51 protein-coding genes and 2 pseudogenes (1 of these 53 cut by a window edge) are annotated in these 56,791 nt (G+C 72.2%); 35 read left to right on the forward strand and 18 right to left on the reverse strand.

All coding sequences use genetic code 11. The features are described 5' to 3' along the window. A pseudogene (locus KBY19_RS08700) lies at positions 1-727 on the forward strand (serine/threonine protein kinase); the annotation flags it as partial. 145 nt (positions 728-872) lie between these two features. Here KBY19_RS08700 and KBY19_RS08705 read toward each other — a convergent pair. Next, positions 873-1,682, reverse strand: coding sequence for an IclR family transcriptional regulator (locus tag KBY19_RS08705; RefSeq protein ID WP_099885017.1), 810 nt, complete (start codon positions 1,680-1,682; stop codon positions 873-875). A gap of 325 nt (positions 1,683-2,007) precedes the next feature. On the opposite strand from KBY19_RS08705, the gene allB reads away from it, so the two are divergent. The 7 genes from allB (at position 2,008) to KBY19_RS08740 (ending at position 8,828) form a co-directional block, all read left to right on the forward strand. Further along, a complete protein-coding gene (gene allB, locus KBY19_RS08710) occupies positions 2,008-3,351 on the forward strand; it encodes an allantoinase AllB (protein ID WP_210965537.1) in 1,344 nt (447 codons plus the stop codon). Further along, positions 3,348-4,481, forward strand: a complete 1,134-nt coding sequence (gene alc, locus KBY19_RS08715) for an allantoicase (RefSeq protein ID WP_099885018.1) — start codon at positions 3,348-3,350, stop codon at positions 4,479-4,481. Before allB ends, alc begins: the two co-directional genes overlap by 4 nt. 144 nt (positions 4,482-4,625) lie before the next feature. After that, a complete protein-coding gene (locus KBY19_RS08720; protein WP_210955708.1) occupies positions 4,626-5,057 on the forward strand; it encodes a ribonuclease domain-containing protein in 432 nt (143 codons plus the stop codon). Between the two features lie 252 nt (positions 5,058-5,309). After that, positions 5,310-6,239: a sugar kinase gene (locus tag KBY19_RS08725; protein ID WP_099885019.1), complete on the forward strand. Its 930-nt coding sequence runs from the start codon at positions 5,310-5,312 to the stop codon at positions 6,237-6,239. 80 nt (positions 6,240-6,319) lie between these two features. Next, positions 6,320-6,973: a bifunctional 4-hydroxy-2-oxoglutarate aldolase/2-dehydro-3-deoxy-phosphogluconate aldolase gene (locus KBY19_RS08730; protein ID WP_099885020.1), complete on the forward strand. Its 654-nt coding sequence runs from the start codon at positions 6,320-6,322 to the stop codon at positions 6,971-6,973. A 63-nt stretch (positions 6,974-7,036) separates the two neighbouring features. Further along, entirely contained in the window at positions 7,037-8,266 is a 1,230-nt protein-coding gene (locus tag KBY19_RS08735) for a cytochrome P450 (RefSeq protein WP_099885021.1), read from the forward strand. Positions 8,267-8,333: 67 nt separating this feature from the next. Then, complete coding sequence (locus KBY19_RS08740) at positions 8,334-8,828, forward strand: GNAT family N-acetyltransferase (protein WP_099885022.1); 495 nt, start codon at positions 8,334-8,336, stop codon at positions 8,826-8,828. Positions 8,829-8,897: 69 nt separating this feature from the next. Here KBY19_RS08740 and KBY19_RS08745 read toward each other — a convergent pair whose 3' ends face one another. Continuing rightward, positions 8,898-9,923, reverse strand: a complete 1,026-nt coding sequence (locus KBY19_RS08745; RefSeq protein ID WP_099885023.1) for a Gfo/Idh/MocA family oxidoreductase — start codon at positions 9,921-9,923, stop codon at positions 8,898-8,900. 144 nt (positions 9,924-10,067) lie between these two features. Here KBY19_RS08745 and KBY19_RS08750 point away from each other — a divergent pair, with 144 nt between their 5' ends. The 9 genes from KBY19_RS08750 (at position 10,068) to KBY19_RS08790 (ending at position 18,961) form a co-directional block, all read left to right on the forward strand. Continuing rightward, a complete protein-coding gene (locus KBY19_RS08750; RefSeq protein WP_307843477.1) occupies positions 10,068-10,787 on the forward strand; it encodes a GntR family transcriptional regulator in 720 nt (239 codons plus the stop codon). A 268-nt stretch (positions 10,788-11,055) separates the two neighbouring features. After that, complete coding sequence (locus KBY19_RS08755) at positions 11,056-12,042, forward strand: sugar ABC transporter substrate-binding protein (RefSeq protein ID WP_099885024.1); 987 nt, start codon at positions 11,056-11,058, stop codon at positions 12,040-12,042. Further along, positions 12,039-13,130, forward strand: coding sequence for an ABC transporter permease (locus tag KBY19_RS08760; protein WP_099885025.1), 1,092 nt, complete (start codon positions 12,039-12,041; stop codon positions 13,128-13,130). The genes KBY19_RS08755 and KBY19_RS08760 overlap by 4 nt, the downstream gene beginning before the upstream one ends. Beyond that, the gene (locus KBY19_RS08765) at positions 13,127-13,948 is read left to right on the forward strand and encodes an ATP-binding cassette domain-containing protein (protein WP_247690767.1); all 822 of its coding nucleotides are present in this window, start codon (positions 13,127-13,129) and stop codon (positions 13,946-13,948) included. The genes KBY19_RS08760 and KBY19_RS08765 overlap by 4 nt, the downstream gene beginning before the upstream one ends. A 252-nt stretch (positions 13,949-14,200) precedes the next feature. Continuing rightward, the gene (locus tag KBY19_RS08770; RefSeq protein WP_099885026.1) at positions 14,201-15,295 is read left to right on the forward strand and encodes an ROK family glucokinase; all 1,095 of its coding nucleotides are present in this window, start codon (positions 14,201-14,203) and stop codon (positions 15,293-15,295) included. Positions 15,296-15,355: 60 nt separating this feature from the next. Continuing rightward, positions 15,356-15,994 (forward strand): hypothetical protein, encoded by a 639-nt coding sequence (locus KBY19_RS08775; protein ID WP_247690768.1) that lies wholly within the window; start codon positions 15,356-15,358, stop codon positions 15,992-15,994. Between the two features lie 173 nt (positions 15,995-16,167). Next, entirely contained in the window at positions 16,168-17,466 is a 1,299-nt protein-coding gene (pcaC, locus tag KBY19_RS08780; RefSeq protein WP_185018410.1) for a 4-carboxymuconolactone decarboxylase, read from the forward strand. Then, the gene (locus KBY19_RS08785; RefSeq protein WP_099885027.1) at positions 17,456-18,133 is read left to right on the forward strand and encodes an MBL fold metallo-hydrolase; all 678 of its coding nucleotides are present in this window, start codon (positions 17,456-17,458) and stop codon (positions 18,131-18,133) included. Before pcaC ends, KBY19_RS08785 begins: the two co-directional genes overlap by 11 nt. A 48-nt stretch (positions 18,134-18,181) precedes the next feature. Beyond that, positions 18,182-18,961, forward strand: a complete 780-nt coding sequence (locus KBY19_RS08790) for an exodeoxyribonuclease III (protein WP_099885028.1) — start codon at positions 18,182-18,184, stop codon at positions 18,959-18,961. Between the two features lie 116 nt (positions 18,962-19,077). On the opposite strand, the gene KBY19_RS08795 is transcribed toward KBY19_RS08790, so the two are convergent. After that, positions 19,078-20,922 carry an SGNH/GDSL hydrolase family protein gene (locus tag KBY19_RS08795; protein ID WP_210965538.1) on the reverse strand — a complete coding sequence of 615 codons (1,845 nt, stop codon included), beginning with the start codon at positions 20,920-20,922 and terminating at the stop codon, positions 19,078-19,080. Between the two features lie 177 nt (positions 20,923-21,099). Between KBY19_RS08795 and KBY19_RS08800 the strand changes: the two genes are divergently transcribed. The 5 genes from KBY19_RS08800 to KBY19_RS08820 all read left to right on the forward strand — a co-directional run bounded on the left by KBY19_RS08800 (position 21,100) and on the right by KBY19_RS08820 (position 25,035). Next, positions 21,100-21,543, forward strand: a complete 444-nt coding sequence (locus tag KBY19_RS08800; protein WP_099886869.1) for a DUF6278 family protein — start codon at positions 21,100-21,102, stop codon at positions 21,541-21,543. A gap of 166 nt (positions 21,544-21,709) precedes the next feature. Next, entirely contained in the window at positions 21,710-22,453 is a 744-nt protein-coding gene (locus tag KBY19_RS08805) for an amino acid ABC transporter ATP-binding protein (RefSeq protein ID WP_282107048.1), read from the forward strand. A gap of 81 nt (positions 22,454-22,534) precedes the next feature. Then, on the forward strand, positions 22,535-23,437 hold the full coding sequence (locus tag KBY19_RS08810; RefSeq protein WP_185019562.1) for a glutamate ABC transporter substrate-binding protein: 903 nt from the start codon (positions 22,535-22,537) through the stop codon (positions 23,435-23,437). A 51-nt stretch (positions 23,438-23,488) separates the two neighbouring features. After that, positions 23,489-24,133 carry an amino acid ABC transporter permease gene (locus KBY19_RS08815; protein WP_099885030.1) on the forward strand — a complete coding sequence of 215 codons (645 nt, stop codon included), beginning with the start codon at positions 23,489-23,491 and terminating at the stop codon, positions 24,131-24,133. Next, positions 24,130-25,035 carry an amino acid ABC transporter permease gene (locus tag KBY19_RS08820; protein WP_210965539.1) on the forward strand — a complete coding sequence of 302 codons (906 nt, stop codon included), beginning with the start codon at positions 24,130-24,132 and terminating at the stop codon, positions 25,033-25,035. Before KBY19_RS08815 ends, KBY19_RS08820 begins: the two co-directional genes overlap by 4 nt. A 10-nt stretch (positions 25,036-25,045) precedes the next feature. On the opposite strand, the gene KBY19_RS08825 is transcribed toward KBY19_RS08820, so the two are convergent. Further along, the gene (locus KBY19_RS08825; protein WP_099885032.1) at positions 25,046-25,765 is read right to left on the reverse strand and encodes a hypothetical protein; all 720 of its coding nucleotides are present in this window, start codon (positions 25,763-25,765) and stop codon (positions 25,046-25,048) included. 148 nt (positions 25,766-25,913) lie between these two features. On the opposite strand from KBY19_RS08825, the gene ggt reads away from it, so the two are divergent. Together ggt and KBY19_RS08835 are read left to right on the forward strand one after the other, a co-directional pair. Further along, positions 25,914-27,818 (forward strand): gamma-glutamyltransferase, encoded by a 1,905-nt coding sequence (gene ggt / locus KBY19_RS08830; RefSeq protein WP_210965540.1) that lies wholly within the window; start codon positions 25,914-25,916, stop codon positions 27,816-27,818. A 343-nt stretch (positions 27,819-28,161) separates the two neighbouring features. Next, positions 28,162-30,429, forward strand: a complete 2,268-nt coding sequence (locus tag KBY19_RS08835) for a serine/threonine-protein kinase (protein ID WP_210965542.1) — start codon at positions 28,162-28,164, stop codon at positions 30,427-30,429. A 77-nt stretch (positions 30,430-30,506) separates the two neighbouring features. Here KBY19_RS08835 and KBY19_RS08840 read toward each other — a convergent pair whose 3' ends face one another. The 3 genes from KBY19_RS08840 to KBY19_RS08850 form a co-directional block, all read right to left on the reverse strand. Then, the gene (locus KBY19_RS08840; protein WP_099885033.1) at positions 30,507-30,758 is read right to left on the reverse strand and encodes a hypothetical protein; all 252 of its coding nucleotides are present in this window, start codon (positions 30,756-30,758) and stop codon (positions 30,507-30,509) included. 60 nt (positions 30,759-30,818) lie between these two features. Beyond that, positions 30,819-33,326, reverse strand: a complete 2,508-nt coding sequence (locus KBY19_RS08845; RefSeq protein ID WP_210965543.1) for an ATP-binding protein — start codon at positions 33,324-33,326, stop codon at positions 30,819-30,821. Positions 33,327-33,496: 170 nt separating this feature from the next. Then, positions 33,497-34,228, reverse strand: a complete 732-nt coding sequence (locus KBY19_RS08850) for a Crp/Fnr family transcriptional regulator (protein ID WP_099885035.1) — start codon at positions 34,226-34,228, stop codon at positions 33,497-33,499. Between the two features lie 315 nt (positions 34,229-34,543). Here KBY19_RS08850 and KBY19_RS08855 point away from each other — a divergent pair, with 315 nt between their 5' ends. Both KBY19_RS08855 and KBY19_RS08860 read left to right on the forward strand, forming a co-directional pair. Further along, positions 34,544-35,269, forward strand: a complete 726-nt coding sequence (locus KBY19_RS08855; RefSeq protein WP_210965544.1) for a hypothetical protein — start codon at positions 34,544-34,546, stop codon at positions 35,267-35,269. Positions 35,270-35,294: 25 nt separating this feature from the next. After that, positions 35,295-35,756 (forward strand): hypothetical protein, encoded by a 462-nt coding sequence (locus tag KBY19_RS08860; protein WP_210965545.1) that lies wholly within the window; start codon positions 35,295-35,297, stop codon positions 35,754-35,756. Here KBY19_RS08860 and KBY19_RS08865 read toward each other — a convergent pair. Beyond that, positions 35,698-37,314: a CocE/NonD family hydrolase gene (locus tag KBY19_RS08865; RefSeq protein ID WP_099885038.1), complete on the reverse strand. Its 1,617-nt coding sequence runs from the start codon at positions 37,312-37,314 to the stop codon at positions 35,698-35,700. The two genes, KBY19_RS08860 and KBY19_RS08865, sit on opposite strands and share 59 nt — an antisense overlap. A 244-nt stretch (positions 37,315-37,558) precedes the next feature. Here KBY19_RS08865 and KBY19_RS08870 point away from each other — a divergent pair, with 244 nt between their 5' ends. The 4 genes from KBY19_RS08870 to KBY19_RS08885 all read left to right on the forward strand — a co-directional run bounded on the left by KBY19_RS08870 (position 37,559) and on the right by KBY19_RS08885 (position 42,301). After that, complete coding sequence (locus KBY19_RS08870; protein ID WP_099885039.1) at positions 37,559-38,401, forward strand: nitrilase-related carbon-nitrogen hydrolase; 843 nt, start codon at positions 37,559-37,561, stop codon at positions 38,399-38,401. 68 nt (positions 38,402-38,469) lie between these two features. After that, the gene (locus KBY19_RS08875; RefSeq protein WP_247690779.1) at positions 38,470-39,759 is read left to right on the forward strand and encodes an aspartate aminotransferase family protein; all 1,290 of its coding nucleotides are present in this window, start codon (positions 38,470-38,472) and stop codon (positions 39,757-39,759) included. Between the two features lie 102 nt (positions 39,760-39,861). Further along, entirely contained in the window at positions 39,862-41,265 is a 1,404-nt protein-coding gene (gene hydA, locus KBY19_RS08880) for a dihydropyrimidinase (protein ID WP_185018417.1), read from the forward strand. Positions 41,266-41,290: 25 nt separating this feature from the next. Continuing rightward, positions 41,291-42,301 carry a TIGR03842 family LLM class F420-dependent oxidoreductase gene (locus tag KBY19_RS08885; RefSeq protein ID WP_210965547.1) on the forward strand — a complete coding sequence of 337 codons (1,011 nt, stop codon included), beginning with the start codon at positions 41,291-41,293 and terminating at the stop codon, positions 42,299-42,301. Positions 42,302-42,306: 5 nt separating this feature from the next. Here KBY19_RS08885 and KBY19_RS08890 read toward each other — a convergent pair whose 3' ends face one another. Further along, complete coding sequence (locus tag KBY19_RS08890; protein WP_099885041.1) at positions 42,307-42,612, reverse strand: GNAT family N-acetyltransferase; 306 nt, start codon at positions 42,610-42,612, stop codon at positions 42,307-42,309. A 32-nt stretch (positions 42,613-42,644) separates the two neighbouring features. Next, on the reverse strand, positions 42,645-43,247 hold the full coding sequence (locus KBY19_RS08895) for a thioredoxin domain-containing protein (RefSeq protein ID WP_099885042.1): 603 nt from the start codon (positions 43,245-43,247) through the stop codon (positions 42,645-42,647). A 184-nt stretch (positions 43,248-43,431) separates the two neighbouring features. Between KBY19_RS08895 and KBY19_RS08900 the strand changes: the two genes are divergently transcribed. Next, positions 43,432-44,286 (forward strand): NAD(P)H-binding protein, encoded by an 855-nt coding sequence (locus KBY19_RS08900; RefSeq protein WP_210965548.1) that lies wholly within the window; start codon positions 43,432-43,434, stop codon positions 44,284-44,286. A 60-nt stretch (positions 44,287-44,346) separates the two neighbouring features. On the opposite strand, the gene KBY19_RS08905 is transcribed toward KBY19_RS08900, so the two are convergent. From KBY19_RS08905 to KBY19_RS08925, 5 genes are all read right to left on the reverse strand, one after another. After that, positions 44,347-46,806 carry an ABC transporter ATP-binding protein/permease gene (locus tag KBY19_RS08905; RefSeq protein WP_247690769.1) on the reverse strand — a complete coding sequence of 820 codons (2,460 nt, stop codon included), beginning with the start codon at positions 46,804-46,806 and terminating at the stop codon, positions 44,347-44,349. Between the two features lie 193 nt (positions 46,807-46,999). Next, positions 47,000-48,055: a biotin/lipoate A/B protein ligase family protein gene (locus KBY19_RS08910; protein WP_099885044.1), complete on the reverse strand. Its 1,056-nt coding sequence runs from the start codon at positions 48,053-48,055 to the stop codon at positions 47,000-47,002. 63 nt (positions 48,056-48,118) lie between these two features. Continuing rightward, on the reverse strand, positions 48,119-48,598 hold the full coding sequence (locus KBY19_RS08915) for a hypothetical protein (RefSeq protein ID WP_099885045.1): 480 nt from the start codon (positions 48,596-48,598) through the stop codon (positions 48,119-48,121). A gap of 43 nt (positions 48,599-48,641) precedes the next feature. Then, positions 48,642-49,181, reverse strand: coding sequence for a hypothetical protein (locus KBY19_RS08920; RefSeq protein ID WP_099885046.1), 540 nt, complete (start codon positions 49,179-49,181; stop codon positions 48,642-48,644). Between the two features lie 130 nt (positions 49,182-49,311). After that, positions 49,312-50,070, reverse strand: a complete 759-nt coding sequence (locus KBY19_RS08925; protein ID WP_210965549.1) for an SDR family NAD(P)-dependent oxidoreductase — start codon at positions 50,068-50,070, stop codon at positions 49,312-49,314. A 225-nt stretch (positions 50,071-50,295) separates the two neighbouring features. Here KBY19_RS08925 and KBY19_RS08930 point away from each other — a divergent pair, with 225 nt between their 5' ends. Beyond that, positions 50,296-50,988, forward strand: coding sequence for a B3/4 domain-containing protein (locus KBY19_RS08930; protein ID WP_099885048.1), 693 nt, complete (start codon positions 50,296-50,298; stop codon positions 50,986-50,988). 15 nt (positions 50,989-51,003) lie between these two features. On the opposite strand, the gene KBY19_RS08935 is transcribed toward KBY19_RS08930, so the two are convergent. After that, a complete protein-coding gene (locus KBY19_RS08935; protein ID WP_210955697.1) occupies positions 51,004-51,759 on the reverse strand; it encodes a Sir2 family NAD-dependent protein deacetylase in 756 nt (251 codons plus the stop codon). 81 nt (positions 51,760-51,840) lie between these two features. On the opposite strand from KBY19_RS08935, the pseudogene KBY19_RS08940 reads away from it, so the two are divergent. The 3 genes and pseudogenes from KBY19_RS08940 (at position 51,841) to KBY19_RS08950 (ending at position 55,414) form a co-directional block, all read left to right on the forward strand. Then, positions 51,841-52,703, forward strand: a pseudogene (locus tag KBY19_RS08940) (inositol monophosphatase). A 35-nt stretch (positions 52,704-52,738) separates the two neighbouring features. After that, a complete protein-coding gene (locus KBY19_RS08945; protein WP_210965550.1) occupies positions 52,739-54,169 on the forward strand; it encodes an NAD(P)/FAD-dependent oxidoreductase in 1,431 nt (476 codons plus the stop codon). Positions 54,170-54,280: 111 nt separating this feature from the next. Continuing rightward, positions 54,281-55,414, forward strand: coding sequence for a glycerate kinase (locus KBY19_RS08950; protein ID WP_180289795.1), 1,134 nt, complete (start codon positions 54,281-54,283; stop codon positions 55,412-55,414). A gap of 116 nt (positions 55,415-55,530) precedes the next feature. Here KBY19_RS08950 and KBY19_RS08955 read toward each other — a convergent pair whose 3' ends face one another. Together KBY19_RS08955 and KBY19_RS08960 are read right to left on the reverse strand one after the other, a co-directional pair. After that, positions 55,531-56,445, reverse strand: coding sequence for a phosphatidylcholine/phosphatidylserine synthase (locus tag KBY19_RS08955; RefSeq protein ID WP_099885052.1), 915 nt, complete (start codon positions 56,443-56,445; stop codon positions 55,531-55,533). Then, positions 56,432-56,791, reverse strand: partial view of a phosphatidylserine decarboxylase gene (locus tag KBY19_RS08960; protein WP_247690770.1) — the 3' portion only. Its footprint extends 330 nt past the window's final position; 360 of the gene's 690 nt are visible here — the last part of the coding sequence; the start codon falls outside the window, past its right edge; the stop codon is at positions 56,432-56,434. Before KBY19_RS08960 ends, KBY19_RS08955 begins: the two co-directional genes overlap by 14 nt.

The raw sequence follows: 56,791 nt of genomic DNA on the forward strand, positions 1-56,791 counted from the left end.
GCCCACCATGGCCGCCCGGCCGGTGGGCCCACAGCACCCCGCGCCGCCGCCCGGCGGTCCGTACCCTCCGGCCGGTTACCTCCAGCCCCGCCCGCCGGGCCCGGTCGGCCCCTACCCACCGGTCCATTCCCGGCCGCTGCCGCCGCGCCGCAGATGGGACCGGGGCAAGACGATCGCGGCTGTGGTCGTCGGCGGGATGGTGCTCTTCTGGGGCGGCCTCTACGCGCTCGGATCGAGCGGGGAAGACGGCTCCGACGCGTCGTCCGGCGGCTCCTCGGCAGCCGGCAAGGGGGCGAAGGATCCGAATCCCGAGCCCGTGGCGTACAAGGGCATCAACCTGAGCGAGGGCTACTTCCTGGCCATGGCCGACGACCCCCTCAAGCCCCGCGACCTGGACGACTCCGACACCGCGACGCCCTCGGAACTGACGTACCTGGACACCACCATCGACGGCGCCGAGCTGTCCATCGACGAGCCCAACGGCAAGCTCGTCCTGCTGAACAACTCTCAGAAGGGCTCGCTCAAGACGTGCCGGGCCGAGACCCGGTTCACCGACTCGGTGAAGCTGAACCAGCTCTCGCCCGGCTCGCGGCTGTGCGTCCGGACGAGTTCCGGTCACCTCGCCCTCGTCACCTACCGGGGCCATGCCCCCGAGTCCGACCCGAGCAACTACGTCAAACTGGACGTCACGGTCTGGCGCAACGCGGTCGAGGCAACCGACGACTGAGCCGAGCGGCCCGCGCCCCGCCGGGGGCGCGGGGAGCTGCGCGACCAGGCACAGCGTGGCCGCGCTCCGTACGCCTTGAAGTACGCCTCGAACGGGGCGGCCCCGCAGCGGATCGGCGCAGGGCGGTCACGGGAGCGCCGGGAGCCTACTGGCCCCCCGCGGAGCTGGCCAGCGCGGCCGAGAGGTCGGCGGCGACCTCGTGCAGGAGGGGGACGAACTTGTCCGTGGCCGCGTCGGTGACGCGGCCGGCCGGGCCCGAGATGGAGATCGCCGCGGAGGTGGGGGAGTCCGGGACGGAGACGGCGATACAGCGCACTCCGATCTCCTGCTCGTTGTCGTCGGTGGCGTACCCGGCCTCGCGCACCTGCGCGAGCGCCTCCAGGAAGCCTTCCGGGGTGGTGATCGTCTTCTCGGTGGCGGCCGGCATGCCGGTCCGGCCGAGCAGCGCGCGGACCTGGTCGTCCGGGGTGTGGGCGAGCAGTACCTTGCCGACGCCCGTGGAGTGGGGCAGCACACGGCGGCCGACCTCGGTGAACATCCGCATCGAGTGGCGGGAGGGCACCTGCGCGACGTAGACGACCTCGTCGCCGTCGAGCAGCGCCATGTTCGCCGTCTCACCGGTCTCCTCGACCAGCCGGGCCAGATAGGGGCGGGCCCAGGTGCCCAGCAGCCGGGCGGCGCTCTCGCCGAGCCGGATCAGACGGGGGCCGAGTGCGTAGCGCCGGTTGGGCTGCTGGCGGACGTAACCGCAGGAGACGAGGGTGCGCATCAGCCGGTGGATGGTGGGCAGTGGCAGCCCGCTGGCGGCCGAGAGCTCGCTGAGCCCGACCTCGCCCCCGGCGTCGGCCATCCGCTCCAGCAGGTCGAAGGCCCGCTCGAGGGACTGGACCCCGCCGGACGCGGCAGGGGCCGTGGCAGCCTGGGGGGTGGTTGTGTGCTCTGCGGACGGCGGCACGTCGCGTTCCTTTCCTGGCCTGCGGTCAGGCGCATGGTATCGAGGGCGGCGGGCCGGGGGACCGGATCCCGCGAGTTCGCCCTACTCGTACACGCCTCAGCGCGGACGCCGGGTTCCTGCTGCGGCGCGCGCCTTGTGAGGCGCCGGTGTCGCGCCGATTTTCTTCTGTATGGCGAAAGCTTAGTTCCATTTTGTGGAGTTCTCCAGCGTCGAGCCCTTGACTGGCTCTCCCGGGCGCACGAGGATTCGTTGCAGCCGAACCTTTCAACAGAAAGTTGAAAGGCCTGATGGAGCTGGAAAGCTCGCAGTGCTGAAGGAGGCCGGTTTGTCCGACGTGCGGCTCGCCCTGCGCTCACGGCGCGTCCTCACCCCCGAGGGAGAGCGTCCGGCAACCGTCACGGTCGACGGCGAAGGCCGGATCGCGGCGGTACTGGCGTACGACGCCGAGGTGCCATCCGGGGCGGCGCTGGAGGACGTCGGCGAGGACGCGCTGCTGCCCGGCCTGGTCGACACCCACGTCCACGTCAACGATCCGGGCCGCGCCGAGTGGGAGGGCTTCTGGACGGCCACCCGCGCCGCGGCGGCGGGCGGTATCACCACGATCGTCGACATGCCGCTCAACTCCCTCCCGCCGACCACCACCGCCGACAACCTGCGGATCAAGCGCGAGGTCGCCGAGCCCAAGGCCCACGTCGACGTCGGTTTCTGGGGCGGTGCCGTACCCGGCAACGTCGCACAGCTGCGACCGCTGCACGAGGCGGGCGTCTTCGGTTTCAAGTGCTTCCTCTCGCCCTCCGGCGTGGACGAGTTCCCCGAACTCGACCGCGCACAACTGGCCGAGGCCATGGCCGAGATCGCCTCCTTCGACGGGCTGCTCATCGTGCACGCCGAGGACCCGGGCCGACTGGCCGCGGCGCCGCAGAAGCACGGCCCCGCCTACGCCGACTTCCTCGCCTCCCGCCCCCGTTCGGCCGAGAACGACGCCATAGCCCTGCTGGTGGAACTCGCCGCCCGCTACGGCACCCGCGTGCACGTGCTGCACCTCTCCTCCAGCGACGCGCTGCCCCAACTGGCCGAGGCCCGCGCCGAGGGGCTCCGCATCACCGCCGAGACCTGCCCGCACTTCCTCACCCTCACCGCCGAGGAAGTCCCCGACGGCGCCACCGAGTTCAAGTGCTGCCCGCCCATCCGGGAGAAGGAGAACCAGGACGCGCTGTGGCAGGGCCTGGCGGACGGCACCCTCGACTGCGTCGTCTCCGACCACTCGCCCTGCACCACCGACCTCAAGACCCCGGACTTCGGCACCGCATGGGGCGGCATCTCCTCCCTGCAACTCGGTCTGCCAGCCGTGTGGACCGAGGCCCGCCGCCGCGGGCTCGCCCTCACGGACGTCGCCCGCTGGATGTCCGAGGCGCCGGCGCGGCTGGCCGGCCTGCAGGGCAAAGGAGCCATCGCACCGGGCCGGGACGCGGACTTCGCGGTGCTCGCGCCCGAGGAGACCTTCACCGTGGACCCGGCCCGCCTCCACCACCGCAACCAGGTGACCGCCTACGCGGGCAAGACCCTGCACGGCGTCGTCCGCTCCGCGTGGCTGCGCGGCGAACGCGTCGCCGACCACGGGACCCCCACCGGAAAGACCGGACGACTCGTCGAAAGGAAGACCGCATGACAGCGGCGCAGCCCGCAGGCATACCCGGCTACACCGGAGACGCCGCGCCCTACCGGGGCGGCGACACCTACGCCGACTACCGTGCACCGGAGGCCGGGTTCCCCTTCGCCCACCTCCCCGATCTGGCCGACCGCAGGCTGGGCGCCACTGTCATCGCCGCCAACGACGAGTTCTTCGCCGAACGGGAGAACCTGCTCAACCCGGAGCGCGCCGAGTTCGACCCGCACGCCTTCCAGCACAAGGGCAAGGTCATGGACGGCTGGGAGACCCGCCGCCGCCGCGGGGTCTCGGACCAGGAGCCGCATCCGGGCGACGACGAGCACGACTGGGCGCTGGTCAAGCTCGGCGCCCCCGGTGTCGTCCGCGGTCTGGTCGTGGACACCGCGCACTTCCGCGGCAACTACCCGCCGGCCGTCTCCGTCGAGGCCACCTGCGTACCCGGAGCGCCGTCCCCCGAGGAACTGCTCGCCGACGACGTGAAGTGGACGACCCTGGTGCCCCGCACTCCCGTCGGCGGGCACGCGGCCAACGGCTTCACCGTCACCGAGGAGCGCCGCTTCACCCACCTGCGGCTGCGCCAGTACCCCGACGGCGGCATCGCCCGGCTGCGGGTGTACGGAGAAGTGGTGGCCGACCCCGAGTGGTTGACGGCACTGGGCACCTTCGACCTGGTGGCGCTGGAGAACGGCGGACTGGCCGAGGACGCCTCCGACCGCTTCTTCTCACCCCCGATCAACAGCATTCTGCCCGGGCGTTCGCAGAAGATGGACGAGGGCTGGGAGACCCGCCGCCGCCGCGACAAGGGCCATGACTGGGTCGGTTATGTCCTGGCCGGCCAGGGCCGCGTCCGCGCCGTCGAGGTCGACACCGCCTGCTTCCGTGGCAACGCGGCGGGCTGGGTGGGTCTGGTCGGCAAGGACGGCGAGACGGGCGAGTGGACCGAACTGCTGCCGCGTACCCGGCTCCAGTCCGACACGATCCACCGTTTCCTGCTGGACGACGCCCCGCCGGTCACCCACGTACGGATGAACATCTACCCGGACGGCGCGATCTCCCGCCTCCGCCTCCACGGCTGCCTGACGGAGGAGGGCAGCCGTCGACTGCGGGCCCGGTACGCGGAGTTGAGCTGACGGCACCGGCGGCGGAGGGGCGGCGCGCACAGCCCGCCGCCCCTCCGGAGCCATCGGCCGTCCTGTCGACCGGGGTGTGAACGCCCGGCAAAATTCAACGAGTTGGCATTGACACACCATCTACGCGCGTCACCATGGGGTGGCATGAGATTCCCCCCACGTCTTGGCCGTATCGGTGCCGTCGGAGCCCTCGCCGCCGCGATGTTCGTCGGCGCTCCCGCCCTCACCACCGCCCCCGCGTCCGCCGCCCCCACGGCGCAGTCCGTGGCCGCGGCACCGCAGATCACCGCCGTCGGCGACATCTGCGAGTCGAAGCTTCCGCCCGAGGCCCACGACACCCTCGACCTGATCGAGCAGGGCGGCCCCTACCCCTACCCCCAGGACGGCACCGTCTTCGAGAACCGCGAAGGCATCCTGCCCGACCAGAGCCAGGGCTACTACCACGAGTACACCGTCGAGACCCCGGGCTCCGACGACCGCGGAGCACGCCGCATCGTCACCGGGGAGAAGGAGCAGGAGGACTACTACACCGCCGACCACTACGAGTCCTTCGACCTGGTCGACTACACCTGCTGACCCACCCGGCGCCCCACCTGCCTCAAATTCCACACACGTACCGGAAACCGTCAGGCGGCCGTTGTCCTGTAATGGGACGACGGCCGCCGCTTTGCGGGTAACGTTCGGTCCTTGCCCAAGGTGTCCCGCCACCCGGGGGTGGCTTACCCGGCGTAAACGGGTAACGTTCCCCACAGAGAGTGATGCATGGGCGGTAGATATGGGGAGTTACCGGTGAGAAACGGCCCGGAGGCGGTTACCTGCGGTGAGGCCATGCTGTTGATGCTCGCCGAACCCGGCCTCCCACTGGAACGAGCGACGCACTTCCGGCGTTCCGTGGCAGGTGCCGAGTCCAACGTCGCGGCAGGGCTCGCCAGGCTGGGGCACTGGGCCCGCTGGATCGGCCGTGTCGGGGACGACCCGGCCGGCGAGGCCGTACTGCGGGAGCTGCGTGCCGACGGAGTCGACGTCTCCTGCGCCGAGATGGACCCCGAATCGCCGACCGGTCTGCTGCTGCGCGACAGCCACCCCGGGCGCGCCATCGATGTGCAGTACTACCGTGCCGGTTCGGCCGCCTCCCTGCTCAGCCCCGCCCAGATCACCCCCGAAGCCCTCGCCGGAGTACGGCTCGTCCACGTCACCGGCATCACACCGATGCTCTCCGAGGACGCCGAGCAGGCCACCTACGCCCTCATCGAAGGCGCCCGGCAGACCGGCGCCACCGTCTCCTTCGACCCCAACGTCCGCCGCAAGCTGGGCACCGACCACGAGTGGATACGCCGCGTCGGACCGCTGCTGCGCGAGGCCGATCTCGTCCTCGCCGGGGAGGACGAGATCGAACTGCTGCTGGGCGCGGGCCCCGACGAAGGCGCCAAGGCGCTGCTGACGCTCGGCCGCGCGGGCACCGTCGTCATCAAGCACCGGGACCACACCGCGGTCGCCCACACCGCCGAAGGCCAGTGGCGACAGCCGCCCTTCGAGGTGCCGGTCGTCGACCCGGTGGGCGCGGGAGACGCGTTCGCGGCCGGCTGGCTCTCGGCCCGGCTGCGCGGCCTCGACCACCAGCGGGCCCTGGCCGAGGCCGCCTGTGTGGCGGCGCTCGTCGTCCAGGCGCCCGGCGACACCGACGGGCTGCCCACCGCCGCCTCGCGCGACCGGGCGCTGGAGGCGTTCCTGAGCGGCACCGACCCGGTGCACCGCTGAGCGCACCACCCGCCCCGTCCGGTCCGGTACGGCGAGGGCCCGGCCGACATCCGACTGATCAAGAGAGGCGGCGAACTGCCGTGTACCGCTGGGAGATCACCAGAGCCGCGCTGGAACAGCGCGTCATCGCCATCGTCCGCGCGGACAGCTACGAAAAGGCCACCGCGACGGCCGACATCCTGCTCGGCGCGGGTGTCACCAGCCTGGAGATCTCGCTGACCACCCCCTACGCGCTGGATGCGATCAGCACCCTGCGCCGGGAGACCGGCGACGACTCGGTGATCGGCGCGGGCACCGTGCTGGACAGCGCCTCGGCCCGCCTGGCCGTCGACGCCGGCGCCCGCTACCTGGTCTCACCCAGCCTCGACGAGGAGGTCATACGCACCGGGCACCGCTACGGCGTGCCCGTCTTCCCCGGGGTCGCCACCCCCACCGAGATGGTGCGGGCGCTGGAGCTGGGCGCCGACGGGCTCAAACTCTTCCCCGCGTCCCTGCACGGCCCCGGCTGGCTGCGGGACGTCACCGCCGCGCTGCCGCAGGCACCCGTGCTGCCCACCGGCGGCGTCACCGTCGACACGGCACCCGAGTGGATCGCGGCCGGTGCCGTCGCCTGCGGCATGGGCTCCGCGCTCACCGAGGGGGACGACCGGGAGACGGTCGCCAAGCGGGTCACCGAACTGCTCCAGCGCCTGGAGGACGCGGCGCCCGGCAAGAGCAAGGGCACCTCCGACTGAGCCGGGAGCACTGGCCGAAAACGCACCGATGAAGTTCCCAAGAGCGGCTCCTACGCTCGCCGTATGGCTGACCAGAGCGTGCTGGAACCGGTGCCGGACACCGACGGCGTCGTCGACCTCGCGGCGCTGGGGGACGATTTCGTCCGCGATCCCTACCCCGCCTACGCCGCACTGCGCAGACGCGGCCCCGTCCACCGCGTCCGCACCCCCGAGGGGGCGCTGGCCTGGCTGGTGGTCGGCCACGACGTGGCGCGGGCGGCCCTCAACGACGAACGCCTCTCCAAGAGCTGGGCCAACGCGGGGCCGGACGCCGGAACCCTGGCGATCGCGCCCGGCACCCATATGCTCACCAGCGACCCGCCCGACCACACCCGGCTGCGCAAGCTCCTCGCCAAGGAGTTCACCCCGCGCCATGTCGCCGCACTGGAACCGCGCATCCGGGAGCTGACCGGCGAACTGCTGGACGCCATGCTGGCCCGCCCCGACGGGCGGGCCGACCTGGTCGCCTCGCTGGCCTTCCCGCTCCCGATCGCCGTCATCTGCGAGCTGCTGGGCGTGCCCGACCTGGACCGGGAACGCTTCAAGGAGTGGTCCGACCATGTGCTGGGCGCGGCGCCCGAGGAGGAGAAGTCGGCCTCGGTACAGGCGCTGGGCGACTACTTGACCCGGCTGCTGGAGCGGCAGCGCACCCAGCCGGGAAACGAACTGCTGAGCACGCTCATCCGCACGAGCGACGAGGACGGCGACCGGCTGTCCACCGATGAACTGCTCGGCACGGCCTGGCTGCTGCTGGTCGCCGGGTACGAGACGACGGTCGGGCTCATCGCCAACGGCACCCTCGCGCTGCTGCGCCACCCCGACCAGCTCGCCGCGCTGCGCGCCGACCCGGCGCTGATCCCGGGAGCCGTGGAGGAGATGCTGCGCTACGACGGCCCCGTCGAGGTGTCGACCTACCGCTTCACCCTCGAACCCGTCGAGATCGGCGGCACGCTGATACCCGGGGACGGCCAGCTCGTGCTGCCCGTACTGGCCGACGCCGACCGCGACCCGGCCCGCTTCCCGGACAGCGACCGCTTCGACATCCGCCGCGAGGCACGCGGGCACCTCGCCTTCGGCCACGGCATCCACTTCTGCCTGGGCGCCCCGCTGGCCCGCCTGGAGGCCCGGGTCGCCTTCGAGCAGCTGCTGGAGCGTACGGCCTGGCTGGAGCTGGACGCCCACCCCGCCGCCCTGGAGTGGCGGAAGGGCACGGTGCTGCGTGGGGTGACGAGCCTGCCGGTGCGCTTCGGGTGACCGGCCGGTCGGGTAACGAGTCGTGAAGCACGGACGGCGGTCCCGGCCGGGCTCGTAGGCTACCGGCATGCGGATCAGTCAGTGCCGGGAAGAAGATCTAGAGCTGCTCGACCAGCACATGCCGTTCCGCGGGGCGGCCTCGCACCACGGGGCCCGCTACGCGCGGCAGCAGGAGGGCCGCGCCACCTTCCTCGTCGCCTGGCGGGATCGGCGTCCGGTCGGCAGCTGCGAGGTCCGCTGGGAGGGGTGCGCGGCGCCCGAAGTGCGGGCAGCGCACCCCGGCTGTCCGGAGGTCAACGGGCTCGGCGTGTGGCCGGAGACGCTGCGCTCGCTGGGCGTCGGCACCGCCCTCATCCACGAGGCCGAGCGCCTCGCCACCGGGCGGGGCTGCCAGGTCATCGGTCTCGGCGTGGAGAAGAACAATCCGCGCGCCAGCGCGCTCTACAGCCGCCTCGGCTACCGCGCCTCCCTGCCGTACCTGGACTGCTGGAGTTACCAGGACGGGGCCGGGGTGGCCCACCGGGTGGCCGACGCCTGCGTGTTCATGGTCAAGCCGCTGTAGGGCAGTACCTCCAGGCCACCCGCGCCCGCCGCTCCCGCGCCCGGTGGCCCGAGCCGGGACCGGCGCGGTTCAGTCGGTGGGCACGGGTGCGGCCGCGGTGTCCAGGGTGGCCACCTCCACGGGGGTGCCCGTCGCGCGCGACAACTCGCAGGCCTCCGCCGTCAGCAGAGCGGCGAGGGCCTCCCGGCCGTCGCAGGGGTTGGGGATCTCACCGCGCAGGGCGCGCACGAAGGCGGCGACCTCCGCCTCGTAGGCGGGGCCGAAGCGGTCGAGGAAGCCGGGCCAGGGCTTGTCCGGCGCCCATGTGGCGGTCGGCTCCAGCGAGGTGAGGGGGGTGCGCGCGTCCAGCCCGACGGCGAACTGGTCCAGCTCGCCGGCGAGTTCCATCCGCACGTCGTAGCCGGCTCCGTTCATCCGGGTGGCGGTGGCCGTGCACAGGGTGCCGTCGTCCAGGGTGAGGAGTGCGGCGGCGGTGTCGACGTCGCCCGCGTCGCGGAACATCGCCCCTCCCGCGTCGGAGCCGGTCGCGTAGACGGAGACGACCTCGCGCCCGGTCACCCACCGGATGGCGTCGAAGTCGTGGACGAGGCAGTCCCGGTAGAGCCCGCCCGAGTGCGGCAGGTACTCGGCTGGCGGCGGCGCCGGGTCCGAGGTCAGCGCCCGTACGGTGTGCAGCCGTCCCAGCCGTCCGGCGCGCACCGCCTCCCGCGCCGCCGTGTATCCGGCGTCGAAGCGCCGCATGAAGCCGATCTGCAGCAGGGTGCCGGCGGCCTCCACCTCCGCGAGCGCCTCCCGGGTGCCCGCCAGATCGAGTGCGATCGGCTTCTCGCAGAAGGTGGGCAGCCCCCGCTGTGCCGCCGCTCGGATCAGCTCGGCGTGGGAGGCGGTGGCCGAGGCGATGACGACGGCGTGGATGTCCAGCGAGAACAGCTCGGCGACGCTGGGCACCGAGGTGGCGTCGAGAGCGGCGGCGACCTCGACGGCGCGCATCGCGTCCGCGTCCGTGACCACCAGTTCGGTCACCTCCGGGTGCGCGCTGAGCGTGCGGGCGTGCAGGGTTCCGATCCGGCCGGTGCCGATGAGTCCGATGCGCATGGCCCTACGCTGGCGCGTCCCACTCGGCGCTGTCAACGTTTTGTCTTTTCGTCCTGACAATCGAATGTACGGTTCCCGGTGGAACGGAAGAGCACTACGCTCCCCTCCGTGGCCAAGAATGATCCGGTGGACCTGCAGCTCAGTGTGGACCGTGCCAGTCCCGTACCGCTCTACTTCCAGCTCTCCCAGCAGTTGGAGAGCGCCATCGAGCGCGGCAAGCTGGCACCGGGGAGCCTGCTGGGCAACGAGATCGAACTGGCGGGCCGCCTCGGGCTGTCCCGCCCCACCGTCCGGCAGGCCATCCAGTCCCTCGTCGACAAGGGGCTGCTGGTGCGCCGCCGGGGCATCGGCACGCAGGTCGTGCACAGCCAGGTCAAGCGGCCCATGGAGCTGAGCAGCCTCTACGACGACCTGGAGGCGGCCGGTCAGCGCCCGGCCACCCAGGTGCTGCGGCACACCGTGCAGGAGGCGACGGCGCAGGTCGCCGCCGCGCTGGCGGTGCCCGAGGGCACCGAGGTGCGGCTGGTGGAGCGGCTGCGGCTGGCGCACGGTGAGCCCATGGCCCATATGCGCAACCATCTGCCGGCGGACCTGCTCGCTCCCGGCGAGGCCGAGCTGGAGACGACGGGGCTTTACCGGCTGATGCGCGGAGCGGGTGTGACGCTGCACTCCGCCCGGCAGACCGTGGGCGCCCGGATCGCCGACGCGGCCGAGGCCCAGCTGCTGGGGGAGGACGAGGGGGCGCCGCTGCTGACGATGCAGCGCACGACGTACGACGACACCGGGCGGGCCGTCGAGTACGGCTCCCACCTCTACCGTGCGTCCCGCTACTCCTTCGACTTCCAGTTGCTGGTACGTCCCTGAAGCGCTGCCGAGAGTTGCCGAGAGGTGTGCTGTGAGTGTGAGAGAGCCTGGCGCCGACCCCGTTGACGGTCACCCTCCCCGCCGCTACAAATCCGGGGCAGGCCGGGCGGGGGCGGACCCGTCGGACGGTTTCCGGCCACCGTGGCGGATACTTGTGCGAAGATCCAGGGCGGTTCCCGACCGTATCCGTACCGAGAGAGCAGAAGTGGTGGCCAGCGTGCAGAGGTCCCGGCGAAGGTCCCGTACGTCCCGCAGATCCATACGCGCGATGGGGGCCGCGGTGGCGGCGACGGTCATCGCGGTGGGCGCGCTCGCCGGGTGCAGCAGCACCGGCGGCAAGCGGGCGGAGGAGGCGCGCGAGAAGGCGGCCTCCGGCAAGGCCAACGTCACCACCCCGCGCTGGAAGTTCGCCATGGTCACCCACTCCGGCGACGGCGACACCTACTGGGACATCGTGCAGAGCGGCGCCAAGCAGGCCGCCGCCAAGGACAACATCGAGTTCCTCTACTCGCACGACAAGGAAGCCGGCAAGCAGGCGCAGCTCGTCCAGACGGCGATCGACAAGAAGGTGGACGGCCTGATCGTCACCCTGGCCAAGCCGGACGCCATGAAGCGGGTGGTGAAGAAAGCTGTCAAGGCGGGCATTCCGGTCATCACCATCAACTCCGGCCAGGACGTCTCGCAGGACTTCGGCGCCCTGGCCCACATCGGCCAGGACGAAGGGCTGGCGGGCGAGGCCGTCGGTCGCGAGCTGAACGAGCGGGGCAAGAAGAAGGCCATCTGCCTCATCCACGAGCAGGGCAACGTCGGCCACGAGCAGCGCTGCGACGGCATCGGGAAGACCTTCGACGGCAAGGTCAAGAACCTGTACGTGGACGGCACCAACATGCCGGGCGTGCAGTCGTCGGTGGAGGCCAAGCTCCAGTCCGACAAGAAGGTCGACGCCGTCGTCACGCTGGGCGCGCCCTTCGCGGCCACCGCGGCGCAGGCCAAGAAGAACGCCGGGAGCAAGGCCGAGATCGACACCTTCGACCTCAACGACAAGGTCGCCGCCGGGCTCAAGGACGGCACGATCGGCTTCGCCGTCGACCAGCAGCCCTATATGCAGGGGTACGAGGCCGTCGACCTGCTGTGGCTCTACCGCTACAACGCCGACATGCTCGGCGGCGGCAAGCCGGTGCTCACCGGGCCGCAGATCCTCACCAAGAAGGACGCGGGCAAGCTGGAGAAGCTCACCAAGCGGGGCACCCGATGACGGTCACGACCCAGCCGAGCGGCCCGGACGGATCCACGGAGCCCGCGAACTCCTCCCCTCGGCCGCCCGCGTCCGACGAACGCCTGGTGCACCGCTCGCTGCCGGTGCGACTGCTGCGGCGCCCTGAGCTGGGCGCCGTGGTGGGCGCCGTCGCGCTGTTCATCTTCTTCGCACTGGTCGCCGACAGCTTCCTGCGCCCCTCCAGTCTCTCCACCGTCCTCTACTTCTCCTCCACCCTGGGGATCATGGCGGTGCCGGTGGCGCTGCTGATGATCGGCGGAGAGTTCGACCTGTCGACCGGTGTGATGGTGACGTCCTCCGCACTGGCCTCGTCGATGTTCAGCTATCAGATGACGGCCAACACCTGGGTGGGTGTCGGGGTGTCGCTGCTGGTCACGCTGGCCATCGGGTTCTTCAACGGCTTCATGCTCACCCGTACGAAACTGCCCAGTTTCATCATCACGCTGGGTACCTTCCTGATGCTGACGGGCCTCAACCTCGGGCTGACGAAGCTGATCAGCGGCACCGTCACCACCAAGAGCATCAGCGACATGGAGGGTTTCGACTCGGCCAAAGCCGTCTTCGCCTCCACCCTCACCATCGGCAGCGTGAACCTGCAGATCACGATCGTGTGGTGGCTGGCGCTGGTGGCCGTGGCCACCTGGATCCTGCTGCGCACCAATGTCGGCAACTGGATCTTCGCCGTCGGCGGCGGTGTCGAAGCGGCCCGCGCGGTCGGCGTCCCGGTCGCCCGCACCAAGATCGGCCTGTATCTGGGTGTCGCCTTCGCCGCCTGGGTCTCCGGCCAGCACCTGCTGTTCAACTACGACACCGTCCAGTCCGGCGAGGGCGTCGGCAACGAGCTGATCTACATCGCCGCGGCCGTGATCGGCGGCTGTCTGCTGACCGGCGGCTACGGCTCCGCCGTCGGCGCCGCCGTCGGCGCCCTGATCTTCGGCATGGCCAACAAGGGCATCATCTACGCGCAGTGGGACCCGGACTGGTTCAAGTTCTTCCTCGGCGCGATGCTGCTGCTCGCCACGCTGCTGAACGCGTGGATCCGGAAGCGGGCGGAGGCGACCCGATGAACGCGACCGACGACATGAACGCGGCCGAAGACCCGCAGCCGCACGACGACGCCCCGCTCGTCGAGCTGGCCGGCGTCAGCAAGTTCTACGGCAACATCCGCGCGCTGGAGGACATCTCGCTGCGGGTGCACCCCGGCGAGATCACCTGTGTGCTCGGTGACAACGGTGCGGGCAAGTCCACCCTGATCAAGATCATCTCAGGGCTGCACCAGCACGACGGCGGGACCTTCGGCATCCAGGGCGAGGAGACCCGGCTGGCCTCCCCGCGCGAGGCGCTGGACCGCGGCATCGCCACCGTCTACCAGGACCTGGCCGTCGTCCCGCTCATGCCCGTGTGGCGCAACTTCTTCCTCGGCTCCGAGCCGACCGTCGGCCGGGGACCGCTGCGCCGCCTCGACGTCCAGCGGATGCGGCGCACCACGCACAGCGAGCTGCTGCGCATGGGGATCGATCTGCGCGACGTCGACCAGCCGATCGGCACCCTCTCGGGCGGTGAGCGGCAGTCGGTGGCCATCGCGCGCGCCGTGCACTTCGGGGCGAAGGTCCTGGTGCTGGACGAGCCGACCGCCGCGCTCGGCGTCAAGCAGAGCGGCGTCGTGCTCAAGTACGTCGCCGCGGCCCGGGACGCCGGGCTGGGCGTGGTGCTGATCACCCACAACCCGCACCACGCCTACCTGGTCGGGGACCGCTTCGTCCTGCTCAAGCGGGGTGCCATGGCCGGCGCCTACGAGAAGGACGAGCTGGAGCTCGAAGAGCTCGTGCGGCAGATGGCCGGAGGCAGCGAGCTGGAGGAGCTCAGCCACGAGCTGCGGCGCTGAACCGGGCCCACCGGACGGGAGGGGCCGGGCAGCTCTGCTCGGCCCCGCGTCGGGCCCCTCGGTGCCGCCGTACGCAGGGGCCCGATCTCCAGGGTGGAGCCTCCGGGCGCACGGTGGACGGCGTACGGTTGATCCCTGGCAGAATCGGGCGCGCCCCTAGGACCCCTCCCAGAGAGACGACCACTCTTGAACGCGGACAGCTTCCAGCGAGCAGACAGGGTCTACCGACGGCGGACGGGCCCCAGCCCCAGCGTGCTGAGGACCGTCAGCACCCGTGAGCGGCGCTCACACCTGTCGGCACCCCGCGTTCCCACCGTCGGTATCGACATCGGCGGCACCAAGGTCATGGCGGGTGTCGTCGACGCGGACGGGACGATCCTGGAGAAGGTCCGCGCCGAGACGCCCGAGAAGTCCAAGAGCCCGAAGGTCGTCGAGGACACCATCGCCGAGCTGGTGCTCGACCTGTCCGACCGGCACGATGTGCACGCCGTCGGCATCGGCGCCGCGGGCTGGATCGACGCGGACCGCTCGCGGGTGCTCTTCGCCCCGCACCTGGCCTGGCGGGACGAGCCCCTCAAGGACGCGCTCACCGCCCGGCTGGCCGTCCCGGTGATGGTCGACAACGACGCCAACACCGCCGCCTGGGGCGAGTGGCGGTTCGGCGCGGGACGCGGCGAGGACCACCTGGTGATGATCACGCTGGGCACGGGCATCGGCGGCGCCATCCTGGAGGACGGCCGGGTCAAGCGCGGCAAGTACGGAGTGGCCGGGGAGTTCGGCCATATGCAGGTGGTGCCCGGTGGCCACCGCTGCCCGTGCGGCAACAGAGGGTGCTGGGAGCAGTACAGCTCGGGGAACGCGCTGGTACGGGAGGCCCGCGAGCTGGCGGCTGCCGAGTCGCCCGTCGCCTACGGCATCATCGACCGGGTGGGCGGCCAGGTCGGTGACATCACCGGGCCGCTCATCACGGAGCTCGCCCGCTCCGGTGACGCCATGTGCACGGAGCTGTTCCACGAGGTCGGCTCCTGGCTCGGGGTGGGGCTCGCCAACCTCGCCGCGGCGCTGGACCCCTCCTGCTTCGTCGTCGGCGGCGGGGTCAGCGCGGCCGACGAACTGCTGATCGACCCCGCCAGAGAGGCGTTCCGGCGCCAGCTGACGGGGCGCGGCTACCGCCCCGAGGCCCGTATCGTGAAGGCACAACTGGGGCCCGAGGCCGGTATGGTCGGTGCCGCGGACCTCGCCCGGCTGGTGGCCCGCCGCTTCCGGCGCGCCAACCGCCGCCGGCTGGAGCGCTACGAGCGCTACGAGCGGGCGGCGGACAATCTGCGCCGGGCCGTCGGCCAGTGAGCAGGGCCCGGACGGCCGCCCCGACCACAATCCACCACACCCTCTGAGACGCCCAGCGCCATGCCGCACACGGACCACAGCTCCCCTTCCCACGAGCCCGAAGAGCCCGACGGGCCCGAGAGCGCTTCACCGGCCCCCGCCGGATACCCGGCCGCCCGCCCGCAGGCCGGGGAGCGCCCCCCGCACCGGCCCCGGCACCGCATCGTCGTACTGGCGATCGTGGTGCTGCTCATCGCGCTGCCGAGCGGTTACCTGGTGCAGTCCGCGTTCCAGAGCCGCGCCAGCGGCAAGGACAAGGAGCGCGCCGCAGCCGCCACGAACCTCACCTACGCGCGGCCTCCCAGGGTCAGCCAGCGCATCTACGACATCCCGGTCCCGCCCGCGGCGACCCGGGTGGCCTTCTACGAGGCGAACGCATGGCAGAAGGGCACGATGTGGGTGCAGTTCCGCACCAGCCCCAAGCGGCTCAAGGAGTTCTTCGCCGACATCGGCAGCAGCGGGTCGCAGCTGACGAAGGGCGAGGTCGCCATCAGCGACAAGAAGGCCACTCGGGTCGGCTGGCGCTTCGACGAGCCCAAGAGCCACTACCGCAGCATCCGCATCGAGCAGCCCAGGAGCGAGCCCGATCTGGCGATCACTGTGGATATGACATACAAGAGCAGGCCCCGTGTCTACGTGGTCTCCACCACCGAGTTCTGAGTTCCGCACATTTTCTCCACCCCCCGCGCACGCCGCCGCCGCAAGCCCTTTCGGCCGGTCGCTGCGGGCGCCCCCGCGCGGTGCGGCCCGCGCACCGCTCGATAGCGTGAACGCGTGAGTAACGGCCGCCCATCCCCCACCCTGTCCCGAACGCCTGCCCGAGGTGAAGCACGGTGACCCCCGCCCAGACGCTCCAGCACCGGACCGACGGACCCGACAACGCGCCCGTACTCGTTCTCGGCCCCGCCCTCGGCACCACCTGGCACATGTGGGACCGGCAGATCCCCGAGCTGACCCGCAACTGGCGCGTGCTGCGGTTCGACCTGCCCGGCCACGGCGGTTCCCCCGCCTACTCCGCCGACTCGGCCGACGCCTACGCCGAGCGGCTGCTGGCCACCCTCGACCGGCTGGGCATCGAGCGGTTCGGCTACGCGGGCTGCTCCCTCGGCGGCGCCATCGGCATCCAGCTCGCGCTGCGGGCCCCGCAGCGCGTCACCTCGCTCGCGCTGATCTCCTCCTCGCCCCGCTTCGCCACCCCCGACAGCTGGCGGCAGCGCGGGGTCGTCATCCGTACCAACGGACTCGACCCGATCGCCCGCACCACCCCCGAGCGCTGGTTCACGCCCGGCTTCGCCGCCGCGCAGCCCGCCATCGTCGAATGGGCGGTGCAGATGGTGCGCACCACCGATCCGGGCTGCTACATCGCCGCCTGCGAGGCGCTGGCCTCCTTCGACGTCAAGGACTCGCTGGACCGGATAGGGGTCGGCACGCTGGTCGTCGCCGGCGCCGAGGACCAGGTCACCCCGCCCGCCGAGGCCCGCGCGCTGGTCGCCGGTATCCCGGACGCGCGGCTGGCCATCGTGCCCGGCGCCTCCCATCTGACGCCGGTCGAGCAGCCGGGCGCGGTCACCGATCTGCTCATCCGGCACTTCACCACCACCTGGCAGGAGTCGGCCGCCGGACCCCCGGCTCCGGCCCCCGTGATCAGCCCCGTGCCGCCGCAGGCCTCCGCCGTCGCCGAGCTGGAGTCCGGCGACCGGGCCGCGCTGCGCACCGACGCCTACGACGCGGGCATGAAGGTACGTCGCGAGGTGCTCGGTGACGCCCACGTCGACCGCTCCTTGGAGGCGACCGACGACTTCACCGAGGACTTCCAGAACTTCATCACCCGGTACGCCTGGGGCGAGGTGTGGACCCGCACCGGCATCGACCGGCGCACCCGCTCGGTGATCTCCCTGACGGCGCTGGTGGCCGGGGGCCACCACGAAGAGCTGGCCTTCCATGTCCGCGCCGCACTGCGCAACGGGCTGACCCCCGCCGAGATCAAGGAAGTGCTGCTCCAGACCGCCGTCTACTGCGGGGTGCCCGCCGCCAACTCGGCCTTCGCCGTCGCCCAGCGCGTGATCCGGGAGGAGACCACTCCGGAGGACCGCAAGGAGGCCGAAGAGGAGAATGAGCCCCATGGGAACTGACGCGAACGACACCCCGCTGAAGCTCACCAAGAAGGGGCACTCCTGCGTCCGCCTGGAGAAGGGCGGCCGCACGCTCGTCATCGACCCCGGCGGCTTCAGCGAGCAGGAGTCCGCCCTGGGCGCGGACGCCCTGCTGGTCACGCACGAGCACCCCGACCACTTCGACGAGCTGCGATTGCGCGCCGCGATGGAGGCCAACCCCGAGGCCCGGATCTGGACGCTGCGCAGCGTCGCAGAGCAGATCTCCGGCGCCTTCCCCGGCCGCGTCCACACCGTCGGCCACGGTGACACGTTCGAGGCGGCGGGCTTCGAGGTCGAGGTGCACGGCGAGCTGCACGCCGTCATCCACCCCGACATCCCCCGGATCACCAACATCGGGTTCGTCGTCGACGGTCTGGTCTTCCACCCCGGTGACGCCCTCACCGTCCCCGAGCGCCCCGTCAAGACGCTGCTGCTGCCGATGCACGCCCCGTGGAACAAGTTCTCCGAGGTCCTGGACTATGTGCGCGCCGTCAGCCCGGCGCAGGTCTACGACATCCACGACGGTCTGCTCAACGACAACGGGCTCGGCGTGCTGAACCGGATGCTGGGTGAGGGCGGTCCCGGAACGGGTGGCGCCGCTCACGACCACCTCCGGTCGGGGGAGGGTGTCCGACTGGCGCGGTAGCCTGCATGCTCCCGGGGGAAGACCCCCGTGACCCCCGACGGAGTCTGCATGCGTATTGCCACCTGGAACGTCAACTCGATAACGGCCCGGCTGCCCCGCCTGACACAGTGGCTGGAGTCCGCACAGCCCGATGTGCTCTGTCTGCAGGAGCTGAAGGTGTCCGACGACGCCTTCCCGCAGCAGGAGCTGCGCGCGCTCGGCTACGAGTCGGTCGTCAGCGCGCAAGGCCGCTGGAACGGTGTCGCCGTCCTCTCCCGCGTGGGCATCGAGGATCCGGCGCTCAGCCTGCCCGGCGCGCCCGAGTGGGAGGGTGTCGTCGAGGCCCGCGCCGCGGCCGCCACCTGCGGCGGGGTGCGGGTGTGGTCCCTGTATGTGCCCAACGGGCGCGAGGTGGGGCACCCGCACTACGAGTACAAGCTGGAGTGGCTGGCCGCCCTGCGGGACGCCGCGGAGAAGTTCGCCTCGGCCGCGACGCCGTTCGCCGTCCTCGGCGACTTCAACATCGCGCCGACCGACCGGGATGTGCACGACATCGCGCAGTTCTCGGACTCCACCCATGTGACGGCCCGCGAGCGGGAAGCGCTGGCCGCGCTGGAGGCGGCGGGGGTCTCGGACGTCCACCCCCGCCCGCTCAAGTACGACGTGCCGTTCACCTACTGGGACTACCGGCAGCTGTGTTTCCCGAAGAACCGCGGTATGCGGATCGACCTCGTCTACGGGAACGAGGCCTTCACGACCGCCGTCTCCGACGCCTATGTGGACCGTGAGGAACGCAAGGGCAAGGGCGCCTCGGACCACGCCCCGGTCGTCGTCGACCTGGAGCTGTGAGCCGGTCGCCGTCCCGGCCGCCCGCCCCTCGAAGGGCGTGCGGCCGGGACGGGCGGCGCGGGCCCGACGGCCGGCACGCGGGCCGGGGGGGCACCGCCTGCCGGCCACCGGCGGGCTCAGCCGGTGAGCAGCCGCAGATCGATCGATTCCCCGAGGGCCCGCAACCCGGCGTCGCCGGGGTGCAGATGATCCCCTGAGTCGTACTTCGGCAGCATCCGCGCGGGGTGCGAGGGGTCCCGTACCACCTTGTCGAAGTCCAGTACGGCGTCGAAGTGCCCGCCGTTCTCCCGTACGAACGCGTTCACCTTCGTACGCTTGGCGTCGACCTGCGCCGTGCAGTCGTGGTAGCCCTCGCACGGCGTGATCGTCGCCACGACGACGCGCAGCCCACGCTCCTTCGCCCGCGCGGCGATGGCCTTCATCCCGGCGATGACCTCCTCGGCCGAGGCGCCCCACCGCACGTCGTTGATGCCCTCGAAGAGCACCACCGTCTTGGCGTTGGTCTGGGCGAGGACGTCCCTCTCCAGCCGATGCTGGGCGCTCACCCCCGCCGTGTCGGTGCTGATGCCGTCGCCGGGGTAGCGGTCGGTGACGATGCGGTTGGCGGAGATCCCGTGGTTGAGGACGCCGAGCCTGGGCACGTCGCTCTGGGCCAGCAGCCGGCCGGCCAGCACGTCGGGCCAGCGCCTGTTGGCGCCCTGGGTGGAGCGGACGCCGTCGGTGATGGAGTCGCCGAGCGCGACGACCGAGCCGGGTCCGCCCCGGACGTCGACGCCGGTCAGGAACGGCCACATCGTCAGGGAGCGGGTGAAGGAGCCGCCGTCGGCCTCGCCGGTGCGGTCACCGCTGCCGCCCTCGCTCAGATACGACTTCTGCAGCGCCTTGCTGTGCACGGGCGCGGCGGGCACGGGGTCGGGCAGATGGATGCTCACCAGCAGATTGGTGTCGGAGGGTACGTCGAAGCCCACCGGGTCGCTGACGGCCCTGGCCCCCGCGGGGATGCGGGTTCCGGCGTGCCCGCCGTCGAAGGTGAGCGGCTTCGGGCTGCGGTGCGCCGTGGCGCCGTCCTTCTGTACGGCGATGGAGGCGTGGCCGATGCGGACGGGCTCGGCGGCGAAGGTGTTCTCCAGCCGGATCCGGGCCCGCGGCCCGCCTGCGGAGGTGTGCACCACCAGCCGGAGCGTCTGGTCCCGCCACTGCCCGGTGCCGGTGTAACCGCCGGTGCTGGCGGACCAGCTGCCGGTCCAGCCGGCGCTCCCGGGGCGTACGGAGATGTCGAAGACATGCAGGTCGGCGTCGGCGCCCGGATCGCGGGGCAGCGTGACGGAGCTGACCTGGCGGCCGCGTTCGAGGGGCACGGTGACCGCGTAGAGCCGCGCCTTCTCGTCGAGCTGCCCACCGTGCCGGGTGTTGAGGTGGGGGAGGGCGACGGCCTTGGTGGCGAGCGGGCCGCCGCGCCAGTCGCCCGCGGTGAGGGTGTAGGCGCTGCGGGAGCCGTCCCGGTAGCGCACGGTGCCCTTGCCGCTCACGGCGTCGGCCGCGCCGTGCGGCGAGGTGGCGGCGACCAGGAAGGAGAGGGCGTCGCCGCGTCCGCCGACGCGGACCCGCTGGCCGTCGGCGCGTACGTTGTCGGGGCGGCCGGGAGCCCGGTCGGGCCAGCGCAGCTGTGCCGCGTCCAGATCGAGCCGGGTTCCGGGGGCCCAGCCGGCGGCCTTGAGGTCCTGTGCCGACAGGGAGCGGCCCGCGCCGTCGAAGTCGGCGGCGCCGGGGTCGGCATCGTCGCTGACGGCGCGGTTGTCGTAGAGGCGTTCCAGGGGGAGGGCCCGATCGGCGGGGGCGGTCGGTTGTGCGGTCGGCTGCCTGCGGTCCTGCGCGGTGGCGGTCGCCACCAGGGTCGGTGTCGTCGCGGATACGGCGGCCACCAGGACGGTGAGGGATCTGATCCAGGTACGTCTGCGCACGTGATGCCCTCTCGTGGGACTCCAACGGCCTTGAGTGCACCCCGGATTCCACCGGGGCGGGGTGAAATTAGGGAGGCTCTGATGCGGCGTCAAGGTGTCCGGCAGCCCAAGCTGGGCGGCTTGTTCACACAGCGCGCCTATGGTGTCCGGGGGCGTGCGAATGCCACGCTGATGCGCATGCACTTCCCCTTTCTGGACAACTGGCGCAAGCCCCACCCGGATGCCGAGGGGGTGGCGGCATCGACCGGCCGGCTGTCGGACGACCCGGAGAGCGCGGCGCAGCTTCTCTCCGAGTGCGAACTTTTGCGTGAGCAGGCGCGAGGGGCCGGTGTCGAACTGGACGACTCCGTCGAGTCCTTGGCCGCGCTGGACCAGCTGCTGCCGCACTGGCGCGAGGACCCGGAGGTCACCCCCTGGCTCGGCACGGACGCCGGGCTCTATCTGGGGACCGTGATGGTGCGCACGGTGCCCGGCGCCCGATGGGTGCTCTCCTCGGGCGGCCAGCCGGTGGTGCGGTTGCCGTCCGGGCGGGAGGCGGACGTGCTGGAGGAGGGCGGCGCCTGGGCGGAGACGGGTTCCCCCGAGCTGTCCCAGGCGTACGCGGAGGTCAGCGAGGGCTGACGTACCCGTCCGGCGGCCCCGCCCGGCGGCTCCGGCGGGCGTGCGTGAGGGACGTGCTCCGTCGATGTACTCCGTCCGGTGCGTCCCCTCGCTGCGTGTCATCCAGGTAGTGCCCCATTCGGCCCGATAGTTTCCACATCCTATGGAATCGTCGCCTATGGAAGCCCTGCCTGCGGAACCGCTGATCGAGCTGCGTGGAGTCAACAAGCACTACGGCACGCTGCATGTGCTCCGGGACATCGATCTGACCGTGGGCCGCGGCGAGGTCGTCGTCGTCATCGGACCCTCGGGTTCCGGGAAGTCGACGCTGTGCCGCACCATCAACCGGCTGGAGACGGTCGGGTCCGGCACCATCACCCTGGCGGGCCGGCCCCTTCCGGCGGAGGGCCGCGAGCTGGCGCGGCTGCGTACCGGAGTCGGCATGGTCTTCCAGTCCTTCAACCTCTTCGCGCACAAGACCGTGCTGGCGAACGTGGCGCTCGCGCCCATGAAGGTGCGCGGCAAGAAGAAGGACGAGGCCCATGCACAGGCCCGTGAACTGCTGCGCAGGGTCGGCCTCGTCGAACACGCGCACAAGTATCCGGCGCAGCTCTCCGGCGGTCAGCAGCAGCGGGTGGCCATCGCGCGCGCCCTGGCCATGGATCCGCAGGCACTGCTGTTCGACGAGCCGACCTCCGCGCTGGACCCGGAGATGATCAGCGAGGTGCTGGAGGTCATGCAGCAGCTGGCCCGGGACGGTATGACGATGGTCGTCGTCACCCACGAGATGGGGTTCGCCCGCTCGGCGGCCAACCGTGTGGTGTTCATGGCCGACGGCCGGATCGTCGAGGACCGCTCTCCGGAGGAGTTCTTCACCGCGCCGCGCAGCGAGCGCGCCAAGGACTTCCTCTCCAAGATCCTCAAGCACTGAGAGGGGACGGTCGTGCGTACGCCTACTTCGCCCAGCCGCACCGCCCCCTCGGGCACCGGCAGCTCAGCCGGTGGCCTCGGCGTGCTCGGCCGCGGCCTGGTCGCCGCCGTCCTGCTGGCCGCCACCGCCGCCTGCGGGGCCTCCGGCAGCCCTCCGGCGCGCGGGCCGCAGCCCGAGCAGCTGCCGCACTACGACGTCGCCGAGGACTTCTCCCTGCCCTCCTCGCCCACCTGGAAGAGCGCCCACCGGCGCGGAGAGGTGACGGTCGGCGTCAAGGAGGACCAGCCCGGCATGGGCGAGAAGAACCCGGCCACCGGCGAGTACACCGGCTTCGACGTGGAGATCGCCAAGATGATGGCCGCCTCGCTCGGCTTTGATCCGGACAAGCAGATCGAGTACAAGGCCATCGCCTCCGCCAACCGGGAAACCGCGCTGCAGAACGGCCAGATCGACTACTACGTCGGCACCTACACCATCAACGAGGGCCGCAAGAAGCTGGTCGGCTTCGCCGGGCCGTACTACATCGCAGGGCAGCGGCTGCTGGTGCGCCGGGACGAGAAGCAGCTCAAGGGGCCGCAGGACATGGCGGGCAGGAAGATCTGTTCCGCCGTGGGCTCCACCCCGCTCCAGCGCATCCAGGCGGACTACCCGCGTGCCGTGGCCGTCGCCTACGACAGCTACGCCATCTGCGTCGACAACCTCCTCAACCACCAGGTCGACGCGGTCACCACGGACGACACCATCCTGCTGGGCTACGCGGCCAAGGACCCCGAGCGCCTCAAGGTCGTCGGCAAGGCGTTCTCCGAGGAGCCGTACGGCATCGGAGTGCCCCGCCAGGACCGGGCCCTGGCCAGGGCGCTGGACAAGGCCCTCGTCGCTCGCGAGCGCAGCGGCGACTGGAAGCGGGCCTACGACGCCACCCTCGGCCTCTCCGGCCGCCCGGCCCCCGAGCCGCCCCGCGTCGACCCCGCGCTGACGCGCTGACGCGCCGATGAGCTGCCGAGCTGCCGAGCTGAGAGGAAAGCGAACGGCTCCATGGACGTACTGACAGAGAACTTCTCCCTCTACGGCGAGGGCTTCTGGGGGACGGTGAAGCTCACCGTCTACTCCTCCCTGCTGGCGCTCGCGGTGGGCGTGCTGATGGCGGGGTGCCGGGTGGCGCCGGTGCGGGCCCTGCGCGTGGTGGGCACCACATGGGTCACGGTGCTGCGCAACACCCCGCTGACCCTGCTGTTCTTCGCGATGCTGCTGGGACTGCCCCGCTTCGGTGTCGCGCTGCCGTTCGAGCTGTTCGCGGTGCTGGCGCTGGGCTGCTACACCTCCTCGTTCATCTGCGAGGCGGTCCGCTCCGGCATCAACACCGTGCCGGTCGGCCAGGGCGAGGCGGCCCGCAGTCTGGGGATGACCTTCGGTCAGACGCTGGGCGCCGTGGTGCTGCCCCAGGCGTTCCGCAGCGTCATCGCACCGATCGGCTCCACCTTGATCGCGCTGGCGAAGAACTCCGCGATCGCCGGCTCCTTCAGCGTCGTCGAGCTGCTGAGCACCTACAAGACGCTCAGCGAGAACGGCTACAGCGTCGTGTGGAGCTTCGTGTGGATCGCGGTCGGCTATCTGATCCTGACTTTGGCGATCAGCGCCCTCTTCCACGCCATGGAGCGGCGCTGGGGGGTGGCCCGATGAGCAGTCTCGGCCCCAGCCCGAAGCGCGCGCCGCGCGCCGCCCAGGAGGCGTCCTCGGCGCTCTACGACATCCCCGGGCCCAAGGCGCGTGCCCGGCACCTGGGCTACGGCATCGCCGCGAGCCTCGCGCTGGCCGCGCTGGTCGCCTGGGTGATTTATCTCCTTGTCGATACCGGCCAGTTCTCGTACGTCAAATGGCGGCCGTTCGGCTACGTGGGTATCCAGGAGCTCCTGCTGCGCGGCCTCGGCAACACGTTGAAGGCGTTCGCCCTCGCCGCCGTACTGGCCCTCGCCCTGGGCGCCGTCCTGGCGGCCGGGCGGCTGTCCGAGCACCGGCCGGTGCGGTGGGTCAGCACGGTGCTGGTGGAGTTCTTCCGGGCCATGCCCGTACTGGTCATGATCTTCTTCGTCTTCGTGGCCCTGGAGGTCCAGCCGCTGCCCGCGCTGGTGACCGGGCTGACGCTCTACAACGGCTCCGTCCTCGCGGAGGTCTTCCGCTCCGGGGTGCTCTCCGTCGACCGCGGCCAACGGGAGGCCGCCTACGCGCTCGGCATGCGCAAGACCCAGGTCATGACGTACGTACTGGTGCCACAGGCGGTGCGGGCCATGCTGCCGACGATCATCAGCCAGCTCGTCGTCGCCCTGAAGGACACCTCGCTCGGCTTCCTGATCACCTATGAGGAGTTCCTGCACGCGGGGCGGCTGATCGCCATCAACATGGACTACACCATGCCGTTCATCCCCGTCGTGATCGTCGTCTCGGCCATCTACATCGGGCTGTGCATGCTGCTGTCGTGGTTCGCCAACTGGGTCGCTCGCCGCGAGCGCGGCAACATCAAGAACGAGGCCGTCTCCGTGGGCCCGCCCGAGGCGGCTCCCACCATGCCCGGCGCCCACCCGTGAGCGGCATCCCTCACCCCGGGGCCGTCCTGGCCGCACGGGTCACATCGGCGACCAGCTCGACCACATCGGGCCCGTACGCCTGCGAGTTGACGACCTTCAGCAGCAGGCAGAAGTTCCCGTTCGGCCCGTGCCGGCGGGCCAGCCGCACATGGTGCCGCACCAGATACCGCGCGGCCGCCTGGTTGGTGATGCCCCGCTGGCCGCAGATCAGGAAGACCGGTCGTGCGTCCTGCCGGTCCTGACCGGCGGTCAGCCGCGCCAGCAGCACATACTCGACGAGCCCCTTCTCCGCCGGGTACCGCTCCGCGTCGATCAGGAAGGTGGTCGGCTTCTCTCCGTCCCTGAGCAGCGAGACCCCCGGCAGCAGGGAGCGGAGATGGGCTGCCATCCGCTCGTTGGAGACCGGCCCGCCCACACAGATCTCGGTGCGCTCCCCGAAACCCTGCCGGGCGGCGTCGTGAGCGACGACGTCCGCCCTGGCACCGCACTCCTTGATGAGCGCCGACAGCTCCAGCAGCGCGAACACGTCGTTGGGGGCCACCGTCCACTCGTCGACGGCGGGGTCCTTGTTGACCACGAGCAGGCACGAGGAGTTCTCGGGCAGCCCGAAGAACCGCTGCTTGCGGCGGAGTTTGCGGCGCCACCAGGAGGAGCGGGCCAGCCAGCCCGCCGTTGCCGTGATCGCGGCGGCGACCAGACCGAGCACGATCTCCCGCAGGTTCTCGTCCATGACGCGGCAGCCTAGGCCCTCGCGCGCCGCGCGGACCGACGGGGTGAGCATGTCCCCGCCCACCGCGGGGTGCTGACGCATCCGCGTCAACCGGATTACGCTGCGCGGATCGCGTTGTCTCCCGGAGCACGCAAAGGAGGCCCCTGCCATGACGCCCTCTCCCGACGACCCCCCGAAGCCGAGTCACCAGGCAACCGCCACCCGCGTCCGGCGCCGCCCAGCGGTGCGCCGCGCCGTCGCCGTGCTGGGCACCGGCGCCGTGGTCGCGGGGCTGCTGGGCGCCGTGCCGGCGAGCCCGCACCACGGGTCGCACACCGCGGGGCAGGGGAGCCGCGGCGGCGGGACCCCGGCCAAGTCGCCGGTGGCCACCGGCTACGGAGGCGCCGTCTCCAGCGTGGACGCCGACGCCTCCGCCGCGGGCATCAAGGTGCTCAAGAACGGCGGCAACGCGGCCGACGCCGCGGTGGCCACGGCCGCGGCCCTCGGCGTGACCGAGCCGTACTCGGCGGGCATCGGCGGTGGCGGATACCTGGTGTACTACGACGCGGCCGACGGCAAGGTGCATACCGTCGACGGCCGGGAGACGGCGCCCCGCAGCGCCGACAAGCACCTGTTCACCGAGGACGGCAAGCCGATCCCGTTCGCCGAGGCGGTCACCAGCGGACTCGGTGTGGGCACCCCGGGCACCCCGGCGACGTGGGAGAAGGCACTCCGCGCCTTCGGCACCAAATCGCTGGCGCAGACGCTGCGGCCGGCGACGAAGCTGGCGAAGCGCGGCTTCACGGTCGATGAGACCTTCCGGAAGCAGACGGCGGACAACCAGGACCGGTTCCGCGACTTCCCCGCGACGGCGGAGCTGTTCCTGCCGGGCGGCAAGCTGCCCGAGGTCGGCTCCACGCTCGACAACCCCGACCTGGCCCGCACCTACCAGCAGCTGGCCCGCAAGGGCACCAAGGCCTTCTACCGCGGCGAGCTGGGCCGCGACATTGTACGGACGGTGCGAAAGCCACCGGTGGCCAAGGGCGCCGAGCGCACGGTGCGGCCCGGCGACATGACGGCGCGGGACCTGCGGGCGTACGAGGCGCTGTCGCAGCAGCCGACCCGCACCAGCTACCGGGGGTTGGACGTGTACGGCATGGCGCCCTCCTCCTCCGGCGGCACCACCGTCGCCGAGGCGCTCAACATCCTGGAACGCGGCGATCTGGGCTCCCTCGGCGAGAAGGAGTATCTGCACCGCTATCTGGAGGCGAGCCGCATCGCGTTCGCCGACCGGGGCCGCTGGGTCGGTGATCCGGCGCAGGAGGACGTGCCGACCCGGGGGCTGACCTCGCAGCGGTTCGCGGACGCACGCGCCTGCCTGATCGACGACGGCAAGGTGCTGGAGAGCCCGGTGGCGCCGGGCGATCCGCGCGACCCGCGGGAGTGCGAGCGCGGCGACGCCGACCAGGCGGCGCCCACCACCTACGAGGGCGAGAACACCACCCATCTGACCGTCGCCGACAAGTGGGGCAACGTCGCCGCCTACACCCTCACCATCGAGCAGACCGGTGGCAGCGGCATCACCGTGCCCGGCCGCGGCTTCCTGCTCAACAACGAGCTGACGGACTTCTCGTTCGTGCCCGTCACCCCCGGCGTCCACGACCCGAACCTGCCCGGCCCCGGGAAGCGCCCGCGCTCCTCGATGGCACCGACCGTCGTACTGGAGCGAGGAGAGCCGGTGCTCGCGCTCGGCTCGCCGGGAGGGTCCACGATCATCACGACGGTGCTGCAGACCCTCACCAATCACCTCGACCGCGGGATGCCGCTCCTCGACGCCATCGCCGCGCCGCGCGCCAGTCAGCGCAACTCCGCGCGGACCGACGCCGAACCCGCGCTGATGAACAGCCGGGTGCGCCGCCAACTGGAGGCACTGGGGCACTCGTTCGACCGGACCACAGAGATCGGCGCCGCCACCGCCGTGCGACGGCTGGAGGGAGGGCGCTGGCGCGCCGCCGCCGAGCCGGAGCGCCGCGGCGGAGGATCGGCGATGGTCGTCCGGCCGACGGGACGCTGACGAGCGACACCTCCGCACCGGGGGCGCGGTGGTGGAAACAGGAGGATGACCGGGTGCCCCCCCCGCCGCCGCGGCTCTCGGCCGCGGCGGCGGTGACCTGTGCCCGACCCCCGCGCGGTCAGCGGTTCGGGTACGTTCCCGGCCCTCGCCGGGCATACGTCGACCGTACGACTTCGACTTGCGGATCCGTGGGTCCGCCCGCCGGAATCCGCGCGGCGGGCGGGGCGTGGGATGGTCCGCCCGTACGGCGCGTGGTTGCCACCTGATCACAGGCCGTACGATCGCTTCCCATCAGCTGTGTGACGGCCCGCCCACGGCGGCCGAACGGACCGGGGGAGAGTACATGAGGTCCCTGCGCGCGGACGATCCCGAACGCATCGGTGAATACCGCCTGTTGGGGCGGCTCGGCGAGGGCGGGATGGGCAGCGTGTACCTGGCCCAGTCCCCGCGCGGCCGCACCGTCGCGGTCAAGCTGGTACGGCGGGAGCTGTCCGAGCACGCCGAGTTCCGGCACCGCTTCGAGCAGGAGGTCGGCGCGGCCCGCCGGGTCGGCGGTGAGTGGACGGCACCGGTGCTGGACGCGGACACCGAGGCCGATCCGCCGTGGGTGGCCACTGGCTACATACCGGGTATCACCCTCTACGAGGCCGTCGCCGACCGTAAGGCGCCGCTGCCCGTACGTACGCTGCGCATCCTCGCCAACCGGCTCGCCCGCGCGCTCGGCGCCATCCACGAGGCGGGGCTGATCCACCGCGACATGAAGCCCTCGAACATCCTGGTCACCATCGACGGGCCGCGCGTCATCGACTTCGGCATCGCCCGCGCGCTGGAGACCGTCGCGGACGCCCAACTGACGCGCACGGGCGCCGTCGTCGGCTCGCCCGGCTTCATGTCGCCCGAACAGGTACGCGGCGACCGGCTGACCGAGGCCAGCGACATCTTCTCCCTCGGCTCCGTACTGGCCTTCGCCGCGACACGGCGCACCCCCTTCGGCGGCGAGGGCGTCGCCGGACACGTCCAGATGTACCGGATCACCCAGGAGGAGCCCGACCTGACGGGCGTCCCCGACGAGCTGCGTGACCTGATCGCCGCGTGTCTGGCCAAACCCGTCGCGGAGCGGCCCGGATTGCCGGAGATCCTGGACCGTACCGCGGACCCGGAGGACGAGCCGGGCCCCGGCACGACCGGTGCGGAGGCCGCCGAACCCTGGCTGCCGGGCGGCCTGGTGGCCCAGCTCGGGCGGCACGCGGCCCAACTGCTGGACGCGGAGGTCCCCGGCGCCCAGGCGGCGGCCGACCGGGCCGCCGAGGCCCCGGCGGTCCCGCCCCGCCCCGGCGCCGAGCCCTCGCTCACGACAGTGGAGCCGTCCACCCCGGCAGCGGCGCCCTCGACCCCGCCCTCGGGGGAGGGGCCCGCGACCGGGGCGCCCGGCCCGGACGCCCCCGCCACGCGACCGGCCGCGTCGGAGGGTGCCGGCAGCGGCACGGACACGGACGGCCGCGAGGGTTCCGCAGCGCCCGAGGGCCCCGGCGAGCCGGAGCAAGGCGCAGCGGGCGCCGCGCTCCCGCCCCCACCGCCGGCCCCAGGCGGCCCCGAGATGCACGGCATGGCGACCGTGACCGGAGCCGCCGCGCAGCACACGCCCCCCTCCGGTCAGTGGCCGTCGCCGTACGCGCTGCACGGTCCGGCGGCGGCACCCGCGCCGGAACGCTCGCACGGCCGCGGGATGCTGCTCGGGGCGCTCGGCGTGGTGCTGGCGATGGTCTCCGGCGTCGGTACCTTCGTCGCGCTGCGGGTCTACGACAAGGGCGACGAGGACACCAAGCCGCCCAGCTCCCAGCCGAAGCAGTCGCCCGGGACCGAGGGCGACGGAAGCGGGAAACCGTCGCCCAAGGACATCAGCAGCCCGGCTCCCGGCGGCGCGCTTCCCAAGGGGTACCTGGGCGCCTGGCAGGGCAGCGTCCAGGACGCCGACGGCTCCACGATCACCCGGCGGTTCGAGATCACCCAGGGCAAGGAGGGCGAGGTCGTCGCCAAGACCGTCAACATCCGGGCGGATCTGATGTGCGAGGGCGAGGCGACCCTCATCGGGTTCCGGAACAGGATGAGGGTCACCAGCCGGATCACCGAGAGCCACCCCGCGTCCAACCCCTGCTCCCCGTACAAGGAGCAGACGTTGAAGCTGAACAGCGACGGCACCCTCTCTTGGACCTACCCGGCCGGCTCCCTCTCGGCGACGCTCCGGAAGGTGGGCGATCCGGCCACACCGGTGCCTTCGGGGATGGCCGGCGAGTGGAAGGGCGTCAACGAGGAAGGGGACGCGCGCACCCTCTCCCTGAGCCGGGGCCGGGTCGGTACCGCGACCATGCGGGTGACCGGCCGGAACGACAAGGGCGGGAGCTGCGAGTGGGAGGGCGTGCTCGGCGGCGCCCACGCCAGGACGCTGCTGTACGGGCCGGAGAAGGTGGCTCGGGACAGCATCGGGGGCGGCTGCGGGGAGTCCGGCAGCTCATGGAGCATCACCTCGGTGGGTGACGACGAGATCAGGGTCTCCAAGGTGCGGGAGGCCGACACCCCGCCGCGCGTGTACCGTCGCGTCGGCTCCGACTAGGGCGTCCGGCTCGCAACACCGTGCGACGGACCGGCCCGGAGGCCCCCCGTGGCGCCTCCGGGCCGTCGCCAAGTCGTTCACCCTTCCGGCGGCTCACCGGACGCGTTGTCGTGGTGGACGTGCAGTTCGCCGTTCATGACGGTGTACATGGTGCTGTTCCCGTCCGCCGTGTTGGTCTGGGTCGGGCCGCCGTCCGCCGAATCTGGGGACGGTGTGCCGCCGTCGGCGGGCCGGTGGACTTCGACGTGGTTGTCGTGGCCGGCCACGACCGGCCCGGAGGCGTCACCGCCGATCCGGACCGAGAAGCTGTCGCCTGGTGCGGGTCTCATGGGAAGTCTCCTGCCTGTACGGGGATGTGCGTCACACGGGCGCGCCAGGGCGCACCGGCGTCACCGCACACGGGTCAGTACGGAGCTGCCGCAGCCGTAGCACGGTCCCTCCATGGAGGACGGCGGCGTTTTCACGACGCGGGCTGTGTCACCCGAGGTTGTGAGGGTGATGGTCGTGTTGAGGTTCCCGAGGCGTCGTCCGCAGGAGCCGCCGTCCACCTCGTACAGCGGTTCCGTCCCGCGATAGATCCGGCTGCTGCCGGTGAAGTTCAAGGCGATGATATTGCCGCAGATCGAACGGGCGGTCGCCTTGTAGTTCCCGGGACCGCTCCTTGTGAACACGATGACGGCTCCCTGGCTGTTCCGCCACGTCCCGGCGAGACCGGTGGGCGACGGCCGGGGTTCCGGTTCCTCCTGCGCACGGGTCGGAGTCGGAAAGGTGGTCGGAGTCCGGGGAGCCGTCGGCGCCGACGGGGTGTGCGACCTGATCGGAAGCGGGGTCGCCGACGAGTTCGCCGTCGTCGTGGAGTCCTGGTGGTTCTTCACAGCGACGCCCCCGATGACCAGAGCGGTGATGACGGCGAGCGCCGTGAGCACCGCGGTGCCCGCGGACATCCCGCCCGCGGCAGCCGTCGCGGCCGAGGCACCCGCAGGGGTGCCGCTCGCCGTCCCGCCGGTCAGTCCGCCGGTTTCCCCGACGCCGGGCGGCGTCGGCGCCGCGGCTCCGGACGGGTCCGGCGCGGTGGAGCCCGGGCCGCCGGGCGACTGCGTGAAATCGCCCGCGCGGGCCGCCGGTTGGCCGGTGCCTCCGGGGTCCGCGGCGAAGGCGCTGTCGGCCGTGGGCTCACCACCGTGAGACGGACCACCGGCGAAGGAGGGGTCGTTGCCGGGTGAGGGGCTGCTGTCCGGGGCGGTGAAGCTGTCCGGTGGCGCGCTGTCACCTCCGGGAGGGCCACCGCTCTGTCCGGCGACACCGCCGTCGGCCTGCGGGGCGGCGTCCCCCTGCGGTGCGGCCGGCCCGGGCCCGTCCGCGGGCCCGGAGGCCGGGGGTGGGGCGTACTGCTGGGCGCCCGCCGCTGCCTCGGCCCCGCGACCGTCCCCCAACTGGTGCCAGAGCACCACTGCCTCGGCCAGCAGGACCCCCGCCAGGACGCGGCGGCCGGTGACGAGCCTCCTGATGCCTTCCTCGTGGGTGAAGTAGGCCACGGCCCGGTCGTCGCCCGCCTGTTGCGCCGCGCCTCGTCCTCTGTCGAGCAGTCGGCCCCACGCGTCGAAGCGCAGTGCGCGGGCCAGGGCGGGGGAGGCGGCCCACGCGACCCGGACGGCGAGGTCCGGTCGTCCCGCCCGCTCGGCGAGCTCCGCCGCGACCTCCACCGCCCGTGCGTGGACGGCCACCTGTTCGGGCTCCGTGGTCGGCTGTGCCGCCCAGTAGGCGAGGTACTCGCACAGCCGGTCGACGGGAAAGGGATCCGGGTGCCGTTCCCGTACCGCCCGCCCGGCATCGACCGCGCAGCGGTACCCGCCGTCCGTCGCCGTGATCAGTCCGAGGTCCGCCAGCCGCCCGCACACCGTGTACGGCTCCGCCACCTCGGCCAGGGCACCGACGTGTACCACGCCCAACTCGGCGTCGCCCAGGGCGGCCAGGAGGCGCAGCACCTTCTCGGCCCGCGCGTCGAGTTGGTCGAGCAGCAGCGGCAGCAGCTGGGACGTCGCGCCGGGCCGGGGCAGCAGCAGCGCGCCGGCGGCGTCCCGCCGGACGAGTGCCACGGCGCGCAACAGCAGCAGGGGGACCCCGGCCGCCGCCTTCCACAGCTCGGCGGCGGCACGCGCGTCCTCGGGCGAGCCCGCGCCCAGCTCGCGGACCAGCAGTTCCACACCGGCCTCCCGGTCGAGCCCTCCCAGCTCCAGGGACCTGCCCCCGCCCAGCGGCACCCGCTCCCGGCAGGCGAAGACGAACGTGGCGTCCGGGGCCGCGTCCGCCAGCTCCCGTAACGCGTCGGCGGACAGTTCGGCGCCGTCGACGTACACGGTCACCCGCACCCCGGTCATCAAGCGCCGCAGTTCGGTGGCGTGGGGCGCGTATCCGGCAGTGTCGTAGCAGGCCTCGAAGACCTCCTGGGCCAGGTCCCCCGCCTCCCGATGGGCCGCGGCGAGGAACAGCACGCCGTCCGGCCCCGGGGGCAGATTCCGTGCGGCGTGCCGCAGCAGAGTGCTCTTCCCGACCCCGGGCGGCCCCCACAGCAGCACGGGGCCGCCGGTGCTCACGGCGTCGGCCAGCGCGGCCAGCTCCGCCTCCCGCCCCAGTGGGGCCGGCTGTCGTCCGGGCAGCAGTGCGACGTGGTCCCTGCGCACCGGCCGGGGCCGTTCGCGGTCCATCAGCAGGGTCACGGCCGATCCGTGCTGCGCGTCCACCACCACGTTGTGGTGACCGGCGACGATCGGCCCCGCGGCGTCGCCGCCGATGTCCACCCGGACGCGGGTGGTGTCGCCGTCGCCCGGCTCGCCCCGCGGGTGCTGCCCCGGCCCGGTGGTCACACCGTCGCGGTCCTCCGGTTGCTCCACTGCCACCCCGCCTCCCCGGTCCGCTCCGCGCGCGACCGTCTCGTCGTCATTCGGTCTCCGCGCGCCACGCTAGGTACGAATCCGCCCGGCGACACCGTCCAATGACGGTTTCTGCGCGATTGCTTCGGCGCCCTGCCCGCCCCGAGGGCACCCGGCCGCGGTGGACGCGGCCCGCGTCACGGCCCGGCGAACGCGGTACGGCGCAACAGGGACAGGTCCTCGACGGTGATGGACCGGTACCCCGTGGAGACGACTCCGCTCTCGCGGAGCCCTCGCAGGGCCTTGTGCACGGTCGGTTCGGCGGCGCCGGACAGGGTGGCCAGCTCCGGCTGGGTGATCGGCCAGCGGATCACGGCGCCCGCCCCCAGGGGCTCCCCGTAGGTCATCGCGATCTGGTGCAGTACCCGGGCCAGCCGGGTGCGGGCGTCGCAACCGGTGAAGTCGACGCGGTGCCTGGTGGCCGCACGCAGCTTGGTCACCACGGCGGTGTTCACCGCGTGGGCGATCTCCGGCTCGCGCCGCAGGCAGCCGAGGAAGTCGCCCCGGGTCACGAGCCGGGCCGCGACGGGGCCGCAGGTGGTGACCGTGGCGGAGCGGGGCCGTCCGTCCACCGCGGCGAACTCGCCCACGAGGTCGCCGCCCATGCGCACCGCGAGCAGGGCGTCCCGCCCGTCGTCGGTCCGGGCCGTCACCTTCACCACGCCGCCGAGCAGGACCAGCACGAAATCGGTGTCCTCCGCCTCCCGGATGAGCACGCGGCCCGCCGCGTACCGCACCCGGGACCCCAGCGCGAGCAGTTGGTCACGCGCGGGCCGTGCCAGGCCGCCGAGCAGGCTGGGCGTCGGCCAGTTCGGCGCGTGGCCCGTCCGCCCCGCACCGCCGTTCCCGCGCCGGCCTGTCTCCCGCATCCGTCCCCCTGGGTCGTCGCCCCGCCTTGGCCGGGGTGCACCCGGGCAACCAGTGTGCGCCGCGGCGCACACCGTCGTCCCCCCTCCGGGCCGGGAAATCCCCTTCCACGGCCTCGGCGGGTCCGCCCCCGGGAGTTGGGCGCCCCCTGTCCGGGAGTCGGGCGGACCCCGGTCCACGACTTGGGCGGATCCCGTACGGCGACGGGATCCGGTCGCCGCGGGCCGGGCAGTGTGGAGTGTGCCGCGAAGACGCGCCGTGTGCCGGGTGTCGGCGGACACTTGACGCGAAGCCCCGCTGCCGCCCTGGAGGAGCGCATGACACAGACACGGGAACACCGGGCCCTGCTGGCCGTCGACATCGCACACTCGGCCGGACGCGGCGATGTGGCCCTCCACCGGATCCGGGAGGCGCTGTCGCGGACGCTCGCGGAGTCGTTCGAGCTGAGCGGCGTCGACTGGCACGCCTCCCTGCGCGACGACTTGGGGGACGGCATGCGCGTCACCACGCCGCCCGGTACGCCGAAGACGCGGCTGATCCACCCCTTGGTGCACGACCTGACCGCCCGACTCCGCGCCCACAACCGGCTGGCGGCACCCCCGGCGCGCGTCCGCGTCCGTATCGCGCTGCACGCCGGGGACGTCTGCCTCGGCCCGCGAGGCCAGGTCACCGGCCGGCCGCTGGAAGTGCTCGCCCGACTGCTCGACGCGGCTCCGGCCCGGGCGGCGCTCGCCCGGGCCCCGGAAGCGGTGACCGCCTCGCTGCTCGTCTCCCAGCCCTTCTACGACGACACCGTGCACCACGGCTACCCCGGCATCGAGCCGGAGGCCTTCCGAAGGGTCTCCCTCGCGGAGAAGGAGTACACCGCCGACGCCTGGCTCTATCTGCCCGGGCACGAGGGCGTCCCCCGGGTGTCCGGGCCGGCCGGTGCTCCGGCCCAGGAGGGCCCCGGCGAACCGAAGATGATCAACAAGGCGTCCGGGAACGGCGTCGTCTACGCGACCCAGAACGGCACACAGAACATTCACCACGGACGGCGATGAGCGGTGTGGACGGGGAGGAGTGCCGGTGAGCCAGGAACTGGCCGCAGTGGCCGAGGCCGGAGCCGCGGCGGTGGTCGCGGCGATGGCCACGGAGGTGTGGCAGAGCACGAGGGCCGGGCTCCTTCGCCTCTTCCACCGCGGCGACGAGGAGCGCCGGGCGGCGCTCGCGGCCCAACTGGACAACAACGCGGCCCTGGTCGAGGCCGCCGCAGCACCGGACGAGGTGCGGCGTGCCGTGCTCGCCTACTGGTCCGGGGAGTTGACGGCGCTGCTGCGCGCGGACTCCTCCCGTCGGCAGGCCGTCGCCCAGCTGTCCGCCGAGGTCGCCGCCGCCCTCCCGAAGGAGCGCGGGGCCGGCGTCTTCCAGCAGACCAACACCGCGCACGACCTCGGCACCGTGCTCGCCGTCCAGCAGGGCGATCTGCACGCTAGCCGCCGTGCCGCGTCGGCACCGTCACCCGGGACGGGTCGTCCTTCGGGGAGGTGAACTCCAGGCGGGCGCCGTCCGGGTTGTACTCGGCGTAGAGCGGGTCGACGGTGTCGACGACGACGGCGAGCCGGTGGCCGGCGGGCACGTCGTAGGAGGTGGAGAACAGCTCCAGGTCCACCGCGAACGGCTTGCCGGGGGTGCGGTCGTGGAAGGTGTAGGGGGCGTGGGTGATCAGCTTGCCGGTGCCGAGCGGGCCGACGTCGTAGAGGTGGGCGAAGAAGGTGCCGCTCTCCTTGTCGCTGGTCACCGTCGTGTGCAGCTTCGTCGTGCCCCGTACCCGGGTGGCCCGCGCATGGCGTTCGGACTGCCACACGGCGGCGCGGGAGCGCGGCAGCAGCGGTACGGAGACGACCGGCGGCAGCTTGAGGAACTGGTCGAGGATGCCGGTGAGGAAGACGGTGCCGCCGTTGGCGCCGGAGTCCTTGCCGGTGGCCAGCTCCTTCGCCCGGTCCAGTGACACGGTGCGGCTGCCGGAGGGGACCTCCTTCCAGCTGCGGTAGCCCTCGTAGCCGCCGTCCGTCCGTGACTTGAGCTGGACGGGGGCCTCGGCGTCGATGCCGTTGTGCTCGCCCTTGAGATAGCGGTCGAACCAGCGGTGCGCATGCGACCAGGTGTCGTTGGGGAGTCCGAGCAGGCCGCTCGCCTCGGCGGTCGCATGGTCGCCGGGGCGGAACTCCAGCCGCTTGGGCCCGCGCAGCTTCTCGAAGAAGTCGGCGTACTGGTTGGGCGGGAAGATCGAGTCGTTCCAGGCGTTGCCGAGCATGATGGCGGCGCCGTTGTCGTTGATCTCGTCGAGGTAGGTCGCGGGGGAGCGCTTCTTGCCCCAGGCGATCATCTCGTCCTCCTTGGCCAGGTTGGAGGAGAGGAAGTTCTTCATGATCTCCCGCAGTTCGGGGCTCGGCCGGCCGGTGAGCTCGCCGGAGGCGCCGAGCAGCCCCGCCGCCTGGAGGTGCTGGGTGCGACCGCTGTAGATGGCGCCGATCAGGTCGGCCCAGCCGCTGAGCGCGGTGACGGCCTTGATCCGCGGGTCGTGTCCGGCCGCCAGCAGACTGATGCCGGCGCCGTAGGAGACGCCGCCCATGCCGATCCGGTCCTTGTCGGCGGGGGTGTGGGCCAGTGCCCAGTCGATGACGCGGGAGGCGTCGGCGATGTCCTTGGGACCGGCCGTCTCGATCCGGCCGCCGGACTGCCAGAAGCCGCGGGAGTTGTAACTGACCACCACGTAGCCGGAGTCGGCGAGTTTCTTGGCCTGCGCGAGATATTCGATCTGCGGGCTGGCCCAGCTGGTGGGCAGCACGATCAGCGGGTAGGTGCGGGTGGCTGTCGGGTGTGCGGTGGCGCCCTCGGGGAGGAAGACGTTGCCCTTGAGGGTGATGCCGCCGTCACCCTCGATGTCGACGAAGTCGACACCGGTGACGGCTGCCGCTGCCGGCCGGGCCGTCGCGGTGGGCTGTGCCGTCGCGGTGGGGGCGAGGGCCAGGCCGCTGGTGACGAGCGTCCCGGACAGGAGGACGGCGGCGGTACGGACGTGCCCTGAGGTGGGGGAGGGGCGCATGCGCTGCTCCAGATGTCGAGGGTGACCCAGGGGTGGGGGTGAAAGTGACTGGAGAGTAAGCGCGTTGGGCTACCCGGGGTAACCCGCCAGTAGGTTACGGACCGGTAAAGGGGTGAGCCGCCCGCCGCTCCGTACGGGTTCTTGTCAGGCGGGCAGAGGGGACTTACGGTCTCAACCTCACGTATATCTACGCGTGTCGAACTGGCTGCCGCCCTCGAGAGACGTCCTCGTGAAGGAGCTGCTCATGCCCGACCTTGTACGTGCCGCGCTGGTACAGGCGACCTGGACAGGCGACACCGAGTCGATGATCGCCAAGCACGAGGAGCACGCCCGCGAGGCCGCCCGCCGGGGCGCGCGGATCATCGGCTTCCAGGAAGTCTTCAACGCCCCCTACTTCTGCCAGGTGCAGGAGCCCGAGCACTACCGCTGGGCCGAGCCGGTCCCGGACGGCCCCACCACTCGGCGTATGTGCCGGCTGGCGCAGGAGACCGGCATGGTCGTCGTCTCCCCGGTCTTCGAGATCGACGGCTCCGGCTTCTACTACAACACCGCCGCCGTCATCGACGCCGACGGCACCGTGCTCGGCACCTACCGCAAGCACCACATTCCGCAGGTCAAGGGGTTCTGGGAGAAGTACTACTTCCGCCCCGGCAACCTCGGTTGGCCGGTGTTCGAGACCGCTGTCGGCAAGGTCGGCGTCTACATCTGCTACGACCGCCACTTCCCCGAGGGCTGGCGTGCCCTGGGGCTGGGCGGCGCGCAGATCGTCTACAACCCCTCGGCCACCTCGCGCGGCCTGTCCGCCCATCTGTGGCAGCTCGAACAGCCCGCCGCCGCCGTCGCCAACGAGTACTTCGTCGCCGCCATCAACCGCGTCGGCACCGAGGAGCTGGGCGACAACGACTTCTACGGGACGAGCTACTTCGTCGACCCGCGCGGCCGGTTCGTCGGGGACGTCGCCTCGGACAAGGAGGAGGAGCTGCTGGTCCGCGACCTGGACCTGAGCGTGATCGACGAAGTGAGGCAGCAATGGGCCTTCTACCGGGACCGACGCCCCGACGCCTACGAAGGGCTGGTGCAGCCGTGAGCCGGGAACCGGAGCCGGCGCCGGGCGCCCGTACCGACAGCCACCGCGGCGCCGAGGTCCACCGCGAACTGCACGCCCGGCACCGGGCGGTGCTGCCCGACTGGCTCGCGCTCTACTACGACGAGCCCCTGGAGCTCACCCACGGCGAGGGCCGCCACGTCTGGGACGCCCGAGGCCGCCGCTACCTCGACTTCTTCGGCGGCATCCTCACCACCATGACGGCGCACGCGCTGCCCGAGGTCACCAAGGCCGTCGCCGAGCAGGCGGGACGCGTTCTGCACACCTCCACCCTCTATCTCAACCGCCCCATGGTGGAGCTCGCCGAGCGCATCGCCGCGCTCTCCGGCATCCCCGACGCGCGGGTCTTCTTCACCACCTCGGGCACCGAGGCCAACGACGCCGCGCTGCTGCTGGCCACCACCTACCGCCGGTCCAACCAGATCGTGGCGATGCGCAACAGCTACCACGGCCGGTCCTTCTCCACCGTCGGTATCACCGGCAACCGCACCTGGTCGCCCACTTCCCTCTCGCCCCTGCAGACCCTCTACGTACACGGCGGCGTCCGCACCCGCGGCCCGTTCGCGCACCTGGACGACGGTGCGTTCATCCGAGCCTGCGTCGCCGACCTGACGGACATGCTGGGCCAGGCACGCCCGGACATCGCCGCGCTGATCGCCGAACCCGTGCAGGGCGTCGGCGGCTTCACCTCGCCGCCCGACGGGCTCTACGCCGCCTTCCGCGAAGTACTCCAGCAGCACGGCATCCTGTGGATCAGCGACGAGGTGCAGACCGGCTGGGGCAGGACGGGCGACCACTTCTGGGGCTGGCAGGCGCACGGCGCCGCGGGACCGCCCGACATGCTCACCTTCGCCAAGGGCATCGGCAACGGCATGTCGGTCGGCGGGGTCGTCGCCCGCGCCGAGATCATGAACTGCCTGGACGCCAACTCCATCTCCACCTTCGGCGGCAGCCCCGTCACCATGGCCGCCGCCAACGCCAACCTCAACCACGTCCTCGAACACGACCTCCAGGGCAATGCACGCCGCGTCGGCGGCCTGCTGCTGGAGCGGCTGCGTGCGGCGTGCGCCGGGCTCGGTGTCGTCCGGGAGGTACGCGGCAGGGGATTGATGGCCGGAATCGAACTGGTCGCCCCCGGCACCGAGGAGCCCTCGCCCGAGGCCGCCTCGATCGTGCTGGAGGCGGCCCGCGAGGGCGGCGTCCTCATCGGCAAGGGAGGCGGCCACGCCACCTCCAGCGTGCTGCGGATCGCCCCGCCGCTCACGCTGACCGTCGCCGAGGCCGAAGAGGGCGCCGCCGTGCTGGAGAGCGCGTTGCGCGCCGCCGACAGTGCGATTTGAGGGGCTGCCCCTGTCTGCCGTCGACACCGTGCAGGTGGGTTGTGGCTTGTCGCGCAGTTCCCCGCGCCCCTTCGGGCGCAGAGCACTCAGGAGGGCAACCGTATGACCCTGACGACCCTGATCAAGGGCGGCCTCGTCGTCACCGCCGCCGACGAGACGGAGGCCGACGTCCTCGTGGAGGACGGCCGTATCGCCGCCGTCGTCGCCCGCGACAGCACCGCCGCCGCGTCGCTGACCGCCGACCGCACCCTGGACGCCACCGACAGATACGTCATCCCGGGCGGCGTCGACGCGCACACCCATATGGACTTCCCGTTCGGCGGCACCTTCTCCAGCGACGACTTCGAGACCGGCACCCGGGCCGCCGCCTGGGGCGGCACCACGACCATCGTCGACTTCGCCGTGCAGACCAAGGGCCATGCGCTGCGCGAGGGGCTGGACCGGTGGCACGCCAAGGCCGACGGCCGGTGCGCCGTCGACTACGCCTTCCATATGATCCTCTCCGATGTGAACGAGGGCACCCTCAAGGAGATGGACGCCCTGGTTGAGGAGGGCGTCACCTCGTTCAAGATGTTCATGGCCTACCCGGGTGTCTTCTACAGCGACGACGGTCAGATCCTGCGCGCCATGCAGCGCACCGCCGCCAACGGCGGGCTGACGATGATGCACGCCGAGAACGGCATCGCCATCGACGTCCTGGTCGAACAGGCCCTCGCCGCGGGCCGCACGGACCCCCGCCACCACGGGGAGGTCCGCAAGGCGCTGCTGGAGGCCGAGGCCACGCACCGGGCCATCCAGCTGGCCCGGGTCGCCGGATCGCCGCTGTACGTCGTGCATGTCTCGGCGAGCGAAGCGGTCGAACAGTTGGCCGCCGCGCGCGGTATGGATCTGCCCGTCTTCGGCGAGACCTGCCCGCAGTACCTCTATCTGAGCACCGACAACCTCGCCGAGCCCGACTTCGGCGGCGCCAAGTACGTGTGCAGCACTCCGCTGCGCCCCCGCGAGCACCAGGCCGCGCTGTGGCGGGCGCTGCGCACCGACGACCTCCAGGTCGTCTCCACCGATCACTGCCCGTTCTGCTTCACCGGCCAGAAGGAGCTCGGCAGGGGGGACTTCTCCAAGATCCCCAACGGCATGCCCGGCGTGGAGCACCGGATGGACCTGCTGCATCAGGCCGTCGTGGACGGCCATCTCACCCGGCGCCGCTGGATCGATCTGGCCTGCACCACCCCGGCACGGATGTTCGGGCTCCACCCGAAGAAGGGCACCCTGGCCCCCGGAGCGGACGCGGACATCGTCATCTACGACCCGCGGGCCGAACAGACCCTCTCGGCCGAGACCCACCATATGAACGTCGACTACTCCGCCTACGAGGGAAAACGGCTCACCGGCCGCGTCGAGACCGTCCTCTCCCGGGGCGAGCCCGTCGTGGAACGGGGCAGCTACTCGGGCCGGGCGGGGCACGGCAGGTACGTCCCGCGCGGGATCTGCCAGCTTCTCAACTGAACACGGACTCGTAAGGGGTATGCCCATGGACTTCGGACTCGTCCTCCAGACGGATCCGCCCGGCGCCGCGACCGTCGCGCTGATGCGGCAGGCCGAGCGCAACGGTTTCCGGTACGGCTGGACGTTCGACTCACCGGTGCTGTGGCAGGAGCCGTACGTCCTCCACAGCCGCATCCTCGCCGAGACGGAACGGCTGGTCGTCGGGCCCATGGTCACCAACCCCGGCACCCGCTGCTGGGAGGTCACCGCCTCCACCTTCGCCACCTTGAACGAGATGTACGGCAACCGCACCGTGTGCGGTATCGGCCGCGGCGACTCGGCCATGCGCGTCGCCGGGCGCCCGCCCACCACCCTGGCCAGGCTGGGGGAGGCCCTTCGGACCATCCGCGACCTGGCCGAGGGCCGCGAGGCGGTGGTGGACGGCACCGCGTTGCGGCTGCCGTGGGTCCGTGACGGCCGGCTGCCGGTGTGGATGGCCGCCTACGGTCCCAAGGCGCTGGCGCTGGCCGGCCGGGAGGCGGACGGGTTCATCCTGCAGCTCGCCGACCCGATGCTGACCGCGTGGATGGTCGGCGCCGTCCGGGAGGCCGCGGTGCAGGCGGGCCGGGACCCGGCCGAGATCACCGTCTGCGTGGCCGCGCCCGCCTATGTGTGCGAGGACACCCCGGAAGCACTCGCGCACGCCCGGGAGCAGTGCCGCTGGTTCGGCGGCATGGTCGGCAACCACGTCGCCGACCTCGTCGCCCGGTACGGCGAGCGCTCCGAGGCGGTACCCGCGGCGCTCACCTCCTACATCAAGGAGCGCGACGGCTACGACTACGCGCACCACGGCCGGGCCGGCAACCCGGACACCGCGTTCGTGCCCGACGAGATCGTGGACCGGTTCTGTGTGCTGGGTCCCCCGCAGGCCCATGTCGACCGGCTCCGCGAGCTGTCCGGGCTCGGCGTGGACCAGTTCGCGCTGTACGCGATGCACGATGCGAGGGAGTACGCCGTCGACGCATACGGCTCCGAGATCCTCCCGGTGCTGGGTTAGGGGGATCACTCGCTCCGCTTCTCGTAGACCAGCGGCTGGTAGTCGGGGTGCCGGCGGATGTAGTTGGCGAAGAACGGGCACACCGGCGCCACCTTCTCGCCCGCCTCCTGCGCCGTCTCCAGGATGTGGTGCGAGAGGGCGCCGCCCACCCCCTGGCCCTCGTACTCGGGCTCGACCTCCGTGTGCGTCACCGCGATGACGCCGGGGGCGCGCAGATACTGCGCGATCCCCGCGAGGGAACCGCCGACCCGTGCCTCGTAGCGGCCCTCGGCGGCGTTGTCGGAGATCTCCGGTTGCTGCTCTCCGGCCATGCTGCTCCCTCGCTGTCGTCGGCTGCCGGCTGTCACTCGGTCGCGTCGTGGATCTGGGCGGTGAACTGCTCGGGCCGCACGGCCTGTCCTCCGCTGTCGAGCACGGCGACGGGCCGGCCCCGGAAGACCACCGTCGGGGTGGCCGAGATGTCGCTCGCGTCGAAGACGCGGCCGACCCGCTTCGCCCAGGCGTGGTACGCCCGCTCCAGCACCGCTTCGTCGAAGGTGTGGCGGCGCAGCCCCGGCACGTCGTTGGCCAGCCCGAGCAGCATCCGGTCCTCGGCGAACCCGTCGTGCCCCTCGTGCGGCTGGTTGCGGTAGAGCGTACGCAGATACGCCATGAACTGGGCCTGCCCCACGTCGGCCGCCGCCCCCAGTGCCGCCAGCGCGTGGTGCGAACCCTGCCCGCCCAGCTTGTCGTCCAGGAACGTGCCGAAGTGGAAGTGCAGTACGAACTCCCCGTCGTCGGCCAGCCGTTGCAGCGTGCCGCCCAGCGCGTTCTCCGCACGGGCGCAGTACGGGCAGCGCAGATCCAGGTAGAGGTCCAGCACGGGCGGCCCCGGCTCGGGCGCCTCGGGGTCGGCCCCGTAGACCACCGTCGTGCCGCCCTCGCCAGTCGTGTTCGCCGGGATCATGCGCCCAGCCTCGTCGCACCGGCCGGGCCCGGCAACGGGGGAGCGCCCATTCGGGGTGGCCGGGGCCGGGCGTGCGGAAGTTGACTTGAACTTCGCTTCAACTTGCAGGGTGGCGATCACACGGCACGAAACCCCCGGGACAGCGGCCGTGACCCGCAGCAGTACGCGACGAAGGAGCTCAGCCGTGATTCTGGTAACCGGAGCAACAGGCAAGGTCGGCAAGCATGTGGCGGCGCAGCTCGTGGCGGAGGGGGTTGCCGTACGCGCCCTCGTCCGCGACCCCGCGACCGCCGTACTGCCCGACGGCGTCGAGGCCGTACGCGGCGACCTCGCGGACCCCGCGAGCCTGACCGCGGCCCTCGCGGAGGAAGAGGTGGAGGGCGTCTTCCTCATCTGGCCGCTGGCCGGCCCGCGCGGCGGGGCCGAGGCCGTCGCCGCGCTCGCCGAGCACACCCGCCGCATCGTCTACCTGTCGGCCCGCGGTGTGCCGGACGACGAGACGGCTCAGCTCACCGAGGACATCTTCGGCACCCACGCGGCCCTGGAGCGGCTGATCCGCGCCTCCGTCGCCGAGTGGACCCTGCTGCGGCCCGGCGGCTTCGCCGGCAACACCCTGCTGTGGGCCCCGCAGATCAGGGCGGGCGGACCCGTGCGCACGGCTCACCCCCAGGCGGCCCGCACGCTGGTGCACGAGGCCGACATCGCCACCGCCGCCGTCCGCGCCCTGCTCACCGGCGATCTGGTGGGGGCGGCGCCCGAACTCACCGGCACCGAACTGCTCACCCAGGCCGAGCAGGTCACCGTCATCGGCGAGGTCCTCGGCCGCCACCTCGCCGTCGAGAAGCTCTCCCGCGGCCAGGCCCGCGACGATCTGCTGGCGGCGGGCCTGCCGCCCGCCTACGCGGACGGCATCCTCGACGCGCACGCCGAGATGGAGGCCCACCCGGAGACCGTCGCACCCGGAGCCTTGGAGCTGCTGGGCCGTCGGCCCCTCACCTACCGGCAGTGGGTGACGGACCACGTCGCCGACTTCCGGTGACCGGCCCGAAGTGAGGGGCCCGAGGTGACCGTCCGGGCGGCCTCCGGGCCGGACGAGTCGTCAGTTCGGCAGTGCCCGCAACCAGGTGGGCGGCTGGCTGTCGTCCCGTTCGGCCGGCTGCGGTGGCGGACCGCCCGCCTGGAGCTGCCACAGCTTGGCGTACTTGCCGCCGCTCTGCACCAGTTCGGTGTGGGTGCCGCGTTCGGCGACCACGCCGCCGCGTTCCAGAACATAGATGGTGTCGGCGTTGCGGATGGTGGAGAGCCGGTGGGCGATCACGATGAGGGTCCGCTTGTGCGCGAAGGCGTCGAGGCCGCGCTGGATGGCCGCCTCGGTCTCGTTGTCGACCGCGGAGGTGGCCTCGTCGAGGATCACGACAGGGGGGTTGGCCAGAATGGTGCGGGCGAGGGAGATGCGCTGCTTCTGGCCGCCCGACAGAGCGGCACCGCGTTCGCCGACCGGGGTGTCGTAGCCGTCGGGCAGGGAGTCGATGAAGGAGTCGGCCCCGGCCGCGCGGGCGGCCTCGGCGACGCGCCCCTGGTCGGCGTCGAAGGTGCCGTAGCGGATGTTCTCCGCGATCGTCCCGTCGAAGACGAACGGCTCCTGGGAGACGTAACCGATCGCGCCCCGCAGCTCGCGCAGGGACAGTTCGCGTACATCGACACCGTCGAGCAGCACCTGTCCCGACGCGGGGTGCCGGAAGCGCATCAGGAGCTTGGCGATGGTCGTCTTGCCCGCGCCGGTCGTGCCGACGATACCGGTGACCTGGCCCGGAGCGATGCGCATCGACAGCTCACGCAAGGCGGGCTCCCGCCCGGGATAGCCGAACGTCACCTTCCGCAGATCGAGCCCTCCGCGGACGCCCTCCGCGGGTAGCTCCCTGCTGCCCGCGGCGTCCTCCTTGGGCAGGCTCAGCAACCGCTCGACGCGCTCGAAGGCGGCGATGGAGCGGCGGTAGCCGTCCGTCATCTCCCCGAGCCGGTTGAGGCGCGAGAGGGCGATGGCGGGCATGTCCAGCAGGGGGGTGAAGCTCTCCAGCGCCAACTCGCCGCGCAGCACGGCGTTGCCGCCCAGCAGGATGGTGCCCGGCAGCGCGGCCAGGGCGCAGCCTCGCACCAGTTGGCCTTGCAGGGCGGAGCTGCGGTCGGTGCGGTGGTTCGCCGCTCCGTGCTCCGCGCTGAGTTCGGCGACGCGCTCGTCCTCGTACTCCTCGGTGCAAGCGGCCTTGACCATCACATTGGCCTGCAGGGTGTCCGTGAGCCGGGCGTTGAGCCGCGACCGGGCCGCGGCCGACTTCTCGCGGTCGTCCGCGGTGCGCTCGTGGAACCGGAAGGAGAGCCAGGCGACCACGGGGACGGGGGCGAAGGCGACCCAGGCCAGCTGCGGGGCCAGCAGCAGGTACGTGGGCGCGAGCACCGCGAAGCAGGTGGCCAGCTGCACCCCCTCGTGCATGGTGCGCCCGACGAAGTCGCCGAGCTGCCCGATGTCCTCGGTCAGTACCTGCGAGGTGCGGCTGGTGCGCTCACCCTCCAGATCGGCGGTCGACAGCCGCTGGACGTGCGCGAACGTGGCCGTGCGCCACTCGCCCTCGACCTGCTGGCCGAGCTTGTTCCAGCGGACGTTGGCGGCGTACGCCATACCGGTGGCGGCCACCGCCGCCAGCGCCGTGGCGCCCGCCAGCACCGGTAGTTGGGCGCCCAGACCGGCCAGCCCCATGCCCGACAGGGCCTCACTGCCACCTTGGACGAGGACCGCGATGGTGTAGGAGATGAGCGCGAACGCACCCATCTCCAGGGCCTGGGAGACCACCGAGAGCGCTGCCGCGAAGGCGAACTTGCGGCGGTGCGGGCCGATGAGCCGGGGCAGGAAGCCGCGCCGGGAGCGCGGTTCGGAGGTCTCGGCGGAGGCATCGACGACGGTGTCGCTCCCGGACGTGGCGGAGTTCGACCGCCGCCAGGACCGTCTGACGATCGCCGTCGTGGCCACGGTGACGACGCCGAGACTCACCCACGGCCGGGCCAGCACTTTCAACGTGTGCTTCCCCAAACCCAGCGCGAGGGCGACGGCCGCTCCGGCGCCGGCCACCGCGACGACGCCGGTACCGCTGCCGGACGCCTTCTGCCCGTCCTCGCCGAGAGGCCGTTGCCCGCTCGCGGCGCCGCCCGCTCGCCGCTGCGCCGAGTGGGGCGCCTGCCGGGGCGCGGGGCCGGGGGAGTGGGCGACCCTGGTGCGGAGCTGCGACACCGCCCGGCCCAGCAGCCGTGCCACTTCCCGCGCGTCCAGGCTCGCGTCGTGGAAGACCAGCACCCGGCCGGTGACCGCGCTGGCCTCCGCCTGCGTGATACCCGGCGTCGCCCGGAGGGAGGACTCCAGCAGCTGGGCCAGGTTGGGCCGACCGCGTACGGCCGTCACCTCCCAGCGCTGCCGACCCGGCAGTACCGAACGGGGGCGGACGGGGGCATCGGCGAGACGGCTGAAGGACGGTGCGCTCGCCGCGGGCGGGCCCATCAGAAGTGTCATGTACGCAAATCCACCAGAGTGCGGAACCGGCGTCCGCTGGGCGTGGCTGAACAGGACGTAGACAATCAGGCAACAATGGTCATACGGGCCACATCGGCCATAGGGGCAACAACGGTCATGGGGACTCTAGAGGTTGGCTCCGGCGGCCAGCCAGAGCAGGACCCGCTGGTTCACCCTTCCGGGTAAGCGGGGACTAGGGCACCCGTGCGGTCCACGCCTCGCTGCTGTACTTGGACAGCGCCAGCTCCTCGGCGCGTGCCATCTCCTGCGTGGTCACCCGGCCCTCGGCCAGGCCGTAACGGGTGCGGAAGGAGCCGATCATGCGATCGATGACCTCGTCGCGGGGCAGACCGGTCTGCCGGCGCAGCGGGTCGACGCGCTTCTTGGCGCTTCTGGTGCCCTTGTCGGACATCTTCTCCTTGCCGATGCGCAGCACGTCGAGCATCTTCTCGGCGTCGATGTTGTACGACATCGTCACGTGGTGCAGCACGGCCCCGCCACCGGTGGCGAGCCGCTTCTGGGCGGCGCCGGCGATCTTGCCCTCCTTGGAGGCGATGTCGTTCAGCGGCATGTACCAGGCCTTGATGCCCATGTCCCCGAGCGCGTTGAGCACCCAGTCGTCGAGATAGGCGTAGGACTCGGCGAACGACAGACCCGAGACGAGGGAGGCAGGCACCGAGAGGGAATAGGTGATGGTGTTCTCGGCCTCCACGAACATGGCACCGCCGCCGGAGATCCGGCGTACGACGGTGACCCCGTGCCGGGCCGCGCCTTCGGGGTCCACCTCGTTGCGCAGCGACTGGAAGCTGCCGATGATGACGGCAGGGGAGTCCCACTCCCAGACCCGCAGGGTCGGCGAGCGGCGGCCGGCGGCCACCTCGCTCGTCAGCACCTCGTCGAGCGCCATGTGGAGGGCGGGCGACTGCGGCGGCTCATGGATGAGCTGCCAGTCGTAGTCGGTCCACTCGGTGGCCCGGGTCAGCGCACGGCGCACACACACCGCGATCCCCTCGGCCGTGAGGCCGTACATCGTGGTGCCCTCCGGCAGCGCCGCCTCGATGCGGGCGGTGAGCCCGGCGGTGTCGGTGTCGGAGGGGGCGCCCTCGAGGGCCTGGTCGATGGCGCCGAGCGCCTCGTCGGGTTCGAGGAAGAAGTCGCCGGCGACGCGGACGTTGCGCAGCACCCCGTCCCGGTCGTCCAGATCGACCACCACCAGCTTGCCGCCGGGGATCTTGTACTCGCCGTGCATCGGCTGACCGCCTGCCTCACTGTCCGTTCCGGCGGGACCCGCGCTGGTGGTCCCGGCCGGTGTTCAGCCTACGTCCGTGACCAGCCGGCGCGATCGTCGCGTATGGCCGATCAGCAAGAAGGCGGACATCACCAGCGTGACGGCCTGGGCGACGACGGCGAGCCGCTTGTCGTCGAACCAGACCGGCTCGTACATGTCGGGGAACGGCCCCAGCTCTCCCACGTCGACGTAGGTGTAGATCAGCAGCAGCGCCAGCCCGCCCGCGGCGACCAGTGAGGCGAACGCGTCCGAGACGGTGCGCCACCACACCAGCACCAGCAGCCCCGCCAGCGCCGCCACTGCGGCCTCGATCCGGAACAGATCCCCCTGACTGATGCCCGCGCTCACCCTGTCGTACTGGTCGGCGAGGGTGGCGTGGACATAGGCGACCACACCGAGCCCGCCGGCGGACAGCGCACGGGCGCCGCCTTGCACGATGCGGTACGCCTGCCCGTGGGCCGCGGGTGGCGGAGCGCGGTGGGGGGTGGGGGTGTTCGCGGTCATCGCCTCTCCTGCCGTCCGGATGTGGGAACACCGGCTCTGGGAGTCAGTAGCCGCCGTCGGTCTGCTTCGGCTTCTTGGAGGGCTTCTTCCCCTTCTCCTCGCGGGTGATCTTCTTGCCGGAGGGGTCGAGGACGAACCACTCGGCGCCGAACTGGTCGAGCCCCTGGCCCTCGGTGTCACCCGGCTTCTCGTCGCCCGCGTAGCGGTAGAGGGGATGGCCGTCGTAGGTGACCTGCCGCTCGCCGCCCTCCCGCTCGCCGGTGCCCAGCAGTTCGCTCCTGGCGCCCGCACCCGCCTCGGGCTCGGCCTTGCCCTTGACGACGACGGGGGGCCACGCCTGCGCGCAACCCCCCTCGCACGTCGATCGGCTCGACTTGTCCGCCTCGAAGAGATAGAGCGTCCGGCCGGTGCCGTCGACCAGGATCCTGCCCAGGTCGCTGGAGCGCACCTGGACCGTCCCCTCCTTCTTCGTGGGCGACGGGGAGGACGAGCCGCCGCCGTCGCCGTCCGAGCAGCCGCTGAGGCCGGCGGCCCACAGCACCGCGGCTGCGGCGCACACGGCTGTCCAGGTGGTGTTCCTCATGCGCTCCTCCGGCTCGGCTCTCCCCGGCCCGGGGATGGCTGGGGAGCGGCCGCGGGACCAGAGCACCATGCGCCCGGGGGCGCCGCCACTCGGCGGGGGCCGTCCTGCGTACCCGGCCCGCCGACGCGGGTCAGGCCGCGAAGCCGCCGTCCACCGCGAGCAGGGCGCCGGTGACGTACCGGGCGCCGTCGCCGACGAGATGCGCCACCGAGTCGGCGATCTCCTCCGGCGTTCCGTACCGGCCCAGCATCGTCAGAGCCGCCTGGGCCGAGGCTCCTGCCCCGTCGGCCGGGTTCAAATCGGTGTCGATCGGGCCCGGAGAGATCTGGTTGACGGTGATCCCGCGCGGGGCCAGCTCCCGGGCCAGCCCCTTGGTGAGCCCGGTGACGGCCGCCTTGCTCATGGCGTAGAGCGTCATCCCGGGGAAGGGCACCCGCGCCGAGACACAGCTGCCGATGTTGACGATCCGGCCGCCGTCCGCGAGCCGCGCGGCCGCGGCCTGCGCCATCAGATAGGCACCGCGCACGTTGGCCGCCAGCACCCGGTCCACCTCCGCCGGCTCCACCGAGTCGAGCTCTCCCTGGGCGCCGGTGCCCGCGTTGTTGACGAGGATGTCCAGCCGTCCGAACTGCTCCGCCGCCCCGTCCACGGCGGCCCGGACGGATTCCACGTCGGCCAGTGCGGCGCGTGCGGTCCACGCCCGGCCCCCGCGCTCCTTGATCTGCTCGGCCACCTCGCGGGCGGACGCGGCGTTCGACTCGTAGGTCAGGGCCACATCGGCGCCCTCCGCCGCCAGCCGCAGGGCGACGGCCGCGCCGATGCCCCGACTGCCCCCGGTCACAAGTGCCGCCTTGCCGCTCAGCGGCTTGCTGATGGTGTCGCTGCGCATGGTCTCCGCCCGCCTGTCCGTCGTCGTCCTGGCCGTCGTTCCGGTTGTTCCGGTTGTTGCGGTCGTCTCGGTTGTTGGGGTTGTTCGGGTCGTTCGGGTTGACATGACTCGATCCTCGGGCGGGGCGGGCGGCGGCGCTGGCGCTATTCGGACCGCACATTCTCGGTTTTCTGTGCTGCACTTCCTGGTACGGTTCAGTGAACCAACACGGGAGTGAAACGCACCATGGACACGACCGAGGAGTGGCTGGACGCCGCCTCCATCGACCCGTCGGTGGGCGCTCTGCGTCCCGACTACCGGGCCCTGCTCATCGTCGCCGAGGGCCTGCGCCCCGGACCCGGGGACGCCTTCAGCGAGGAGCTGTTGGCGGAGGCCGAGGCGAAGGCCTGCGACCCCGAACAGCACCCGCACGTCGCCGCGTGGCGGGAGGCGTTCCGCGCCTTCGGCGCGAAGCCCAAACGGACCCGCCCCAGCGTCGACGCGCTGCTGCGGCGCGCCCCCGAGGGGCTGCCGCGCGTCGACAGGCTGACCGACATCTACAACGCGGTCTCCGTCGCGCACGTCGTCCCGCTCGGCGGCGAGGACCTCGACCACTACGTCGGCCCGCTGCGGCTCACCCGCGCCGAGGGCACGGAGCCGTTCGCGCTGATGTCCGGCGGCGAGCCGGTGACGGAGAACCCGCGGGCGGGAGAGGTGATCTGGCGCGACGACGAAGGCGTCACCTGCCGCCGCTGGAACTGGCGCCAGTGCGTACGCACCCGGCTGACGACCGGGACCACCCGCGCGGTCTTCATCCTCGACGCCCTCGAAGCCATGGACGACACCGCGCTGGAGGCGGCGGGCCGCGCCCTCACCGAAGCCCTGCGGACCAGCAGCCCCGGCGCGACGACGGCCTCCCGCCTGCTGCGGGCCGCCTGACGCCCACCACCGCCCTTACGGCGGAGCGGAACTGCCCGGCTGCAGCTCGGCGAGCAACCGGGGAAGGGCCCGCCCGATCGGGTCCCGCACCACTTCGTCGGCGATCGGGTCGTACGGCGTCGGCTCGGCGTTCACGATGACGAGCCGGGCCCCGTGCTCGGCCGCCAGCCCGGCGAGGGAGGCGGCGGGCTGCACCTGGAGGCTGGTGCCCACGGCGAGGAAGACGTCGCACGCCTTGGCCACCGCCACGGCCTCGGCCAGCACTTCGCCGTCGAGCTGCTGCCCGAACATCACGGTGGCGGACTTGAGGACGCCCCCGCACGCCTCGCACGCGGGGTCGGGCTCACCCGCCGCCACCCGGGCCAGCGCCTGTTCCATCGTCGAACGCGCCCCGCACTCCGTGCACAGCACCGTGCGGGCGTTCCCGTGCAGCTCCAGCACCTTCCGCCCGGGGACACCCGCGGCCTGGTGCAGCCCGTCGACGTTCTGCGTGATGACCCGCACCGGGGTGCCCGCGCGCTCCAGCCGCGCGATCGCCTCGTGCGCCGCGTTGGGGACGGCCTTCCAGACGGGGCTCTCGCCGCGCATCCGCCACGAGCGGCGGCGGATGTCGGGGTCCGCCATGTAGTACGCGTAGGTGACCAGCTTCTCGGCCTCCGGATCCTTGCGCCAGACACCCTGCGGGCCCCGGTAGTCCGGGATACCGGAGTCCGTGGAGATCCCCGCCCCGGTCAGGATCGCCACCAGCGGAGCGCTGTCCCGTTCAGCCATGGGACCAGCCTAGTTCTCCACCTGGCCGAGGCGGCCGGCGCGGCCGCGTGCTTCCATGGGGACGTGATCGACGACGAGTTGATGACAGCGGTGGAACAGGCGGTCCGCGAGGCCGTGGACACTCAGGTCGTGCCGCGCTGGCGGCGGCTCGCCGAGCACGAGGTCGAAACCAAGACCGGCAGCCACGACCTGGTCACCGTCGCCGACCAGCGCGCCGAACAGCAACTGTCCGAGGCGCTGCGCCGGTTGCTGCCCGGCTCCGCCGTCGTCGGCGAGGGGACCGTGCACGCCCACCCGGCGTCCCCCGCGGCGCTCACCGGCCCCGACCCGGTATGGATCATCGACCCCATCGACGGCACCCTCCCCCAGCCTTCGGCCGGGCGGTGCCCCCAGTCGTGGCGGGGGACGAGGGCTTCTGCACCATGGTCGCCCTCGCCCACCACGGTGAGACCCTCGCCGGGTGGATCCTGGCCCCGGCGCTCGACAGGACGGCCACGGCGCGGCGCGGGGGCGGCGCGTTCCTCAACGGTGAGCCGCTGCCGGCAGGTTCACCCGCGGCGGGTGCCACGCTGCACGTCGCCGTCTCGCACCCGGACTACACGGACGCCTCCCACGAGCGCGCGCTGCGCGGGCTGCGTACGGACGGCGTGGACGTACGGCCCATCGGGTCCGCGGGGCTCGAATACCTCGCCATCGCCCAAGGGCGGCTGGACGCCGTCGCCTACACCTGGGAGTCGGCCTGGGACCACGCCGCCGGGCTCCTGATGGTGGCCGAGGCGGGCGGCGCAGGCTGCACCGTCGAGGAGGTCCCGTTCCGCCTGGCGGGAGGCAACGCGCTGCCGTTCACCGCCGCGCGTGACGCGGACACGACCCGGCGTATGGTGGGGCTGCTGCGCAACGGAAGCGACGACAGCGACGACAGTCACCGGAGCCGGCCCGCCTGACCCGGGCCGGGCGGGCCGGGCGAGGGGAGCCGCAAGTGCCATCGATCAGGGACGCGGTGGTCGTGGGGGCCGGCCCCAACGGACTGACGGCAGCCGTGGAGCTGGCCCGGCGCGGCTTCGAGGTCGAGCTGTTCGAGGCCCGCGAGACCGTGGGCGGTGGCGCCCGTACCGAGGAGTTGACGCTTCCGGGCTTCCGGCACGACCCCTGCTCCGCCGTCCATCCCACCGGCGCCGTGTCCCCCGCCTTCCGCGCCATGCCGCTGGAGCGGTACGGACTGGAGTGGCTGCACCCCGAACTCCCCCTCGCGCACCCCTTCCCCGATGGCAGCGCGGCCGTGCTGGCCCGCTCGGTCGGTGAGACGGCGGCCTCCCTCGGGCCGCGGGACGCGGGGGCCTACCGTCGTCTGGTCGGACCGTATCTGCGCCGCTGGGAGACGCTCGCCGAGGACTTCTTCGGCTACGGCTCCGCCCTCAACGGGCGCTTCCCCACCGACCCGGTGCAGCTCGTCCGGTTCGGTCTGACCGGTCTGCAGCCGGTCACCTGGTCCAAGGCCCGCTTCCGCGACGAGAAGGCCCGCGCGCTGCTCGCCGGTATGGCGGGGCACGTCATCGCACCGATGAACAACCCGTTCATGACGGCTCCGGCCCTCGTCTTCGCGCTCGCCGGGCACGTCGTCGGCTGGCCGGTACCGCGCGGCGGCTCGCAGGCCATCTCCGACGCGCTGGCCGGATATCTGCGGGAGCTGGGCGGCACGATCCACACCGGCACCGAGGTCAAACGCCTGGACGAACTCCCGCCCGCCCGCGCCTACGTCTTCGACACCTCGCCGACCGCGCTGGCCCGTATCGCCGGGCTGGGCAGCGCCTACGACAGCGTCCGCTACGGCGCCAGCCTCTTCAAGATCGACTACGCGTTGGACGGTCCCGTCCCGTGGACCTCCCACGACGCGGCCCGCGCCGGAACGGTGCACGTCGGCCCCACCCTGGACGACATCGACACCGCGATGCGGGACGCTGTCGTACGCGGCCGGGCCCCTCAGCGGCCCTTCCTGATCACCTCCCAGCCCAGCCTCGTCGACCCCTCCCGCGCCCCCGAGGGCAAACACGTCTTCTGGGCCTACGGCCATCTGCCCAACGGCTGGGAGGGCGACGCCACCGAGGCGGTGGAGGGCCAGATCGAACGCTTCGCGCCCGGTTTCCGCGACCGGGTGCTGGCCCGCGCGACCGCGGGGCCGCCGCAGCTCGCCGCGCGCAACGCCAACTACGTGGGCGGCGACATCGCCTGCGGCTCGGCCGCCGGGCTGCGGCTGCTGATCCGGCCCAAGCTCAAGCGCGTCCCGTACGAGACCGCACATCCGTCCGTCTATCTGTGCTCCTCCGCCGCCCCGCCCGGTCCCGGCGTGCACGGCATGGCGGGCCACCACGCGGCTCGGGCCGTCTGGCGCCGCCTCCGCCGCACACGGTGAGGCACCGCGCCGCCCGAGGTGGTGGCCCATGGTCGAGGGAGGCGTCGGAAAGATAGGGTCCCCAAGGCGCGACTGCCTGTTCGACCAACAGAGAGACCCAGGGGCAGAACCATGACAACGACGGCCCGGACCGCACCGGCGCGCGTGCTGATCGCCGCGGACAAGTTCAAGGGATCGCTGACGGCCGTCGAGGTCGCAGAGCGTCTCACGGTGGGAATCCGGAAAGCGCGCCCCGAGGCGGACGTGGAGGCCCTGCCGGTGGCGGACGGCGGCGACGGCACCGTCGCGGCGGCCGTCGCCAACGGCTTCACCCGCCACGAGGTGGAGGTGACCGGGCCCCTCGGCGCCCCCGTCACGGCCGCCTTCGCACTGCGCGAGGGCACCGCCGTGGTGGAGATGGCCGAGGCGTCCGGCCTGCAGCATCTGCCGCCCGGGGTCTTCGTACCGCTCACAGCCACCACCTACGGCGCCGGAGAGCTGCTGCTGGCCGCCGTCGAGGCGGGGGCGCACACCATCATCTTCGGGGTCGGCGGCTCGGCCACCACCGACGGCGGCGCCGGCATGCTCGACGCGCTGGGCGCCCGGCTGCTGGACCGGGACGGCGACTCCATCCCGTGGGGCGGCGGCGGGCTGCGCGAGCTGGTCTCCGCCGACCTGTCCGAGATGGATCCCCGGCTCAAGAACGTCGAGGTGGTGCTCGCCAGCGACGTCGACAACCCGCTGACCGGGCCCAAGGGCGCCGCTGCCGTCTACGGCCCGCAGAAGGGCGCCGCCGACGAGGACGTGCAGCTGCTGGACGCCGCCCTCACCCACTTCGCCGAGGTCCTCGGCGAGCAGGAGGCCGCCGCCTCGCCCGGCGCGGGCGCCGCGGGCGGCATCGGCTTCGGTGCCCTCGTCGGGTTGCGCGCCCGGTTCCGGCCCGGCATCGAGATCCTGATGGAGGAGCTGGGCGTGGAGGCCGCCATCGGCCGGGCCACCCTCGTGGTCACGGGGGAGGGGTCGCTGGACGAGCAGACCCTGCACGGGAAGGCCCCGGCGGGCGTCGCGGCGGCAGCGCGGCGCGCCGGTAAGCCGGTGGTGGCCGTCTGCGGGCGGCTCGCCATCGGGAAGAAGGATCTGCAGGCCGCCGGCATCGAGAAGGCCTATGCGCTCACCGACATCGAGGCCGACGTCGAGCGCTGCATCGCGGAGGCGGGTCCGCTGCTGGAGACGCTCGCCGAGCGCCTCGCCGCCGACCGGCTGTAGCCGCGCCGGACCCCGCCCCGTACCCGGAGCACAAGACCCCGCCTCGTACCCTGAGCGACAAGAGGGGCCCACCGCAGTGCGGCGGGCCCCTCTTCGTGGAGCGTACGGAGCGTCGGTCAGCCCTGGGCGGCGGCCCGTGCCTCGCGGCGGTTGTCGCGGAACGCGTTCACCCGGCGTGCCGTGGCGAACAGCGGAATCACCGCGCCGAGGACGACCTGGAGGGCGCAGCCGGTCTGGAGCAGCAGCTCGCCCCCGGGGGCGTCGAAGGCCCAGGAGGCGAGGAGCCCCATGCTGAGCGCGATCCAGCACAGCATCGCCACGGCCAGCCGGCCTCGCGGCTTCGGGTACTCCACGCGGCTGACCATCAGCCATGCGACGCCGAGGATGCCGAGCGCGGTCGGCAGGAAGGGCAGCTCCAGCAGCACGATGGAGATGACGGTCAAGGCGCCGAAGGGTCCTGGCATGCCCTGGAACATTCCGTTCCGCATCGGCACGCAGGAGAACCGCGCAAGCCGTAGCACCACCGCCAGGAGGACCACCACGGCGGCGACCACGGAGATCCGCTGGTGTGCGTCGTTGGCGACCATGCCCCAGACGGCCACGAAGTAGGCGGGCGCCAGTCCGAAGCTGATGAGGTCGGAGAGGTTGTCCAGCTCGGCGCCCATGGCCGAGCTGCGCAGCTTGCGTGCGACCAGCCCGTCGAACAGGTCGAAGACGGCGGCCATCAGCATCAGCACCACGGCGGTGGCGGCGCTGTGCCGGGCCATCCCGCCGTCCTCGCTGCCGGTCAGATGCGGGATGAGGACGCCGGTGGTGGTGAAGTACACCGCCATGAAGCCACAGGTGGCGTTGCCCAGCGTGAGGGTGTCCGCGATCGACAGCCGGGTCGACAGCGGCATCTCGTCGTCGGCGTCGTCCGCGTAGTCGTCGTCCGCGTACTCGGCGTATCCGGCGAAGTCGTCCTCCCGGTCGGTGGACCGCTCCGCCGCGGGAACCCAGGCGGCCTGGGCGTCGGGATCAATCACGGTCAAGGCGAGTCACCCCCGCTGTCGTGGTCTGACCGACCTCCACGGCCGTCTCGACGCCCTCGGGGAGGTAGAGGTCCACCCGGGAGCCGAACCTGATCAGCCCGAGGCGCTCGCCCTGCTCGACCTTGGCACCACTGGGCACGTACGGCACGATCCGCCGGGCCACGGCACCGGCGATCTGGACCATCTCGATATCGCCCAGCTCCGTGTCGAAGTGCCAGACGACGCGCTCGTTGTTCTCGCTCTCCTTGTTGAACGCGGGAACGTAGCCGCCGGGGATGTGCTCGACGGACGTCACCGTGCCCGCGAGCGGGGCGCGGTTGACATGGACGTTCAGCGGGCTCATGAA

It is taken from the genome of Streptomyces sp. B15 (assembly GCF_018070605.1).
GTDB classification, from domain to species: Bacteria; Actinomycetota; Actinomycetes; order Streptomycetales; family Streptomycetaceae; genus Streptomyces; species Streptomyces smyrnaeus.

Coding starts and splice junctions, on each gene's coding strand:
- KBY19_RS08790 (WP_099885028.1), top strand. CDS start 18,182: ATGCGTATTGCCACCTGGAACGTCAACTCGATAACGGCCCGGCTGCCC.
- KBY19_RS08885 (WP_210965547.1), top strand. CDS start 41,291: ATGGACTTCGGACTCGTCCTCCAGACGGATCCGCCCGGCGCCGCGACC.
- KBY19_RS08870 (WP_099885039.1), top strand. CDS start 37,559: ATGCCCGACCTTGTACGTGCCGCGCTGGTACAGGCGACCTGGACAGGC.
- KBY19_RS08720 (WP_210955708.1), top strand. CDS start 4,626: ATGAGATTCCCCCCACGTCTTGGCCGTATCGGTGCCGTCGGAGCCCTC.
- KBY19_RS08895 (WP_099885042.1), bottom strand. CDS start 43,247: ATGATCCCGGCGAACACGACTGGCGAGGGCGGCACGACGGTGGTCTAC.
- alc (WP_099885018.1), top strand. CDS start 3,348: ATGACAGCGGCGCAGCCCGCAGGCATACCCGGCTACACCGGAGACGCC.
- KBY19_RS08950 (WP_180289795.1), top strand. CDS start 54,281: ATGACAACGACGGCCCGGACCGCACCGGCGCGCGTGCTGATCGCCGCG.
- KBY19_RS08835 (WP_210965542.1), top strand. CDS start 28,162: ATGAGGTCCCTGCGCGCGGACGATCCCGAACGCATCGGTGAATACCGC.
- KBY19_RS08815 (WP_099885030.1), top strand. CDS start 23,489: ATGGACGTACTGACAGAGAACTTCTCCCTCTACGGCGAGGGCTTCTGG.
- KBY19_RS08855 (WP_210965544.1), top strand. CDS start 34,544: ATGACACAGACACGGGAACACCGGGCCCTGCTGGCCGTCGACATCGCA.
- KBY19_RS08890 (WP_099885041.1), bottom strand. CDS start 42,612: ATGGCCGGAGAGCAGCAACCGGAGATCTCCGACAACGCCGCCGAGGGC.
- KBY19_RS08905 (WP_247690769.1), bottom strand. CDS start 46,806: ATGACACTTCTGATGGGCCCGCCCGCGGCGAGCGCACCGTCCTTCAGC.
- KBY19_RS08840 (WP_099885033.1), bottom strand. CDS start 30,758: ATGAGACCCGCACCAGGCGACAGCTTCTCGGTCCGGATCGGCGGTGAC.
- hydA (WP_185018417.1), top strand. CDS start 39,862: ATGACCCTGACGACCCTGATCAAGGGCGGCCTCGTCGTCACCGCCGCC.
- KBY19_RS08865 (WP_099885038.1), bottom strand. CDS start 37,314: ATGCGCCCCTCCCCCACCTCAGGGCACGTCCGTACCGCCGCCGTCCTC.
- KBY19_RS08735 (WP_099885021.1), top strand. CDS start 7,037: ATGGCTGACCAGAGCGTGCTGGAACCGGTGCCGGACACCGACGGCGTC.
- KBY19_RS08745 (WP_099885023.1), bottom strand. CDS start 9,923: ATGCGCATCGGACTCATCGGCACCGGCCGGATCGGAACCCTGCACGCC.
- KBY19_RS08915 (WP_099885045.1), bottom strand. CDS start 48,598: ATGACCGCGAACACCCCCACCCCCCACCGCGCTCCGCCACCCGCGGCC.
- KBY19_RS08740 (WP_099885022.1), top strand. CDS start 8,334: ATGCGGATCAGTCAGTGCCGGGAAGAAGATCTAGAGCTGCTCGACCAG.
- KBY19_RS08910 (WP_099885044.1), bottom strand. CDS start 48,055: ATGCACGGCGAGTACAAGATCCCCGGCGGCAAGCTGGTGGTGGTCGAT.
- KBY19_RS08800 (WP_099886869.1), top strand. CDS start 21,100: ATGCACTTCCCCTTTCTGGACAACTGGCGCAAGCCCCACCCGGATGCC.
- KBY19_RS08755 (WP_099885024.1), top strand. CDS start 11,056: ATGGGGGCCGCGGTGGCGGCGACGGTCATCGCGGTGGGCGCGCTCGCC.
- KBY19_RS08825 (WP_099885032.1), bottom strand. CDS start 25,765: ATGGACGAGAACCTGCGGGAGATCGTGCTCGGTCTGGTCGCCGCCGCG.
- KBY19_RS08765 (WP_247690767.1), top strand. CDS start 13,127: ATGAACGCGACCGACGACATGAACGCGGCCGAAGACCCGCAGCCGCAC.
- KBY19_RS08930 (WP_099885048.1), top strand. CDS start 50,296: ATGGACACGACCGAGGAGTGGCTGGACGCCGCCTCCATCGACCCGTCG.
- KBY19_RS08775 (WP_247690768.1), top strand. CDS start 15,356: ATGCCGCACACGGACCACAGCTCCCCTTCCCACGAGCCCGAAGAGCCC.
- KBY19_RS08920 (WP_099885046.1), bottom strand. CDS start 49,181: ATGAGGAACACCACCTGGACAGCCGTGTGCGCCGCAGCCGCGGTGCTG.
- KBY19_RS08935 (WP_210955697.1), bottom strand. CDS start 51,759: ATGGCTGAACGGGACAGCGCTCCGCTGGTGGCGATCCTGACCGGGGCG.
- KBY19_RS08785 (WP_099885027.1), top strand. CDS start 17,456: ATGGGAACTGACGCGAACGACACCCCGCTGAAGCTCACCAAGAAGGGG.
- ggt (WP_210965540.1), top strand. CDS start 25,914: ATGACGCCCTCTCCCGACGACCCCCCGAAGCCGAGTCACCAGGCAACC.
- KBY19_RS08725 (WP_099885019.1), top strand. CDS start 5,310: ATGCTGTTGATGCTCGCCGAACCCGGCCTCCCACTGGAACGAGCGACG.
- KBY19_RS08850 (WP_099885035.1), bottom strand. CDS start 34,228: ATGCGGGAGACAGGCCGGCGCGGGAACGGCGGTGCGGGGCGGACGGGC.
- KBY19_RS08925 (WP_210965549.1), bottom strand. CDS start 50,070: ATGCGCAGCGACACCATCAGCAAGCCGCTGAGCGGCAAGGCGGCACTT.
- KBY19_RS08760 (WP_099885025.1), top strand. CDS start 12,039: ATGACGGTCACGACCCAGCCGAGCGGCCCGGACGGATCCACGGAGCCC.
- KBY19_RS08820 (WP_210965539.1), top strand. CDS start 24,130: ATGAGCAGTCTCGGCCCCAGCCCGAAGCGCGCGCCGCGCGCCGCCCAG.